50 protein-coding genes and 1 riboswitch (2 of these 51 only partly in view) are annotated in these 56570 nt (G+C 72.7%); of the genes, 25 read left to right on the top strand and 25 right to left on the bottom strand.

All coding sequences use genetic code 11. The annotated features are described in order from the left end of the window. The 10 genes from ACZ4WQ_RS00510 to ACZ4WQ_RS00465 all read left to right on the top strand — a co-directional run. A protein-coding gene (locus ACZ4WQ_RS00510; protein WP_385339633.1) for a pectate lyase family protein crosses the window boundary here: on the top strand, nt 1–391 show its final stretch. The gene continues 995 nt to the left of window position 1, outside the view; the window shows 391 of its 1386 coding nt (coding positions 996–1386); the start codon falls outside the window, past its left edge; its stop codon occupies nt 389–391. 9 nt (nt 392–400) lie between these two features. Next, entirely contained in the window at nt 401–1579 is a 1179-nt protein-coding gene (locus tag ACZ4WQ_RS00505; protein WP_311724970.1) for a Gfo/Idh/MocA family protein, read from the top strand. Beyond that, the gene (locus ACZ4WQ_RS00500) at nt 1576–2460 is read left to right on the top strand and encodes a DUF6807 domain-containing protein (RefSeq protein WP_361183707.1); all 885 of its coding nucleotides are present in this window, start codon (nt 1576–1578) and stop codon (nt 2458–2460) included. Before ACZ4WQ_RS00505 ends, ACZ4WQ_RS00500 begins: the two co-directional genes overlap by 4 nt. A 92-nt stretch (nt 2461–2552) precedes the next feature. Next, nucleotides 2553–4115, top strand: a complete 1563-nt coding sequence (locus tag ACZ4WQ_RS00495; protein ID WP_398370366.1) for a glycoside hydrolase 43 family protein — start codon at nt 2553–2555, stop codon at nt 4113–4115. Continuing rightward, nucleotides 4115–6199, top strand: a complete 2085-nt coding sequence (locus ACZ4WQ_RS00490; RefSeq protein WP_468021888.1) for a pectinesterase family protein — start codon at nt 4115–4117, stop codon at nt 6197–6199. The genes ACZ4WQ_RS00495 and ACZ4WQ_RS00490 overlap by 1 nt, the downstream gene beginning before the upstream one ends. 12 nt (nt 6200–6211) lie before the next feature. Beyond that, nucleotides 6212–7549 (top strand): ABC transporter substrate-binding protein, encoded by a 1338-nt coding sequence (locus ACZ4WQ_RS00485; RefSeq protein ID WP_394816762.1) that lies wholly within the window; start codon nt 6212–6214, stop codon nt 7547–7549. 111 nt (nt 7550–7660) lie between these two features. Then, nucleotides 7661–8488, top strand: coding sequence for a rhamnogalacturonan acetylesterase (locus ACZ4WQ_RS00480; RefSeq protein WP_311724975.1), 828 nt, complete (start codon nt 7661–7663; stop codon nt 8486–8488). A 57-nt stretch (nt 8489–8545) separates the two neighbouring features. Then, on the top strand, nt 8546–9856 hold the full coding sequence (locus ACZ4WQ_RS00475) for a polysaccharide lyase family 1 protein (protein WP_398370372.1): 1311 nt from the start codon (nt 8546–8548) through the stop codon (nt 9854–9856). Nucleotides 9857–10019: 163 nt separating this feature from the next. Further along, nucleotides 10020–10379 carry an AraC family transcriptional regulator gene (locus ACZ4WQ_RS00470; RefSeq protein WP_311725061.1) on the top strand — a complete coding sequence of 120 codons (360 nt, stop codon included), beginning with the start codon at nt 10020–10022 and terminating at the stop codon, nt 10377–10379. Nucleotides 10380–10427: 48 nt separating this feature from the next. Continuing rightward, entirely contained in the window at nt 10428–10838 is a 411-nt protein-coding gene (locus tag ACZ4WQ_RS00465; protein ID WP_311724977.1) for a VOC family protein, read from the top strand. On the opposite strand, the gene ACZ4WQ_RS00460 is transcribed toward ACZ4WQ_RS00465, so the two are convergent. Beyond that, nucleotides 10819–11703, bottom strand: coding sequence for a class I SAM-dependent methyltransferase (locus ACZ4WQ_RS00460; RefSeq protein ID WP_398370374.1), 885 nt, complete (start codon nt 11701–11703; stop codon nt 10819–10821). The genes ACZ4WQ_RS00465 and ACZ4WQ_RS00460 overlap by 20 nt on opposite strands. A gap of 326 nt (nt 11704–12029) precedes the next feature. Between ACZ4WQ_RS00460 and ACZ4WQ_RS00455 the strand changes: the two genes are divergently transcribed. Then, nucleotides 12030–13271, top strand: a complete 1242-nt coding sequence (locus ACZ4WQ_RS00455; RefSeq protein WP_311724979.1) for a right-handed parallel beta-helix repeat-containing protein — start codon at nt 12030–12032, stop codon at nt 13269–13271. A 134-nt stretch (nt 13272–13405) separates the two neighbouring features. After that, complete coding sequence (locus ACZ4WQ_RS00450) at nt 13406–14851, top strand: NCS2 family permease (RefSeq protein ID WP_311724980.1); 1446 nt, start codon at nt 13406–13408, stop codon at nt 14849–14851. A gap of 67 nt (nt 14852–14918) precedes the next feature. Here the strand turns inward: ACZ4WQ_RS00450 and ACZ4WQ_RS00445 are convergent, their stop codons facing one another. Then, nucleotides 14919–15899 carry an aldo/keto reductase gene (locus ACZ4WQ_RS00445; protein ID WP_468021887.1) on the bottom strand — a complete coding sequence of 327 codons (981 nt, stop codon included), beginning with the start codon at nt 15897–15899 and terminating at the stop codon, nt 14919–14921. Between the two features lie 114 nt (nt 15900–16013). Continuing rightward, complete coding sequence (locus ACZ4WQ_RS00440; protein WP_311724982.1) at nt 16014–16784, bottom strand: IclR family transcriptional regulator; 771 nt, start codon at nt 16782–16784, stop codon at nt 16014–16016. A 131-nt stretch (nt 16785–16915) separates the two neighbouring features. Between ACZ4WQ_RS00440 and ACZ4WQ_RS00435 the strand changes: the two genes are divergently transcribed. Next, a complete protein-coding gene (locus tag ACZ4WQ_RS00435; protein WP_311724983.1) occupies nt 16916–18445 on the top strand; it encodes an aldehyde dehydrogenase (NADP(+)) in 1530 nt (509 codons plus the stop codon). 83 nt (nt 18446–18528) lie between these two features. Here ACZ4WQ_RS00435 and ACZ4WQ_RS00430 read toward each other — a convergent pair whose 3' ends face one another. Continuing rightward, on the bottom strand, nt 18529–18945 hold the full coding sequence (locus ACZ4WQ_RS00430; RefSeq protein ID WP_311724984.1) for a fic family toxin-antitoxin system, toxin component: 417 nt from the start codon (nt 18943–18945) through the stop codon (nt 18529–18531). Then, entirely contained in the window at nt 18942–19217 is a 276-nt protein-coding gene (locus ACZ4WQ_RS00425) for a plasmid mobilization protein (protein WP_311724985.1), read from the bottom strand. Before ACZ4WQ_RS00425 ends, ACZ4WQ_RS00430 begins: the two co-directional genes overlap by 4 nt. 126 nt (nt 19218–19343) lie before the next feature. Here ACZ4WQ_RS00425 and ACZ4WQ_RS00420 point away from each other — a divergent pair, with 126 nt between their 5' ends. Next, nucleotides 19344–19997 (top strand): DsbA family oxidoreductase, encoded by a 654-nt coding sequence (locus ACZ4WQ_RS00420; RefSeq protein WP_358849517.1) that lies wholly within the window; start codon nt 19344–19346, stop codon nt 19995–19997. Between the two features lie 71 nt (nt 19998–20068). Further along, complete coding sequence (locus ACZ4WQ_RS00415; RefSeq protein WP_468021886.1) at nt 20069–21130, top strand: aminotransferase class V-fold PLP-dependent enzyme; 1062 nt, start codon at nt 20069–20071, stop codon at nt 21128–21130. 168 nt (nt 21131–21298) lie between these two features. On the opposite strand, the gene thpD is transcribed toward ACZ4WQ_RS00415, so the two are convergent. From thpD to ACZ4WQ_RS00385, 6 genes are all read right to left on the bottom strand, one after another. After that, nucleotides 21299–22186, bottom strand: a complete 888-nt coding sequence (thpD, locus tag ACZ4WQ_RS00410) for an ectoine hydroxylase (protein ID WP_358849311.1) — start codon at nt 22184–22186, stop codon at nt 21299–21301. Nucleotides 22187–22191: 5 nt separating this feature from the next. Then, nucleotides 22192–22596, bottom strand: a complete 405-nt coding sequence (locus tag ACZ4WQ_RS00405; RefSeq protein ID WP_311724991.1) for an ectoine synthase — start codon at nt 22594–22596, stop codon at nt 22192–22194. 58 nt (nt 22597–22654) lie between these two features. Continuing rightward, a complete protein-coding gene (ectB, locus tag ACZ4WQ_RS00400) occupies nt 22655–23923 on the bottom strand; it encodes a diaminobutyrate--2-oxoglutarate transaminase (RefSeq protein ID WP_468021885.1) in 1269 nt (422 codons plus the stop codon). Nucleotides 23924–23990: 67 nt separating this feature from the next. After that, nucleotides 23991–24536, bottom strand: coding sequence for a diaminobutyrate acetyltransferase (gene ectA / locus ACZ4WQ_RS00395; protein WP_311724993.1), 546 nt, complete (start codon nt 24534–24536; stop codon nt 23991–23993). Nucleotides 24537–24898: 362 nt separating this feature from the next. Continuing rightward, entirely contained in the window at nt 24899–25684 is a 786-nt protein-coding gene (locus ACZ4WQ_RS00390; RefSeq protein ID WP_468021884.1) for a hypothetical protein, read from the bottom strand. After that, on the bottom strand, nt 25681–26265 hold the full coding sequence (locus ACZ4WQ_RS00385) for a SigE family RNA polymerase sigma factor (protein ID WP_311724995.1): 585 nt from the start codon (nt 26263–26265) through the stop codon (nt 25681–25683). The genes ACZ4WQ_RS00390 and ACZ4WQ_RS00385 overlap by 4 nt, the downstream gene beginning before the upstream one ends. A 376-nt stretch (nt 26266–26641) precedes the next feature. On the opposite strand from ACZ4WQ_RS00385, the gene ACZ4WQ_RS00380 reads away from it, so the two are divergent. Together ACZ4WQ_RS00380 and ACZ4WQ_RS00375 are read left to right on the top strand one after the other, a co-directional pair. Next, nucleotides 26642–27757, top strand: a complete 1116-nt coding sequence (locus ACZ4WQ_RS00380) for an amidohydrolase family protein (protein ID WP_311724996.1) — start codon at nt 26642–26644, stop codon at nt 27755–27757. Between the two features lie 268 nt (nt 27758–28025). After that, nucleotides 28026–28943, top strand: a complete 918-nt coding sequence (locus tag ACZ4WQ_RS00375; protein WP_311725062.1) for an SCO1860 family LAETG-anchored protein — start codon at nt 28026–28028, stop codon at nt 28941–28943. Nucleotides 28944–29020: 77 nt separating this feature from the next. On the opposite strand, the gene cobC is transcribed toward ACZ4WQ_RS00375, so the two are convergent. From cobC to ACZ4WQ_RS00325, 10 genes are all read right to left on the bottom strand, one after another. Next, complete coding sequence (gene cobC, locus ACZ4WQ_RS00370) at nt 29021–30097, bottom strand: Rv2231c family pyridoxal phosphate-dependent protein CobC (RefSeq protein ID WP_468021883.1); 1077 nt, start codon at nt 30095–30097, stop codon at nt 29021–29023. After that, on the bottom strand, nt 30087–30983 hold the full coding sequence (locus ACZ4WQ_RS00365) for a sirohydrochlorin chelatase (RefSeq protein WP_385346538.1): 897 nt from the start codon (nt 30981–30983) through the stop codon (nt 30087–30089). Before ACZ4WQ_RS00365 ends, cobC begins: the two co-directional genes overlap by 11 nt. Nucleotides 30984–31092: 109 nt before the next feature. Further along, nucleotides 31093–31566: a cobalamin biosynthesis protein gene (locus ACZ4WQ_RS00360; RefSeq protein WP_468021882.1), complete on the bottom strand. Its 474-nt coding sequence runs from the start codon at nt 31564–31566 to the stop codon at nt 31093–31095. 32 nt (nt 31567–31598) lie between these two features. Then, nucleotides 31599–33011, bottom strand: coding sequence for a cobyrinate a,c-diamide synthase (locus ACZ4WQ_RS00355; protein ID WP_468021881.1), 1413 nt, complete (start codon nt 33009–33011; stop codon nt 31599–31601). Between the two features lie 36 nt (nt 33012–33047). After that, a complete protein-coding gene (gene cobO / locus ACZ4WQ_RS00350; RefSeq protein WP_311725000.1) occupies nt 33048–33653 on the bottom strand; it encodes a cob(I)yrinic acid a,c-diamide adenosyltransferase in 606 nt (201 codons plus the stop codon). Continuing rightward, nucleotides 33653–35791, bottom strand: coding sequence for a putative cobaltochelatase (locus ACZ4WQ_RS00345; protein ID WP_468021880.1), 2139 nt, complete (start codon nt 35789–35791; stop codon nt 33653–33655). The genes cobO and ACZ4WQ_RS00345 overlap by 1 nt, the downstream gene beginning before the upstream one ends. 238 nt (nt 35792–36029) lie before the next feature. Then, nucleotides 36030–37622 carry a cobyric acid synthase gene (locus ACZ4WQ_RS00340; RefSeq protein ID WP_468021879.1) on the bottom strand — a complete coding sequence of 531 codons (1593 nt, stop codon included), beginning with the start codon at nt 37620–37622 and terminating at the stop codon, nt 36030–36032. Further along, on the bottom strand, nt 37619–38701 hold the full coding sequence (locus tag ACZ4WQ_RS00335; protein ID WP_468021878.1) for a cobalamin biosynthesis protein: 1083 nt from the start codon (nt 38699–38701) through the stop codon (nt 37619–37621). Before ACZ4WQ_RS00335 ends, ACZ4WQ_RS00340 begins: the two co-directional genes overlap by 4 nt. A gap of 143 nt (nt 38702–38844) precedes the next feature. Continuing rightward, nucleotides 38845–38979: riboswitch (cobalamin riboswitch) on the bottom strand. 204 nt (nt 38980–39183) lie between these two features. After that, entirely contained in the window at nt 39184–39438 is a 255-nt protein-coding gene (locus ACZ4WQ_RS00330) for a hypothetical protein (protein WP_311725005.1), read from the bottom strand. Between the two features lie 12 nt (nt 39439–39450). Next, the gene (locus ACZ4WQ_RS00325) at nt 39451–40722 is read right to left on the bottom strand and encodes an inorganic phosphate transporter (RefSeq protein WP_311725007.1); all 1272 of its coding nucleotides are present in this window, start codon (nt 40720–40722) and stop codon (nt 39451–39453) included. A gap of 417 nt (nt 40723–41139) precedes the next feature. Between ACZ4WQ_RS00325 and ACZ4WQ_RS00320 the strand changes: the two genes are divergently transcribed. From ACZ4WQ_RS00320 to ACZ4WQ_RS00295, 6 genes are all read left to right on the top strand, one after another. Next, complete coding sequence (locus tag ACZ4WQ_RS00320) at nt 41140–41775, top strand: class II aldolase/adducin family protein (RefSeq protein WP_358848501.1); 636 nt, start codon at nt 41140–41142, stop codon at nt 41773–41775. A 177-nt stretch (nt 41776–41952) separates the two neighbouring features. Next, nucleotides 41953–43092 (top strand): alpha/beta hydrolase, encoded by a 1140-nt coding sequence (locus ACZ4WQ_RS00315; RefSeq protein WP_468021877.1) that lies wholly within the window; start codon nt 41953–41955, stop codon nt 43090–43092. A 108-nt stretch (nt 43093–43200) separates the two neighbouring features. After that, nucleotides 43201–44664 (top strand): hypothetical protein, encoded by a 1464-nt coding sequence (locus tag ACZ4WQ_RS00310; protein ID WP_385346524.1) that lies wholly within the window; start codon nt 43201–43203, stop codon nt 44662–44664. Nucleotides 44665–44866: 202 nt separating this feature from the next. Beyond that, entirely contained in the window at nt 44867–46465 is a 1599-nt protein-coding gene (abc-f, locus tag ACZ4WQ_RS00305) for a ribosomal protection-like ABC-F family protein (protein WP_468021876.1), read from the top strand. Between the two features lie 407 nt (nt 46466–46872). Then, nucleotides 46873–47097, top strand: coding sequence for a helix-turn-helix domain-containing protein (locus ACZ4WQ_RS00300; RefSeq protein ID WP_179285460.1), 225 nt, complete (start codon nt 46873–46875; stop codon nt 47095–47097). 117 nt (nt 47098–47214) lie between these two features. Beyond that, nucleotides 47215–47994, top strand: a complete 780-nt coding sequence (locus ACZ4WQ_RS00295; RefSeq protein WP_358848485.1) for an enoyl-CoA hydratase/isomerase family protein — start codon at nt 47215–47217, stop codon at nt 47992–47994. Between the two features lie 33 nt (nt 47995–48027). Here the strand turns inward: ACZ4WQ_RS00295 and ACZ4WQ_RS00290 are convergent, their stop codons facing one another. Beyond that, nucleotides 48028–49833 carry a SpoIIE family protein phosphatase gene (locus ACZ4WQ_RS00290; RefSeq protein WP_311725012.1) on the bottom strand — a complete coding sequence of 602 codons (1806 nt, stop codon included), beginning with the start codon at nt 49831–49833 and terminating at the stop codon, nt 48028–48030. 93 nt (nt 49834–49926) lie between these two features. Here ACZ4WQ_RS00290 and ACZ4WQ_RS00285 point away from each other — a divergent pair, with 93 nt between their 5' ends. After that, nucleotides 49927–54162, top strand: coding sequence for a HAMP domain-containing protein (locus ACZ4WQ_RS00285; RefSeq protein ID WP_398370408.1), 4236 nt, complete (start codon nt 49927–49929; stop codon nt 54160–54162). Beyond that, nucleotides 54159–54629, top strand: coding sequence for a response regulator (locus ACZ4WQ_RS00280; RefSeq protein WP_311725015.1), 471 nt, complete (start codon nt 54159–54161; stop codon nt 54627–54629). The genes ACZ4WQ_RS00285 and ACZ4WQ_RS00280 overlap by 4 nt, the downstream gene beginning before the upstream one ends. A 24-nt stretch (nt 54630–54653) precedes the next feature. On the opposite strand, the gene ACZ4WQ_RS00275 is transcribed toward ACZ4WQ_RS00280, so the two are convergent. The 3 genes from ACZ4WQ_RS00275 to ACZ4WQ_RS00265 all read right to left on the bottom strand — a co-directional run. After that, complete coding sequence (locus ACZ4WQ_RS00275; protein ID WP_311725016.1) at nt 54654–55409, bottom strand: SDR family oxidoreductase; 756 nt, start codon at nt 55407–55409, stop codon at nt 54654–54656. 66 nt (nt 55410–55475) lie between these two features. Then, nucleotides 55476–56279, bottom strand: coding sequence for an SURF1 family cytochrome oxidase biogenesis protein (locus ACZ4WQ_RS00270; protein WP_311725017.1), 804 nt, complete (start codon nt 56277–56279; stop codon nt 55476–55478). A gap of 82 nt (nt 56280–56361) precedes the next feature. Then, nucleotides 56362–56570 carry the 3' portion of a hypothetical protein gene (locus ACZ4WQ_RS00265; protein WP_076971072.1) on the bottom strand. 25 nt of this gene lie beyond the right edge of the window, so 209 of the gene's 234 nt are visible here — the last part of the coding sequence; the start codon falls outside the window, past its right edge; it ends in the stop codon at nt 56362–56364.

Here is a 56570-nt window from a genome sequence, read left to right as displayed (position 1 = left end):
CGTGCAGCGCGCCCCGCGGGTCCGCTTCGGCCAGGTGCACGTGTACAACAACGCCTACCAGGTCCCCGAGGGCACCGACTACCGCTACTCGTGGGGCGTGTCCACCGAGTCGCGGATCCACGCCGAGAACAACGCGTTCACCACGCCCGGCCATGTCGAGGCCGCCGACCTGGTCAAGAGCTGGAACGGCAGCGCCCTGCACCAGAAGGGCAGCGAGTTCAACGGCTACCCCGTCGACCTGCTGGCCATCTACAACTCGTACAACTCCGGCAGCGAGCGAGACCTTGACCCCGACGTGGGCTGGACCCCCGCCCTGCACGGCCGGATCGACAGCGCCGCGAAGGCGGCCCGGGACGTGGCGCGCGGCGCGGGCGCCGGACGGATCGGGTGAGAGGCGACCATGGAACCCATCCCCCTCGTACTCGCCGGGGCCCGCGGCCACGGGCACTGGCACCTGGACAACATCCGGCGGCTCACCGCCCAGGGCCTGGTCCGGCTCGCCGGAGTCTGTGAACTCACCCCCCTGACCGCCGAAGAGCTCGGCGACGGCCTCGGCACCCCCGAGCAGTCCGCCGACCTCGCCGACCTGGTGACCCGCACGGGCGCGCGGATCGCCATCATCTGCACCCCCATCCACACCCACGCCGACCTCGCCCTCGCCGCCGCCGGGCGCGGCGCCCACCTGCTGCTGGAGAAGCCCCCCACGCCCTCCTGCGCCGAGTTCACCCGCATGACCGAGGGCCTGCGCGAACTCGGCACCGCCTGCCAGATCGGCTTCCAGTCGCTCGGCTCCCACGCGCTGATCGCGATCCGGAAACTCATCGCCGACGGCGCCATCGGAGAGGTCACCGGCATCGGCGCGGCCGGCGCCTGGGCGCGCGACGAGAGCTACTACACCCGCGCCCCCTGGGCCGGACACCGTTCCCTCGACGGCCGGGACGTCATCGACGGCGTGCTCACCAACCCGCTCGCCCACGCCGTCGCCACCGCCCTGCGCATCGACGGCGCCGACCGCGCCGAGGACATCGAATCCATCGAGCTGGAGCTGTTCCGCGCCAACGACATCGAGGCCGACGACACCTCCTGCGTACGGCTCCGCACCGCCCGCTCTGCCCGCTTTGGCACTGTCACCGTCGCCGCCACGCTCTGCGCCGAGCGGCCTGGCGAGCCGTACGTCCTGATCCACGGCGACCGCGGCCGGATCACCTTCTGGTACAAGCTGGACCGGGTGCTGCTGGAGCGCCCGGGACATGAGCCGGAGACGACCGACCACGGCCGGACCGACCTCCTGGAGAACCTCGCCGCGCATCTGCGCGACGGCACCGAACTGCTCGTCCCCCCGCAGCGCACCGGCGCGTTCATGCGCGTCGTCGAAGCCATTCGCACCGCCCCCGATCCGGTCCGGCTCCCCGCGGACGCCTGGCGCACCGAGCCGGGCGTCGGCGCGGCGCCCTCGGCGAAACGCCGCGTCGTGCCGGGCATCGACCGCCTGGTCACCGCCGGCGCGGAACGCCTCGCCCTCTACTCGGAACTGCGCGCCCCCTGGGCCGCACCCCCCGCGGAGGTCCCCCACACATGAACGGTTCCCTGCCCAACCGGCCCCCCTGCACCGTGCTGCGCTGCGACGGGCGCCCCGTCGGCACCTACACCCACCGCCCGCAACTGCCCGAAGGCCTCTCCCCCCGCCCCTATCTGCACCCCGTACGGACCCTGTCCGGCATCACCGTCACCGAGTCGCGCCCCGCCGACCACCCGCACCACCTCGGCGTCGGCATGGCCGTCCCGGACGTGGCCGGGCGCAACTTCTGGGGCGGCCGCACCTATGTGCGCGGACAGGGCCCCACCGAACTGGACAACCACGGCTCGCAGCGCCACCTCGGCTGGCTGCTGCGCGACCCGGACGGCTTCGTGGAGGAGCTGTCCTGGGTCGCCGGCGGCCGGCAGATCCTGCTGGAGCGGCGCACGGTCGCGGTACGCACCGTCTCCCACGGCGCCGACGGCTGCTGGGCGCTCGACTTCACCACCGCCCTCACCAACGTCACGGGGGAGACCGTCACCCTCGGCAGCCCGGCCACCAACGGCCGCCCCGGCGCGGGCTACGGCGGCTTCTTCTGGCGCGCGCCGCGCCGCCCCGAGCCGCCGCGGGTCTTCAGCGCGGACGGCGGCGAGGGCGAGGCCGCGGTGCACGGGCGGCCCTCGGACTGGCTGGCGCTCGCGGCCGAGGACTGGACGCTGGTGTTCGCCGGGGCGACCGGCGACACCCGCGCCGACCCCTGGTTCGTGCGCACCGGCGACTACCCGGGCGTGGGCTCGGCCCTCGCCTGGGACCGGCGGCTGGCCATCGCCCCCGCCGACACCGTCACCCGGCGCATCGTCACCGCGGTCGCCGACGGCCGCCTCGACCGCGAGGCGGCGGCCCGTATCGGGGCACAGCTGTCCGACAAGGGGGCGACCGTATGAGCGGACGAGCACGTGGCCGCCGGGCCGCGGCCGACGGCGACAGCGGCACCTCTGCGCCGCGTGTGCGGAGAAGCGAAGAAGGGAGGCACAGCATGACCGCATCCGCGCATACGCCGACGAGCGGGCCGGTGTGGCAGGCCGACCAGGGCGACGGCACCTACCGCAACCCCGTGCTGAACGCCGACTGGTCGGACCCGGACGCCATCCGGGTCGACGACGACTACTACCTCACCGCCTCCAGCTTCGGCCGCGTCCCCGGGCTGCCCGTCCTCCACTCCCGAGACCTGGTCAACTGGCGGCTGATCGGCCACGCCCTGGACCGCCTCGAACCCGCGGAGTCCTTCGCCGCGCCGCGCCACGACTGTGGGGTGTGGGCGCCCAGCATCCGCCATCACGACGACCGCTTCTGGATCTTCTGGGGCGACCCCGACACCGGCGTCTACCAGGTCAACGCCCCCGACCCGCGCGGCCCGTGGACCAGGCCGCACCTGCTCAAGGCGGGCAAGGGCCTGATCGACCCCTGCCCGCTGTGGGACGAGGACGGCTCGGCCTACCTCGTCCACGCCTGGGCCAAGTCCCGCGCCGGGGTCAAGAACCGGCTCACCGGCCACCGGATGAGCCCCGACGGCACCACCCTCCTGGACGAGGGCACCCTGATCGTCGACGCGGACTTCATCCCCGGCTGGTTCACCCTGGAAGGGCCCAAGCTCTACCGGCGGGACGGCTGGTTCTGGATCCTGGCCCCGGCCGGGGGCGTGGAGACCGGCTGGCAGGGCGCGCTGCGCTCGCGCGACTTCTTCGGCCCGTACGAACACCGGACCGTGCTGGCCCAGGGCCGCACCGACGTCAACGGCCCGCACCAGGGCGCCTGGGTGGACACCCCGGCGGGCGAGGACTGGTTCCTCCACTTCCAGCAGCGTGGCGCGTACGGGCGCGTGGTGCACCTCCAGCCCATGGAGTGGGGCGAGGACGGCTGGCCCGTGATGGGCGACCGGGGCGAGCCCGTCGCGTCGTACCGCAAGCCCAAGGCGGAGCCGCAGCCGCCCGAGGCCCCGGCGACCGACGACGGCTTCCCGGGCGGGCGGTTCGGCCGCCAGTGGTCGTGGACGGCCAACCCGGCGCCGGGCTGGACCACCGCCCACGGCGGCGACGGCCTGTGGCTGACCTGCCACCGCACGGCCGACGCGCACGATCTGCGGCGGCTGCCGAACGTGCTGGTGCAGCGGCTGCCCGCGGAGGAGTTCATGGTGACGGTCGAGCTGTCCCTGCACAGCGAGGTGCCGGGCGCCAAGGCGGGACTGGCAGTCCTGGGCGACGCGTTCGGCTGGATCGGCCTGGAGCGGACGGCGGACGGGACCCGCCTCGTCCACCGCTTCGCCGACGTCGCCACCGAGCGGGAACGGGACGCCGAACCCCCGCGCGACGCCCCCGACGGCCGGGCCCACCTCCGCATCGAGGTCTCCCGAGGCGCCCGCTGCCGCTTCCTCACCGATACGGGAGACGCCACCGGCTGGCACCCCTCCGGCCCCGTCTTCGCCGCCACCCCCTGGCGCTGGGTAGGCGCCCTCCTGGGCCTCTTCGCCACAGCCCCCAAGGGCCAGGGAACACCTGGCTACGCCGCATTCAAGAGCTTCCGTACGGAAGGAGCCTCGTGATGAGGTTGTGGGCAATCGTTCCGCAGAGGGGGCACCTCCCAGCGGTAGCTGGGGGAGGGACGGGTGGGCACAACCCCACCCGCAGACGGCCACGGCCCGCACCTGCAACGGCGCGACCCCTGAGGGCCACCGGCGCGCTGGTGACCGTGGTGGCCGCCCTCCTGGCCGCACTGCTCAGCGCCCCCGGCGCTGTAGCGCGCGCTCAGGGTCCCGCGCCGGGCGCCGGCGCGACCACGTGGACCGACAAACCCGACGGCTTCGCCGCCCTCGCGGGCGGCACAACAGGCGGCGCCGGCGGCAAAGTCGTCACCGTCCGCACCCAGCAGGACCTCATCGCATACGCCTCCGCCCCCGACCCCTACATCATCCGCATCGCGGGCTCGATCGACGTCGACCCCTTCGGCTCCGACATCGTCGTCACCTCGAACAAGACCCTCATCGGCGTCGGCTCCACCGCGGAGATCGTCCACGGCGAACTCCACCTCAACCCCGGCACCCACAACGTCATCATCCGGAACCTCACCATCCGGGACAGCTATGTCGAGGGCGACTGGGACGGCAAGACCCAGGACTTCGACGCCATCCAGATGGACTCCGTCCACCACGTGTGGATCGACCACAACACCTTCACCCGCATGGGCGATGGACTGCTCGACATCCGCAAGGACAGCGACTACGTCACGGTCTCCTGGAACGTCTTCAAGGACCACAACAAGGCGTTCGGCCTCGGCTGGACCGACAACGTGACCACCAACATCACCCTGCACCACAACTGGTTCACCGGCATCAAGCAGCGCAGCCCGTCCATCGACAACGCCGCCCACGCCCACCTCTACAACAACTACCTCTCCGCCCAGTACCGGGACGAGGACCCGGTGTGGACCTACGGCAACTGGTCCCGTGGCCGGACCAAGATGGTGATCGAGAACAGCTACTACGACGGTATCCGCAACCCCTACCAGGCCGATGAGACCGCCGAGCTGGTCCAGCGCGGCAGCATCGCCCGCGACACCACGGGCCGCCACGACACCCGGGGCGAGGCGTTCGACCCGCGCGACTTCTACCCGTACCGGCTGGACCCCGCGGCCGCCGTGCCCGCCCTGGTGAAGAGGTTCTCCGGACCGCAGAGCGGCCTCGGCACCGACACCGTGCTGCGCGTCGCGGCCGACGGCTCCGGCGACTTCCGTACCGTCCAGGCCGCCGTCAACGCCGTGCCCGCGGGCAACGACGGGCGGATCACGATCGCCATCGCGCCCGGCACCTACCGCGAGCAGGTCCGGGTCCCGGCCGACAAGCCGCGCCTCACCTTCCTGGGCACCGGGCGGGACCGCGGCGACACCGTCATCGTGTACGACACCCCCGCCGAGTACGGCGGCTCGACCGGCAGCGCCACCGTCCTGATCGCCGCGAGCGATGTGACCGCCCGCCACCTCACCTTCGTCAACGACTTCGACGAGGCCGCCCACGAGCTGAACGGCGAGCAGGCGCTGGCCATGAAGACGACCGGCGACCGGATCGTCTTCACGGACACCGCCTTCAAGGGCAACCAGGACACCCTGATGACCGACAGCCCCAAGCTGACCACCATCAGCCGCGTCTACCTCCGCGACTCGTACATCGAGGGGGATGTCGACTTCATCTACGGGCGCGCCACCACCGTCATCGAGCGCTCCACCATCAAGGCGCTCAGCCGCAGCAGCGACAGCAACAACGGTTACATCACCGCCGCGAGCACCTGGAAGGGCAATCCGTACGGCTTCCTCATCACCCGGAGCCGGATCGTCAGCGACGCGCCCGACCAGACCTTCCACCTCGGCCGCCCCTGGCACCCCGGCGGCGAGCCGGACGCCATCGCCCAGGTGTTGATCCGCGACACCTGGCTGCCCGCCGCGATCAAGAACTCCCCGTGGACGGACATGGGCGGATTCCCGTGGCAGGAAGCCCGTTTCAGCGAGTACCGCACCACCGGACCGGGGGCTGCCCCGTCCGCCGACCGACCGCGGATGACGGACGCCGACGCCGCGGGCCACGAGGTGGCCGACTACCTCGCGGGCAGCGACGGCTGGGCACCCCAGACTCAGTAGGAGATGCGCACCATGAGAAAGCACCTGATACCAACCGTACGTGGCGCCGCGGCCGTGGCCGTGACGCTCACTCTCGCCCTGACCGCCACCGCGTGCGGGGACGACGGGTCGAGCTCCGGGTCGGAGGGGTCCGGCGAGGGCAAGATCGTCTTCTGGGACAACAACGGCGGGCCGCGCACCGCGATCTGGAAGGAGATCATCGCCAAGTTCGAGAAGAAGTACCCGGACATCGAGGTCGAGTACGTGCCGATCCCGATCGCCGACGTCCAGTCGAAGTACGACACGGCCATCCAGGGCGGCAACGACAGCCTGCCCGACGTGGGCGGCGTCGGCACGGCGTACCTGGCCAACCTGGTCGTCCAGGACGCCCTGGAGCCGGTCGCCGACCGCATCCAGGACAGCTCGCTCAAGGGCAAGCTGGTCAAGAACATGGTGGACAGCGTCCGCGCGGCCGGTGGTGACGACAAGGAGATGTTCTCCGTCCCGACCTCGGCCAACCAGGGCACCCTGTGGTACCGCACCGACCTGTTCAAGGCGAAGGGCCTGCCCGCGCCGACCAGCTGGGACAACTTCTACAAGGCCGCCGGCGAGCTGACCGACCAGGGCGACAACAAGTTCGGCTTCACCCTGCGCGGCGGGGCCGGGTCCATCGCCCAGGCGATGGAGATGATGTACGCCCAGTCCGGGATCGACACCTTCTGGAACGGCGACAAGACCACCCTCAACGACCCCAAGAACGTGGCGGCGCTGGAGAAGTACGTCGGCCTCTACAAGAAGGACACCCCGTCCGCCGACCTCAACAACGACTTCACCAAGATGGTCGCCCAGTTCGACCAGGGCGACATCGGCATGCTCCAGCACAACCTGGGCAGCTACACCGACCATCTGAAGGCGTTCGGCAAGGACAAGATCGCCGGTGTGCCGATGCCGCCGTCCGCGGAGGGGCAGCCGCGCACCATCGTCTCCAACCCGGTCGACGGCCTCGGCCTGTTCAAGGCGAGCAAGAACAAGGCGGCGGCCTGGAAGTTCATCGAGTTCGCGGCCTCCGCGGAGATGAACAGCCTCTGGAACGAGGACGTCGGTGCCATCCCGGCCAACGTCGACGCCGCGAACGACCCCTGGATCCAGCAGGCCCCGCCGACCAAGGCGGCGCTGCAATCGCTCAGCGACCCCCAGACCAAGGTGGTGCAGCTGCCGTACTACCTGCCGGACTGGAACACCATCAGCAAGGCGGACAACGAGCCGAACTTCCAGAAGGTGCTGCTCGGCAAGATGACCGCCAAGGAGTTCTGCGACAAGGTCGCCAAGGAGCTCAACGAGGCCCAGGCGGACTGGAAAGAGCACAGCTGAGGCGCGCTCGCGTCGCGGGCCGGCCGCCGCACCCCGGCGGCCGGCCCGCGCCCCACCCGCGCCCCCGTCCGTCTCGACACCCGTGACCTGGACGAAAGGCATCCGCACGCCATGTCACTCTCCCGCAGACACGCGGCCGCGTCGCTCGCCGCCGTCCCGCTCGCCCTCGCCGCGACCACCGGCACCGCCCAGGCCCGCTCCGGCGGGCGCGGCAAGCCCCGCGCCGGGGTGACCGTCTATCTCGCGGGCGACTCCACCGCCGCCACGAAGGCCGCCTCGGCGGCCCCGGAGACCGGCTGGGGGATGGCCCTGCCCTTCTTCCTCGCCGACCGGCTGAGGGTCGCCAACCACGCCGTCAACGGCCGCAGTTCGAAGAGCTTCTACGACGAGGGGCGGCTGGACGCGATCCTGGCCGCCATCCGGCCCGGCGACTTCCTGTTCATCCAGTTCGGCCACAACGACGAGAAGGTCGAGGACCCGACCAGGGGCACCGATCCGGCCACCACCTATCCGCAGTATCTGCGGCTGTATCTGAAGGGGGCGCGCGACCGCGGCGCCCGCCCGGTGCTGCTGACCTCCGTCGAGCGCCGCAAGTTCGACGCCGCGGGCACGGCCCAGCCCACGCACGGCGCCTACCCCGACGCGATGCGCTCCCTCGCCCGGGCCGAGGGGGTGCCGCTGATCGACGTACAGGCGTCGAGCATCGCGCTGTGGCAGCGGCTCGGCCCCGAGTCCACCAAGGGCTGCTTCAACTGGCTCGACCCGGGGGAGTGGCCCAACTACCCGGACGGCCGGCAGGACAACACCCACTTCCAGCCGCACGGTGCGATCGAGGTGGCCCGCCTCGTGGCGCGCGAGCTGGGGGCCAGGGGCGTGCTGGCCGCGTCCGACGTACGCCGCCTGGGCGAGGCGATCCCGGACAGCTGGATCACCTGGTAGCGGCCCGCGCCCCGCCTCTTCCCCGTACGCCCCACACGTCCCGCAAGGAGCCGGAACATGCGCACATTCAGATGTCATGCTCGCGTCGCCTCGGTGCTGTGCTGCGCCTCCCTCGCGCTCGCCGCAGCCCCCTCCGCCACGGCAGCCCCCTCCGCCTCGTACGCCTCCGCCCGGGCCGGCCTCCCGGCGGGCGACGGCTGGGCCTCCGCCGAGGGCGGCACGACCGGCGGCGCCAAGGCCGACAAGGCCCACACCTTCACCGTCACCAACCGGGCCGAGCTCGCCAAGGCGCTGGCCGGAGGGGACACGGCGCCGAGGCTCATCTACGTCAAGGGCACCATCGACGCCAACACCGACGACTCCGGCAAGCCGCTGTCCTGCGCCGACTACACCACCGACGGCTACGGCCTGGACGCCTACCTCGCCGCGTACGACCCGGCCACCTGGGGCGACGCCCAGCCGTCCGGCCCGCAGGAGGACGCCCGCGCCGCGTCGGCCGCGGTGCAGGCGACCCGCGTCAAGCTGGCCGTCCCCTCCAACACCACCATCGCCGGCGCCGGCCGGGACGCCCGGCTGCTCGGCGCCAGCCTCCAGGTCACCGGCGCGGACAACGTCATCATCCGCAACCTCACCTTCGAGGACGCCTACGACTGCTTCCCCGCCTGGGACCCGACCGACGGCGCGGAAGGCGCCTGGAACTCCGAGTACGACAACCTCGTCGTCTACGGCTCCACCCACGTCTGGGTCGACCACAACACCTTCACCGACGGCCGCCGCCCCGACAGCGCCCAGCCCCGCTACTACGGCCAGCTCTACCAGCAGCACGACGGCGAGCTGGACGTGGTGCGCGGCGCCGACCTCGTCACCGCCTCCTGGAACGTCTTCGCCGACCACGACAAGACGCTCATGATCGGCAACAGCGACAGCGCGGGCGCCACCGACCGGGGCAAGCTCCGCGTCACCCTCCACCACAACGTCTTCAAGAACATCGTCGAGCGCGCCCCGCGCGTCCGCTTCGGCAAGGTCGACGCGTACAACAACCACTACATCGCCCCCGCCGACGGCTATGTCTACAGCTGGGGCGTCGGTGTGGAGTCCCAGCTGTACGCCGAGGCCAACGCCCTCACCCTGCCCGGCACGGTCGACCGGGCCAAGGTCATCAAGCAGTGGAAGGGGACGGCGCTCACCGAGGAGAACAACTACGTCAACGGCAAGCCCGTCGACCTCCTCGCCGTCCACAACGCGGGCGTCCCCGCCGAGCAACTGGGCGACGACGCGGGCTGGACGCCGACGCTGCGCACCCGCGTCGACGCGCCGCGCGCGGTGCCCGGCATCGTGGACGGGCACGCGGGCGCCGGCCGCCTCTGATCGCCGCCACCCCCCAGCGGGGAGGCCGGGCGTTACCTGGCCCCGCCCGGCCTCCCCTTCCCCCTCCCCTCCCCTCCCCTTCCCCCCTCCCCCTCCTCCCTGCCGGGGCCGACCGTGGTGTGATGGCGCTGTGAGCAGTGCCGCAGAAGACATCAACCGCCGCATGCTGCGGGCACGGGACGCCATGGACCGCGCCTACGCGCAGCCGCTGGACGTCCCCGCCCTGGCCCGGATCGCCCATGTCTCCCCGGCACACTTCGCCCGCACCTTCCGGGCCACCTTCGGCGAGACCCCGCACCGCTATCTCCAGCGCCGCCGCGTCGAGCGGGCCATGTTCCTGCTGCGGGAGACCGACCGCAGCGTGACGGACATCTGCTTCGAGGTCGGCTTCGGCAGCCCGGGAACCTTCAGCCGCACCTTCCGCGACATCGTCGGCCGGTCACCGCGGGCCTACCGCAAGGAAGCGGTAGCCACGGGCGTGCCGACGTGCTTCACGATGGCGTGGACGCGGCCGAGCGACTGAGCAGTTTTGGATAAGTTTTCGTCCGGCTCGCTCGGTAACGTGATGCACATGTTCAACGCAATCACACATTCCGCGATTTACGTGCTCGATCAGGACGAAGCCCTTGATTTCTACGTCGGCAAGCTGGGCCTGGAGGTGAACGCGGACGTCGATTTCGGCGTGATGCGCTGGCTGACGGTGAGCGTCCCCGGCCACCCGGAGCGCCAGATCCTGCTGGAGAAGCCGGGCCCTCCGGCGATGTCCGAGGAGACGGCGCAGCAGGTCCGCGAGCTGGTGACCAAGGGTGCGACGAGCGGCTGGCTCATCTTGACCACGGACGACTGCCGCAAGACGTACGAGACGCTGAAGAGCCAGGGCGTCGAGTTCACCGAGGAGCCCACCGAGCGCCCGTACGGCATCGACTGCGGCCTCCGCGACCCCTTCGGCAACCGCATCCGCTTCACCCAGCTGAAGGCGTAGCCGGGCCGGTCGGGGGAGCGGAAACGGTCGTCGCGCTGAGGACGTGGGCCGTCGAGCGGCGTTCGCGGGCGTCGGCCGGCGCGTGGGCGGCGTAGTGGGACACGAGCCGGACCGCGTCCAGGTCCTCCACCGCGTCGAAACCCGCCGCCCGCAGGTCCGCCGCCAGCCGCTCGGGCGCGAAGTAGCTGAGGAACGGCTCGCCGACCGCGGCCACCCGCGCCGCGCGGGCGCGATGGGAGACGCGCCCGCGCGGTGTCATGGCGCTCGGTGGCTCGCTGTAGTCGAAGACCGCCTCCGTGCCACCGGGCAGGCCCGCGATGAGCCCGAGCGTCGCGAACACCGCGTCGCGGGTCAGATACGGCACCACGCCCAGCCAGCTGAAGAAGGCCGGCCGCGCCGGGTCGAAGCCCGCCGCCGTCAGGCCGTCGGCCAGGCTCTCCCGCTCGAAGTCGACCGGCGCGAAGGTCAGCGACGGCGGCAGCGGGATTCCGGCGTCGGCCAGGCGCTCGCGCTTCCATGCCTGGGTGGCCGGGTGGTCCACCTCGAAGACCCTCAGCCCGGCCACCTCGTGCGGATTGCGGTAGGCGAAGGTGTCGAGCCCGGCGCCCAGGACCACGAGCTGGCGCACGCCGCGCCGCACGGCGGCCGCCAGGCGGTCCTCGGCGAAGCGCGAGCGGGCGGCGATGAACAGGCGGATGCGCCGGCGCCCGGACGCGGCGTCGGCGTCGTCGCGGCCCTCGGCGTCCGCGCCGAGCATGCGGACGGCGAGCGGATCGTGGAACAGCCGTCCCGCGTCCAGCTTCTGGTGGTCCGCGCGGTGCGCGGCGGCGAGCCAGGCGGTGCGGCTGGGGCTGCGCGGCTGCATCTCGGGCCTCCTGGGCCTTCATTCGCGTAAATAGTTGCCTCAGGCTACCATATTTCGGGCGTCGCGCCATGACGCCCCGCGAGTCGGTGCGATCCGTCCTGACCGCGCGTTGACCGTGCCCTGACCGCCTTTGATCGGCACCGTCGCTTCTCCGGCCACGAAATGATCAAGGTTTGCTCCGCCCTCTCGTGCGACCATCCCGATTTCGTAATCTAAGAATCCGCGAGTGCGTGGCAACCTAGTCTGGGGTTGGCGGCAACTACAGCTTGGAACAGGTCGGACCAGGATCCCCCGGCCCGTTCCCTCGACGCAGAACAGGAGTTGCCATGGGGCTGAGGCGCAAGCGCGGTCGCCACCGCCGTCGGAAGGACCGTACTCTGCCGCTGGGCAGCGCCGTCATCGTGGCCTCGGCCGTGGCGGGGGTCTATCTGACGGCCGCGCCCGAGGGCGCGAGCGCCGTGGGCTCGACCGTGTATGTGTCCCCCCAGGGCGACGACCAGGACTCCGGCACGCTCCAATCCCCGTACCGCACACTGGAGAAGGCCTTCTCGATCGCGAAGGCGGGCACCGTCATCGAGGTGCGCGGCGGCACCTACTACCCCGGCCGGACCCTCCGCAGCTCCGTCGACGGCACCGCCCGGGACCGCGTCGAGCTGCGCCCGTACCGCGCCGAGCAGGTCCGAGTCGACGGCTCACGCCTCTCCACAGGCTCCTCGCTGCTCTCGCTGCGCGCGGACTACTGGACGGTTTCCGGCATCGAGTTCCGCAACGCCCCCGGCGGCGGCCTGGTCTGTGTCTCCTGTGAGAGCACCGTCTTCGACAACCTCTCCACCCACGGCAACGGCGACACCGGGCTCACCCTGCGCGGCAAGGGCAGCAACGACAACGTCATCCGCAATCTGGACTCGTACGACAACCACGACGACGCCACCGGCGGCAAGCAGGCCGACGGCATAGCCATCACCCACGGCTCCGGATCCGGCAATGTGATCACCGGGGTCCGGGCGTTCAACAACAGCGACGACGGCGTGGACCTGTGGAGATGGGCCGGCCCGGTCACCATCGAGCACACCTGGTCCTTCGGAAACGGCGAGAACCGCTGGGGCATCCGCGACTTCCGGGGCAACGGCAGCGGCTTCCAGCTCGGCGGCGACGCCCCGGCCCCCTCGCCCGCCCATGTCGTACGGAACTCCGCCGCCTGGGACAACACCCAGTACGGCTTCGCGGCCAACGGCAACACCGGCGCGATCCGCGTCCGGCGCACCACGGCGTACGCCAACGAGGCCTCTGGCTACTCCTTCGCCAGCTCGCAGGCGCTGCTGGAGCGCAATCTGTCCGTCTCCAACGGCGACGCCAAGGCCGACACCGGCTCCACGGCCGTCTCCCGGGGCAACAACTGGAGCCCCGGCCGGGGCAGCGGCTGGAGCCCCGGCGGCTCGGCCACCCCGCCCTTTGTCACCACCGATCCCGTGACGGCCCGTGGCGCCCGGCGGCAGGACGGCTCGCTGCCCGTCACCAGCTTCCTGGTCGTGGCCAACGGCTCCGAGATCGGCTCGACGATGGAGTGACGGCCCGGGCCAAGCGCACTGCGCCGCACGGTAGTTGATCTCGTAACACGGCGAAAACCTGAGCGGTCCGCGTAGGGGGCACAATCCAGTCACCCCGCACGCGTCTGATATTCACGCTTAAGGAGCGCCACAACATGGCAGGACAGGTGACCGACAAGGCACCGGCCCCAACCACCCCACCCCGCAGCCCACTTGACCGGTTCTTCCGGATATCCGAGCGGGGCTCGACCCTCGGCCGGGAGGTCCGGGGCGGGTTCGCCACCTTCTTCACGATGGCCTACATCCTCGTGCTGAACCCGATCATCCTGGGCAAGGCGGAGGACAAGTTCCAGGATCATCTCGACGGTGCGCAGCTGGTCACCGCGACCGCGCTGGTCGCCTGTGTGATGACGATCCTCATGGGCGTCGGCGGCAATCTGCCGCTCGCGCTGGCCGCCGGCCTCGGGCTCAACGCGGTCGTCGCCTACCAGATCGCCCCGCAGATGAGCTGGCCCGACGCCATGGGCCTGGTGGTCCTGGAGGGCCTGATCATCTGTGTGCTGGTGGGCACCGGGCTGCGCGAGGCGGTGATGAACGCGATCCCGCAGCCGCTGAAACAGGCGATCAGCGTGGGCATCGGCCTGTTCATCGCCTTCATCGGCTTCATCGACGCGGGCTTCGCCACCCGCATCCCGGGCATGGAGGGCTCGGTGCCGGTCCAGCTCGGCGCGACCGGGCGGCTGACCGGCTGGCCGGTGCTCGTCTTCTGCCTCGGGGTGCTGCTGACCATCGCCCTGATGGTGCGCAAGGTCAAGGGCGCGATCCTGATCAGCATCGTCACCATGACCGTGCTCGCGGTCGTCATCAACGAGATCGCCGACCTCAAGCCGCAGGCCTGGGGGCTGACCGCGCCCTCCCTCCCGGACAAGATCGTCGACACCCCGGACTTCGGCCTGATCGGCTCCTTCAGCCTGTTCGGGGCGTTCCAGCAGGTCGGCGTGGTCACCATCGTTCTGCTGATCTTCACCCTGATCCTGTCCGACTTCTTCGACACCATGGGCACGGTCGTCGGCGTGAGCAGCGAGGCCGGGCTGCTGGACAAGGACGGCAAGGTGCCCAACCTGGGGCGGGTGCTGCTGATCGACGGGGTGGCGGCGGCCGCGGGCGGCGCGGCGTCGGCCTCGTCCAACACCAGCTACATCGAGTCGGCGGCCGGGGTCGGCGAGGGGGCGCGCACCGGATTCGCCAGCGTGGTCACCGGCGCGCTGTTCGGGCTCGCCCTCTTCCTGACCCCGCTGGCGACCATGGTGCCCGCCCAGGCCGCCACCCCCGCGCTGATCGCCGTCGGATTCCTGCTGATGAGCCAGGTGCGGCACATCGAGTGGGACCGCTATGACGTCGCCATTCCGGCATTCCTCACCATCGTCGTGATGCCGTTCACCTACTCCATCACCAATGGGATCGGCGCCGGGTTCATCGCGTATGTGCTCATCAAGGCGGTGCTGGGCAAGGCCCGCGAGGTGCACTGGCTGCTGTGGGGGACGGCCGGGCTGTTCGTCCTCTACTTCGGGATCGACCCGCTGGAGCAGTTGCTCACCTGAGCCCGCCCGAGCCCCCGGACCGCCCGAGCCCCCGGACCGCCCGAGCCCCCGGACCGCTCGCGTCCCGTCAGCCGTGGCCCATGACGGGGCGCGGGCGGTACGGCGCCTCCAGGCGGGCCACCTCCGCCTCGTCGAGCGTCACCTCGACCGCGGCGACCGCGTCCTCCAGGTGACCGATTCTGGTCGCCCCCACGATCGGCGCGGTCACCGCGGGCCGGCCGAGCAGCCACGCGAGGGCGACCTGGGCGGGGGACAGCCCGCGCTCCTCGGCCACGGCGCGGGTGGCGTCCACGATGTCGAACTCGGCGTCCGCGTACCACTTCTCGACCAGCGGATCGCTGCCCGCCCGCGCCGTCGTCCCGAAGCGGTCCCGGTCCCGGGTGCCCGCGAGCAGCCCGCGCGCCAGCGGGCTCCACGGGATCACCCCCATCCCCTGGTCCAGGCAGAACGGGTTCATCTCCCGCTCCTCCTCCCGGTACAGCAGGTTGTAGTGGTTCTGCATCGACACGAACCGGGTCCAGCCCGCCGCCGCGGCCGTGTGCTGGGCCTTGGCGAACTGCCAGGCGAACATGGACGACGCGCCGATGTATCGGGCCTTGCCCGCCCGCACCACGTCGTGCAGCGCCTCCATGGTCTCCTCGATCGGCGTCTCGGGGTCCCACCGGTGGATCTGGTAGAGATCGACGTGGTCGGTGCCCAGCCGCCGCAGCGAGGCGTCGATGCTCGCCAGGATGTGCTTCCGGGACAGCCCGCGGTCGTTGGGGCCCGGGCCCATCGGCAGATACACCTTGGTGGCCAGGACGTAGTCGTCCCGGCCGGGGAAGAAGTCACGCAGCAGCTCGCCCGTGATCTCCTCGCTTCTGCCGTTGGAGTACATGTCGGCGGTGTCGAAGAACGTCACGCCGCTCTCGACGGCCCGCCGCACGATCGGCCGCGCCGCGTCGATGTCCAGCTGCCACTTGCGGTGCTCGGGGTCGCCGTAGCTCATCATCCCCAGGCAGATCCGCGACACCTTGATCCCGGACCGTCCCAGGCGGGCGTACTCCATGGGTCTCACCTCTCACTCGCTCGGTCACAGCAGACCACCGCGGCGCCCGTGTGTCAGCCCGGTCCGGTGAATCCGCCCGCGTACGCGGTGGGTTGGAGGCGATCGGTCAGTCGGTCAGAGGCGGCGGGTCGCGAGGGTGAGGCGGTCGCGGGCGTCGAAGAGGGCGTCCTTGATCATCTGCTCATGGGCGGGGGTGAGCCGGGCCACCGGCACCGAGCAGCTGATCGCGTCCCGCGAGGGGGTGCGGTAGGGGATGGCGATGCCGAAGCAGCGCAGCCCCAGCGTGTTCTCCTCGCGGTCCACCGCGTACCCCTGTTCGCGGATGACATGCAGCTCTTCGATGAGCTTCTCGCGGTCGGTGATGGTGTGCTCGGTGAGCCCGCCGAGGGTCTCCGGCAGCATCTTGCGCACCTGCTCGTCGGAGTACGTGGCCAGCAGCGCCTTGCCCAGCGAGGTGGAGTGCGCGGGCAGCCGGCGGCCGACGCGGGTGAAGGGGCGCAGATAGTGCTGGGACTGGCGGGTGGCGAGGTAGACCACGTTGGTGCCGTCGAGGCGGGCGAGGTGGATGGTCTCGGTGGTGTCGTCCGAGAGCCGGTCCAGGGTCGGCCGGGCGGCGGCCACCACCTCGTCGCCGTCGATGTACGAGGTGCCGACGAGCAGGGCGCGCACCCCGATGCCGTAGCGGGTGCCGGTCGCGTCGGTCTCCACCCAGCCGAGCTCCACCAGGGTGCGCAGCAGCATGTAGAGAGAGGACTTGGGGTAACCCACGGCCTCCTGGACGGCGGCCAGGCTGTGCATGCCGGGTCGGCCGGCGAAGAATTCCAGCAGTTCGACCGTGCGGACCGCCGACTTGACCTGGGCCCCACCCGTCTCGGCAGTTGACATCGCCTTGACCCCTTTGTTCGACCAGCCATAGAGTCCCGACAGAGTTCACCATCAGGGACAGCGTTCAGCATATCGAACAACAGCCGAGGTGCGGGACGCAAGCAGCGGCAACACAGCAGGAGGATTCCGCGGTGTCAGCACCAGTGTGGAGCGTCGACCCCCGAACCGGGAAGCAGCGGGAGCAGGTCGCGATCGAAGCCACCGCCGAGGAGATCGACCGCGTGGTGCGGGCGGCCCACGAGGCGCGCGGCTCCCTGGCCGACCGTACGGTGCGCGCCGCCTTCCTGCGCGCCGCCGCCGACCGCCTCGACGAGGCGAAGGACCAGATCGTCGAGGCGGCCGACGCCGAGACCGCGCTGGGCCCGGTCCGGCTCACCGGCGAGCTCGCCCGCACCACCTACCAGCTGCGGGCCTTCGCCGACATCGTGGACGAGGGCGCCTTCCTCGACGTACGCGTGGACCACGCCGACGCCACTCAGACCCCGCCCTGGCCCGACCTGCGCCGCTACAAGGTGCCGCTCGGCGTCGTCGCCGTCTACTCCGCGAGCAACTTCCCGCTCGCCTTCTCCGTGCCCGGCGGCGACACCGCCAGCGCGCTCGCCGCGGGCTGCCCGGTCGTCGTCAAGGCGCACCCCGATCACCCCGCCACCTCCGAGGTGACCGCCGCCGCGCTGCGCCGCGCCGCCGAGGAGACCGGGCTGCCGGTCGAGGTCGTCTCGGTGGTGCACGGCTTCCAGGCGGGCGTCGAGCTGGTCAAGCACCCGCTGGTGGCCGCCGCGGGCTTCACCGGGTCGATCCGGGGCGGCCGCGCCCTGTTCGACGCCGCCGCTGCCCGGCCGGTGCCGATCCCCTTCCACGGCGAGCTCGGCAGCCTCAACCCGGTCGTGGTCACCGAGGCCGCGGCCGCCGAGCGCGCCGAGCAGATCGGCGCGGGCCTCGGCGGGTCGATGACCCTGGGCATGGGCCAGTTCTGCACCAAGCCGGGGTTCGTCCTGGCCCCCGCGGGCGAGGCGGGCGACCGGCTGGTGAAGTCCCTCACCGAGGCGGTCAGCAACAGCGAGGCCGGCGTCCTGCTGGACCACCGCATGCGCGACAACTTCGTCGCCGGGGTCAAGGAGCGGGCCGAACTCCCCGAGGTCGACGCCCCGGTCACCCCCGGCTCCGGCGGTGAGCACACCGTCAGCGCCGGCTTCCTGACCGTCCCGGCGCGGCTGCTCGCCGAGGAGGGTCCGCACGATGTGCTCCTCGAGGAGTGCTTCGGCCCGGTGACCGTGCTCGCCCGCTACGAGAGCGACGCCGACATCACGGCCGTGCTCGGACGGCTGCCGGGCAACCTCACCGCCACCGTCCACCTCTCCGAGGGCGAGGGCGGCGGGTCCGAGGGCCGCGCCTCCGAGCTGCTCGCCGAGCTCACCCCGCTCGCCGGCCGGGTCCTGGTCAACGGCTGGCCGACCGGCGTCGCCGTCGCCCCCGCCCAGCACCACGGCGGCCCGTACCCGGCGACCACCTCCACCTCCACCTCGGTCGGCGGCACCGCCATCGAGCGCTGGCTGCGCCCGGTCACCTACCAGGACGCCCCGGCCGCGCTGCTCCCGCCGGAGCTGCGCGACGAGAACCCGCAGGGGCTGCCCCGGCGGGTGAACGGCCGCCGCGAGGTCTGAGCCCGGCCTGGGCCCTGTCGAACGGCGCTGTGGGCGGGACCGGCCGGTCCCGCCCACAGCGCCGTCCGGGTCGAGGAGCCGGCTCAGCCGTCCGGCGTCCCGTCCGCCGCGCCATCCGCCGTCCAGCCGCGCAGGGCGCGGGCGATGTCGCGCAACGGGACCCCGGGGCCCGCGATGGCGCGCATCAGCGCCAGCACCTCCGAGCCCTTCACGTCCCGGGTGACCGTCAGGCCGTTTATCGTGAGCACCGCCCGGGTCGCGGCCCACGCCGCGTCCGCCTGGGAGTGTTCGAGCCAGGGATGGCGCAGCAGCGTGTCCAGGACGGCTGCCGCCTTGAGATGGGCGCCCCAGTACACGTCCTGGTTCAGCATGTGCGCGCCGTGCCGGTGGATGGCCGCCAGCGGCACCCCGTAGTCGTCTATCGCGGGCGAGCCGGGGATGTCCGCGGTCGCCTGGAGCAGGGCGGGGAAGTCGATGGGAAAGCCGGGGGAACGGGTCAACAGGCGTCCCTCAGACGCGTGGCCGGATCGAACCCCATCTCCTTGCTCGTGCTGCGGGGCCGGGCCGCGAGCTCCTCGTTGAGCTCGGCGAACTCGCCCTTCCAGCGCTGGAGCGAATCCCGGAACGCGGCCAGGAACGCCTCCCGGGTCTCGTCCCGGTCCAGCGCGAGCTGAGCCCGCCCGTACGCCTGGAGCGTCATGCCGACGGCCGCCGCGCGACGCCGGATCTCCTCGTGTTCTTCTTCGGTGAGCCGGAGGATGAGGTTGGCCATGCGGGGAGACAATCACCCCGAATCAGGTGATCGCAATCCCCGTGGGGAATGAACCGGGGCGTCTCATGGTTGACCCTGCGACACAGTGACACCCCCCGAGACCCCGAAGAGCGGGCGAAGGAACTCATGCGCGTAGAGATCTGGTCCGACATCGTCTGCCCCTGGTGCTACATCGGAAAGGCCCGCTTCGAGCAGGGCCTGGCCGACTTCGAGCACCGCGACCGGGTCGAGGTGGTGCACCGCTCCTTCGAGCTCGACCCCGACCACCCCAAGGGCGACACCGTGCCGGTGCTCGACATGCTGGCGGCCAAGTACCGGGTCCCGCGCGAGCAGGCGCAGGCCATGGAGGCCCGGGTGGCCGAGGCCGCGGCCGACGCCGGGCTCGGCTACCGCTCCGAGCGCGACCACGGCAACACCTTCGACGTCCACCGGCTGCTGCACCTCGCCAAGGCCCGCGGGCGCCAGGGCGAACTGCTGAGCCTGCTCTACGCCGCGAACTTCGCCGAGGAGCGGTCCCTCTTCGACAGCGAGACCCTGCTCTCCGCCGCCACCGAGGCCGGACTCGACGCCGCTGAGGCCCGCGCGGTGCTCGACGACGAGACCGCGTACGCCGGTGACGTACGGGCCGACGAGCAGGAGGCCGCCGCGCTGGGCGCCACCGCCGTGCCGTTCTTCGTCCTCGACCGCCGGTTCGGCGTCTCGGGCGGCCAACCGGCTGATGTCTTCACCCAGGCGCTGCGCCAGGCCTGGGAAGCGTCGCAGGTCAGCGGCGATAAGTAAGGAACGCTTGCGGGTACATGTCAGATATCCGCGATGGACGCGGGGGTGAGCGCCTCTCATAGTGGGTGGACATGGAGCCCCTGGGAGGCGCGGAATTCGCGCCGCAGACGACATACCTCAACACCGCCTCCACCGGTCTGACGCCCGCCCGGACCGTCGCCGCCATGAAGGAGGCCATGGACGCCGCGGCCGGCGGCGGGCCCGGCGCCGACCTGGCCTGGGAGGCGGTGGACGAGGCGCGCGCCGCCTTCGCCCGGCTGGCCGGGGTGGCGGGCGGGCGGGTCGCCGCGGGCGCGTCGGTCGCCGTGTACGCGGGGCTGGTGGCGGCCTCCCTGCCGTCCGGCGCGGAAGTCCTGGCGGCCGAGGGCGACTTCAGCTCGCTGGTGAACCCCTTCACCATGCGCCGCGACCTCAAGCCGCGCGCCGTTCCGCTGGAGGCCCTGGCGGACGCGGTGCGCCCCGGCACCGCCCTGGTCGCCGTCAGCGCGGTGCAGTCGGCGGACGGCCGGATCGCCGACCTGGACGCCATCCGCGCGGCTGCCCGCGCGCACGGCGCCCGGCTCCTGGTGGACAGCAGCCAGGGCCTCGGCTGGCTGCCGCTGAACGCGGATGACGCGGACTACACCGTGTGCGTCGGCTTCAAGTGGCTGATGTGCCCGCGCGGCGTCACCTTCCTGACCGTGCCCGAGGACTTCGGCGGGCTCACTCCGGTCTTCGCCGGCTGGGCGGCCGGCGAGAAGCCATGGGACAGCTGCTACGGGCCGGTCGAGGAACTCGCGCACTCGGCCCGCCGCTTCGACCAGAGCCCCAGCCTGCTGTCGTACGTGGGCGCCGTGCGCTCCCTCTCGCTCGTCGAGGAGCTGGGCACCGCGGCCATCGGCGCCCACGACCGCGCGCTCGCCGACCGCTTCCGGGCGGGGCTGACCGCGCTGGGGCACGGATGCGCTGCCGCGCCGGGGTCGGCGATCGTGTCCGTGCCGGGGCTCGGCCACGCTGCGGCTCGCCTTGCGGAGGCGGGTGTCTCGGTTGCGGCGCGGGCGGGGAATCTGCGTGCGTCGTTCCACGTCTACAACGGCGTGGCGGATGTGGACCGGCTGCTGGACGTGCTCTCCGGCTTCCCGGCGGGGGTGTAGGCGCCGCCGACCGCGGGCTTTGTCCCCTCCCCGCCCCTTCCCGCAGCATCGATATGCGGCTCCGCCGCGTGGGGGGCTCCGCCCCGGACCCCGGTCCTCAATCGCCGGACGGGCTGAAAATCAGCCCGTCCGGCGATTGAGGACACGCCCGAAGGGTCCCGGCCAAGGTCAGCGTACGGGCGTGAAGTCCCGCGCTCCGATGAACTCCGGCCGCCGGACCGGCGCCGCGAAGGGCTCGACCGCCGTGTTCTCCACACTGTTGAAGACGATGAAGACATTGCTGCGCGGGTACGGCGTGATGTTGTCACCCGACCCGTGCATGCAGTTGCAGTCGAACCAGGTCGCCGACCCTGCCTTACCGGTGAACAGCCTGATGCCGTGCGCGTCGGCGAACTCGGTCAGCGCCTTGTCCGACGGGGTCCCCGCGTCCTGCATCTGGAGCGACTTCTTGTAGTTGTCCTTGGGTGTCGCCCCCGCACAGCCGAGGAACGTACGATGCGACCCCGGCATGATCATCAGGCCGCCGTTGGTGTCGTGGTTCTCGGTCAGCGCGATGGACACGGACACGGCCCGCATGTTCGGCAGCCCGTCCTCGGCGTGCCAGGTCTCGAAGTCCGAGTGCCAGTAGAAACCCGAGGCGCCGAACCCCGGCTTGACGTTGATCCGGCTCTGGTGGACATACACATCGGAGCCGAGGATCTGGCGGGCCCGGCCCACGACGCGCGGGTCGCGGACCAGGTTCGCGAAGACCTCGCTGATCCGGTGCACCTCGAACACCGACCGTACGTCCTGCGACTTCGGCTCGATGATCGAGCGCTCGTCGGCCCGCACCCCGGGATCCGCGATCAGCCGCTCCAGTTCGGAGTGGTAGACCGCGACCTCGTCCGGGGTGATCAGCTGCTCGATCGCGAGAAAGCCGTCGCGCTCGAAGCCGCTCAGCTCGGCCGGCCGTATCGGCCCGGGGTCCCCGGGGCCGGACCACACCACCGGGTCCGCCCGTGGGGTGACCGTCTCGGAGCTTCCGCGGGTCGGGTACAGGTCAGCGACCGTGGTCATCTGGATCAGGCCTCCTCCGCCTCGGTGATCAGGGGATATACGCCGTTCTCGTCGTGGTCCTCCCGTCCGGTGATCGGCGGGTTGAAGACACAGACGCAACGGAAGTCGGTCTTCGGACGCAGGGTGTGCCTCTCGTGCCCGTCCAGCAGATACATGGTGCCCGGGGCGATCCAGTGCTTCTCGCCGGTCTCGTCGTTGGTGAGCTCGGCCTCGCCCTCCACACACAGCACGGCCTCGATGTGATGGGCGTACCACATCGATGTCTCGGTGCCGGCGTAGAGCGTGGTCTCGTGCAGCGAGAAGCCCACCCGCTCCCTCGCGAGGACGATGCGCTTGCTCTCCCAGGTGCCCGACTTGGCCTTCACATGCCGCTCGGTGCCCTCGATGTCCTTGAAGGATCGGACGATCACGGTGGATTGCGCCTTTCTCTTGGGGATCTGATGTGGCCTGATGTGGCCTGAAGTGGTGTCAGGCGGTCTCGCGGACGGCTCGGGCCAGAGTCCGCAGCCCCTCGTCCAGCTCCTCGGGGGAGACGGTCAGCGGCGGCAGCAGCTTGACGACCTCGCTCTGCGGGCCCGAGGTCTCCACCAGCAGGCCGAGCTCGAAGGCGCGGGCGCACACCGCCGTGGCGCGCGAGGGGTCGGCGAACTCAAGGCCCCAGACCAGGCCCCGGCCCCGGTACTCGGCGCCCAGCCGGACGTGCTCCTCGCAGATCTCGCGCAGCGCCTGCTGGACCTGCTCGCCGCGGGCCAGGGTCTGCTTCTCCATCTGGCCGTCGGCCCAGTAGGTGTCCAGGGCCGCGGCGGCGGTGACGAAGGCCGGGTTGTTGCCGCGGAAGGTGCCGTTGTGCTCGCCCGGCTCCCAGATGTCCAGCTCGGGCCGGAAGAGCGCGAGCGACATGGGCAGGCCGTAGCCGCCGATGGACTTGGAGAGGGTCACGATGTCCGGGGTGATGCCCGCTTCCTCGAAGGAGAAGAAGGGACCGGTGCGGCCGCAGCCCATCTGGATGTCGTCGACGATCAGCAGCATGTCGCGGCGCTTGCAGAGGTCGGCCAGGCCGCGTAGCCACTCGTTGCGCGCCACGTTGATGCCGCCCTCGCCCTGCACCGTCTCGACGATGACCGCGGCGGGCTGGTTGAGGCCGGAGCCCTGGTCCTCCAACAGCCGCTCGAACCACAGGAAGTCGGGGACCCGGCCGTCCAGGTAGTTGTCGAACGGCATGGGCGTGCCGTGGACCAGCGGGATGCCCGCGCCGGCCCGCTTGAAGGCGTTGCCGGTGACGGCGAGCGCGCCGAGCGACATCCCGTGGAAGGCGTTGGTGAAGGACACGATGGCCTCGCGCCCCTTGACCTTGCGGGCCAGCTTCAGGGCGGCCTCGACGGCGTTGGTGCCGGTCGGGCCGGGGAACATGACCTTGTACGGGAGGTCGCGCGGGCGCAGCACGGTGTTCTGGAAGGACTCCAGGAACGCCCGCTTGGCCGTGGTGCCCATGTCCAGGCCGTGGGTGACGCCGTCGCGCTCGATGTAGTCGATCAGCGCGCGTTTGAGGACCGGGTTGTTGTGGCCGTAGTTGAGCGCTCCCGCGCCGGCGAAGAAGTCGAGGTAGGTGTGGCCGTCCTCGTCGTACATGTAGCTGCCCTGGGCGCGGTCGAAGACGGCGGGCCAGCCGCGGCAGTAGCTGCGTACCTCCGACTCCAGGGCCTCGAAGACGCTCAGCGCGGGCGGGGTGATGGTCACAGCAGTCTCCTGGGAGATGAGTGTGAGGGGGGTGGAGGTTGGCGTACGGGGGTCTTGGCGCGGGGCGTCAGGTCCGGGTGGCGAACGGGCCGATGCGGTACAGCACTTCGGGCTCATGGCCGCCGTCGGGAAACAGGCCGCCGTCGAACAGCACCTCGCGCTCCACGGGCGCTCCGTGCCGCTCGGCGAAGGAGGTGAACAGCCGGTTGGAGGCGGTGTTGTCCGGGGTGATCGTGGTCTCGACGCGGTGGATGCCGGACTGCTCGGCGACGCGCGCGGCCAGCCCGTCCAGCAGGGCGGCGGCCAGTCCCCGGCCGCGCCACGCCCGGTCCACGGCGACCTGCCAGACCACCAGGGTCCGGGGGCGCCGCGGGCGGATATAACCGGTGACGAAGCCGACCGGCTCCCCGTGCGCGTCGCGGGCCACGACCGAGGTGGCGGCGAAGTCGCGGCACCACAGCAGATAGCTGTAGGAGGAGTTCAGGTCCAAGGTCCCGGAATCGCGGGCGATGCGCCAGATCGCGGCTCCGTCCTCGACACATGGGGCCTCGAGCCTCAGTCCTTCCGGCATTTCTCTTCGGGCACGTGCAAGGTCTGCTTGTGCGGCGGTCATGCGGATTGAATTTACCCAGCACAATCTTAAATTGCATCGTGGTGAGGGGTTACCCGAAGGAGGGGCGGCGTGTTATCGCGCGGGGACGCGCGTGCGCACGGGGGATCGTCGAAAAGTGCTGCTTTGTCGGGGAGTTATCGGGGTAAAGTGGTCGCCGTGTGGAGTGCGTCACATCTGTGTAACGGCGTGGTGATGCTCTTGAATTACAGCGGCTCCGGGTTACGAAACTTCAGCGTTTAGGAGTCCGGAAAGCGGGCAGAAGACGATGGGAACCTGTATTCAAAAAGGTGCTCCATTTATATCTCCGCAGGTCGCCAAGAATTCATCAGGATTCATCAGGATTCACCTGGATTTACTTTGGCTCACTTGGCCGTGCGGAATCGGCCCCGGACGGCGAACGCGCCCGAGGGGCCGTTGCCGGAGGCCGAGTAGGCGTCCCCGGCGATGTTCCGGTCGCCCTCCGCGTGGTTGTACTGCCCGGCGAAGACATGCCGCCCCGCGGGCACCGTGGCCCCGTCCTTCAGCGTCCAGCGGTACACCAGCGCGCTGCCCTCGCTGCGCACCGAGACGGTCAGGTCGTCGGTGGGCAGCGTGCTCCAGGAGCCGGTGGTGAGCACCCCTCCGGTGTGCGCCACCCGCAGCTCGACGGTCAGCGAGGTCAGCGGCTTGCCGGTCTTCACGATCACATCGCTCTGCGCCCAGTACGGGTTGGACCCCGGGTTGATCTCGCCTTGAGAACGCACCACCGGGTCGGCGAGGTGGTTTGGACCGACCGCGGTGGGGGAGGCGGTCGGGGTGCGCCGCTGTGACCCGTCGTCCGTCGTCCCCCGTCCGCTCCCGTTGTCCTGCCCCGCCGGCGGGACGGCGGGCTCGCTCGACGTCCGTACGGTCTGCGGCCGCTGGGTCGGCTCCGTGGCCAGCACCACGATCCCCGCGGCGGCCACCGCCGCCGCGAGCCCGGCGACCGGGCCCGCCACGCGGGTCCACGGACGGGTGGCCCCGCGCTCGGGGCGGCGCCGTCCGTCCGTCGCCATGCCCGCGGTCACCCGGGCCAGCATCCGGGCCCGGTCCGGCCGGTGGGACTCGGCCGCGGTGCGCAGTTCGGCGGCGACATCGATCCGGTCGTGCCGCTCGCGGTGGTCGATCATCGACCGTTCCCTCCCGCATGGCCAGGGTGGAGCTTCCTTACGGTCTCCGGTGTGCCCGGCACCGGCTGCTGCCCGCCGCCGTGCGCCGAGCCGAGCAGCCGCTCCAGCTCCGCGATACCGCGCGAGGTCTGGCTCTTGACCGTGCCCACCGAGATGCCGAGCGTGCGCGCCGTCTCCCGCTCCGACAGGTCGAAGGCGTGGCGCAGCACCACGCAGGCGCGCTTGCGGAACGGCAGCCGCACCAGCGCGGCCTGGACGTCCACCACGGCGGAGATGTCCGGGTCGTCGACATGGTCGGCGCGCTGGGACGAGAAGAGCGCCACCCGGCGGCGCTCGCGGACCAGGCTGCGGATCCGGGAGCGTGCCAGGTTGGCGACCACGCCCCGGGCGTACGCGGCGGGGTGGTCGGCGGCGCGCACCCGCTCCCACTGGTGCCACACGGCGACCAGCGCGTCGGCGGCGAGGTCGTCCGCGCCGTCCGAGCTGCCGAGCAGCAGGTGGGCGAGGCGGGCCAGTTCGGCGTGGTGCCGTTCGAAGAAGTCCCGGAATTCCGCCTGGATGTCAGGCGGCGCGTCGGGCACGGATGACGAACCGGCTGCCGGAGCGAGTGCCGGGGCGACTGCGGGGGCGGGTGCCGGACTCGGTGCCGGATCGGGTGCCAGGTCCGGCGGGGTGGCCGCCGGTAAGTCCGGCAGGGGGCGCCCCCGGCTACCGCTGGGGGGACCCCCACCAGCGGTGGCCGGGGGCGGGTTCTCCGGTGACTCCGGCAGTGCCGCGGGTGGTGCGGGGTGTACGGCGGCCGGGTCATCGGTGGGAGCGCTCACTCGGGCCTCCTCACTTCCCCTCGTCCTGGGTTGCGTGAGCGTAGCAGCGCTCCTCGTGTTGTACGAGTGGCGCCGTTCCGGACCCTGGGAAATGGCCGGTCAGAGCGTCGGCGAAGTCTCGTACAGTGCGAGCATGAGGGATAGCGCGGTGCTGCACATCAAGGGCAGGGTGGTCGTCGGGCCGGACGCCGGGGGCTCCGCCTGGGACATGGACATCAGGGACGAACTGTGGGTCGTGGACGGGAAGATCACCTACGACCGGCCGACCGCCGCCCGGGATGTGCGGACCGTCGAGGGGTGGGTGCTGCCCGGGCTCGTGGACGCGCACTGCCACGTCGGGCTGGACACACACGGCGCCGTCGACGACTCGACCAGTGAGAAGCAGGCGCTGACCGAGCGGGACGCCGGGGCGCTGCTGCTGCGGGATGCCGGGTCGCCCGCCGACACCCGCTGGATCGACGACCGCGACGACCTGCCCCGCATCATCCGAGCGGGCCGCCACATCGCCCGGACCAAGCGCTACATCCGCAACTACGCCCATGAGATCGAGCCCGAGGAGCTGGTGGCGTATGTGGCGCGGGAGGCGCGGCGCGGGGACGGCTGGGTCAAGCTGGTCGGCGACTGGATCGACCGGGAGCGCGGGGACCTGGCGGCCTGCTGGCCGCGCGCGGCGGCCGAGGCGGCCATCGCCGAGGCACACCGGCTGGGCGCCCGGGTCACCGCGCACTGCTTCGCGGAGGAGACGCTGGCTCCGCTGGTCGAGGCGGGGATCGACTGCGTCGAGCACGCCACGGGGCTGACCGAGGAGACCATCCCGCTCTTCGCGGAGCGGGGCGTGGCGATCGTCCCGACCCTGGTCAACATCGCCACGTTCCCCAAGCTGGCGATGGCCGGGGAGGAGAGGTTCCCGCGCTGGGCGGACCACATGCGGCGGCTGCACGATCGACGTTACGACACCGTGCGCGCGGCCTACGACGCGGGCGTGCCCATCTACACCGGCACCGACGCGGGCGGTTCGCTGCCGCACGGCCTGGTCGGCCTGGAGGTCGCCGAACTGGTCAAGGCCGGCATCCCGGCGACCGCCGCGCTCTCGGCGGCCACCTGGGGCGCGCGGGCCTGGCTCGGGCGCCCCGGGCTCACCGAGGGCGCATCCGCGGACCTCGTCGTGTACGAGTCCGACCCGCGGGCCGATGTGCGGGTGCTGACGGCGCCGCGGCGGGTGGTGCTGCGCGGGCGGGTGATCTGCTGAGAGAACAGGACCGCGTGGCCGGTGTGGCAGATGCGGCGGGTGTGACTCGGATGTGTCCGACGGATCCAGGAGATCGAACGCATCGGCGAGTGGCACCCGTTGGGGTGAACTGACCCCAGGAACCTGCCAGTTGGCTCGACGTGCCGCAAATATTGCGGGGTCGATGCCGTCGGCGCCCGTGGTGTCCCCCCGTGGCGAGTCGCCGGCGGCTCCATGTCTCCTGTGGGGGTCCACTCACGTGTCCTGTTCCACCAACAACTACTCCGGCATGCCCGCCCGCCGCCTGGCGGCCGCCACGGCCGCTGCCGCCGTCTCCGTCCTGGGCCTGCTGCCCGCGGGTGCGGCGCACGCCACCGACGGCGACGGCAAGACCGGCGGATCCGCTGCCAAGACGAGCACGCACACGACGGGCGGAGCCGGTGCGACCGTGCTCCGCACCGACCTGAGCGTTTCGCTGCTCAACAAGACGGTCAAGGCTCCGCTGGCGCTCGCCCTCAACGAGGTGCGCGCGCCGGCATCCGCCAACAAGACCGCGCTCAGCGCGACACTGGACGGCGTCGAAGGGGGAAAGCCGTTCAACGTCCTGCGCGCGGATGTGGCCACCGCACGTGGCACCGTCGACAAGTCCCGTGCCGAGGGGTACGCCAACCTCGCGCACGCCAAAGTGCACCTCCCCGGGCTGCCGGCGGTGCCGCTGATCGAGGTCCAGCAGGTCACCTCGAAGGCGGTGTGCCAGGCCGGAAAGCGGCCCACCGCCACGTCCAATGTGCTGGGCAGCGTGGTCGTGCTCGGCAAGAAGGTCAACCTCGCCTCCAGCGGTACGACCACGGTCGACGTGCCGGGGGTCGGCACGGTGCGGCTCGACCTGTCGCGCACCTCGACCACGTCCCGCACCGCCGCGGCCACGGCGCTTCGCCTGGCGGTTTCGGTGAACCCGCTCAAGCTGAACGTCTCCGAGGTCGAGGGGAAGGTCACCCTCGCCGAGGCGACCTGTGAGGCGCCGGGCGCCCCGCAGGTCGGCTCCCAGGCCGGCGCGGAACCGAAGCCGGAACACCTGGCCGAGACCGGGGGCAGCTCCACCACGCCGTACCTCGTGGGTGGCGGCGCGGCCCTGCTGGCCCTGGGCGGCGGCGCCGTCGCCCTGGCCCGCCGCCGTCGCACCGCCGTGCCGGGCGACGCAGCCTGACGCGGACCGGCCGACCGGGGCGTCGCGCGGCGGGCCACCCGTCGCGCGGCGCCCCGCGCCGGTCAGCGGTCGGCCGGTCAGCGGTCGGCCAGGGCCTTCGCCAGGGCGGTGATAAAGCTGTCGGTCGTGGCCGGGTCGCGGACCGCGAGCCGCAGCCAGTCCGGGCCCAGTCCCGGAAAGGTGTCACCGCGCCGCACCGCGAAACCGAACTCGCGCAGGCGGGCGCGGACCGCGGTGGCCTCCGGCAGGTGGATCAGCAGGAAGGGTCCGGCGGCCGGAGCACACACCCGGATGTCCTCGAACTCGGCCAGCCGGGCGGCCAGATGAGCCCGGTCGGCGGCGATGGTGTCCGCCGCGCGCGCCGCCTCGGCGAGCGCGGCGGGCGCACTGCACGCCTCAGCCGCCGCCAGGGCCGGTGAGGACACCGGCCACAGCGGCTGCGCCCGCTCCAGCGCCGCGACCGTATCCGGCTCCGCGAGCAGATAGCCGATCCGCAGCCCCGCCAGCCCCCAGGTCTTGGTGAGGCTGCGCAGCACGACAAGACCGGGCACATCGGTGCGGGCGGCGAGCGACTCCCGCTCGCCGGGCACCGCGTCCATGAACGCCTCGTCCACCACCAGCGTCCGCCCCGGGCGGGCCAGGGCGGCCACCGCGGCGGCCGGGTGCAGCACGGACGTCGGGTTGGTGGGGTTGCCGACCACCACCAGATCCGCCTCGAGCGGCACCGCGCCCGGGTCCAGCCGGAAGCCGTCCCGCTCGTCCAGCACCACCCGCTCCACCCGGTGCCCGGCGTCCCGCAGCGCGGCCTCCGGCTCGGTGAACTGCGGGTGCACCACGACCGGGCGCCGCACCGGGAGGGCCCGTGCGAGCAGCACGAACGCCTCCGCCGCGCCCGCCGTCAGCAGCACCCGCGCCTCCGGCACACCATGGCGCTCGGCGACCGCGCGCCGCGCCGCGCGGCCGTCCGGGTAGGCGGCGAGGCCGTCGAGCGCGGCGGCCAGCCGGGCCTTGAGCCAGCCGGGAGGCGTGTCGGCCCGGACATTGACCGCGAGGTCCGTCAGCTCGGGGCCGGAGCCCCGCACCTCCGCGTCACCGTGGTGACGCAGATGGCGCGGGTCGAACCCGGCGGGTACGTCGGGCTGTTCAGCGGACATCGACGGGGGAGCCGGCGCGACGGCTCTCCTGCGAGGGAACGCCGGCCGGGCAGCCTGCCGCGTCCCCGGCCTGCTCCTTGGCCTCGTCTCCGGCCTCCCCTGCGGCTTCCTCCGTGAGCTGCTCCCCGGCCACCTCCCGGTAGCGCTCCATGACCAGCTTCGCCAGCTCCTCCGCGGGACCCGGCACATCGGCGGTCAGCAGCTCGATGTCCGGGTGGGCCAGCGACCATCCCTCCGCCTGCTGCTGGGCCCGGTCCAGCGACACCCCCGCGAACAGGAAGTACGGCAGCAGAACGACCCGCCGCGCCCCCAGCAGCGCACAGCGGTCCAGGCCCGAGGCCACATCCGGCGCGGCCAGCGAGACAAAGGCCGTCTCCACACCGGCGAAGCCGCGGCCCTCCCACAGCAGCCGGGCGGCCCGGTGCACCTCGGCGTTGGCTTCGGGGAAGACCGAGCCGGAGCCCACCAGCAGGACGGTGGTCTCCGCCCGGTCGGAGGGGGAGCGGGGGCGGTCGCCCAGCGCCTCGTCCAAGCGGCGCTCCAGCATGGTCAGCAGCCGGGGGTGCGGGCCGAGCGGGCGGGCGCGGACGAACGACGAGCCGGGGCGCAGCTCCAGCTCGCGGTCCAGCGCGGCGGTGAGGTCCTGCTCCGCGCGCTCGGTGGGGATCAACGTCAGCGGCACGACGGCGAACCGGGTCACGCCTTCCTCGGCGAGTCCGGCCACCGCGTCGCCCAGCGGAAATCTGCCCTGGCCGGTCAGTCCGCCCGCGACGGGCAGGCCGGGATTGTGGGCGCCCAACTCCCGTACGAAGTCGCGAAAGGCGTCGGTGCGCCTCTCGTCACGGGTGCCGATGCCAGCGATGAGCAGCGCGGGCGGGGTCGTCACGAGGTCTCCTTGGTGCTGGTGGTGCGGGTGGCACAGTGCGGTGCGGGGGTTGGGATCCCGACCCGAGACGTTACTGAGGTCGGTCGGGCGGTGTGAAGGCAGGTCATCCCTACCCGCCCTGCGGGTGTTTGACCGCCGCGCCCGGGCGGAGCGCGACGGCGCAGGTGGCGCGCGCGGGACGGCCGCGCGGCTCCGACTTCCGCTTGGCCACGAGCAGTTCGCCCCCCGGCCCTGCGGCGAGCAGGGCCGCCGCCTCGGCGACGCTCGGCGTCCCCACGGCGGACAGCACGGCCCCCGACGGGCCCGGCACCGCGACGGAGGCCAGCGCCGCGGCCCCGTAGCCCCGCAGCGGCACGCCGAGCCGGGCCGCCGCGGCGACCAGCCCCGGCTCGGCGGCCTTGGCCTCGACCGTGGCCAACTCCACCACCGTGCCCTCCGAAAGCCCCGCCCCGGCCAGCGTCCGCCGGATGAGCCCGGCCACTTCCCCGACGGACACGCCGCGCCCGGCACCGACCCCGACGACAAGCCGTGGGCGTGCCGCTGGGGGCGCATCGGCCCAGCGGCGGCCGGGGGAGCGGGTCACGCTCTCCACTTCCTGCCGCAATTCCCGCCCCCTCACCCGCTCCGCGGCGCGCAACCGGCGAGGAACCGGACCGCCGCGTCCGGCATCGCCGCCCAGTGCACATGCAGATACGACGCATGCACACCGCCCTGGACGAACCCCTCCACACGGCGCTCCGGGCGGACCAGCCCCCACGCGGGCTCCGGACCCGCGCCCGGCTCCACCGCGGTGCGGTGGAACTCATGCCCGCGGACCCGGGTCCCCGCGGCGGCGAGCGCGCTGTCGCCGATCGCCACCGCCTCGCGGTACCCCAGCGTCAGCCGCTCCGACATGCGCGCCTCGGCGGGGAGCACCCCGCACATCGGCTCGCCGTCCAGTGAGCGCGCCAGATACAGCAGCCCCGCGCACTCGGCGGCCATGGGCGCTCCGGTCGCCGCGAGCTCCGCCACCGCCCCGCGCAGCGGCTCGTTCGCCGACAGCTCCGGTGCGTACACCTCCGGGAAGCCGCCGCCGATCACCAGGCCCGCGGTGCCGGGCGGGAGGCGCTCGTCCCGCAGCGGGTCGAAGGGCACCACCTCCGCACCCGCCGCGGTGAGCAGCTCGGCGTGCTCCGCGTACGAGAAGGTGAAGGCCGCCCCGCCCGCCAGCGCGACGACCGGCCGCGCCCCGCCGGCGTCCGCCTCCGCGCCGCCGCGCGCGGGAGCGGTCTCCCGCTCCGGGTCCCAGGGCGGGTCCGCCAGCGATGGCGCGCTGCGCGCCAGGGCCAGCAGGCCCTCGAGGTCACAGCCCTCGCGCACCCGCTCGGCCAGCGCGGCCACGGACTCGACCGCCTCGGCCCGCCGCTCGGCCACCGGCACCAGCCCGAGGTGGCGGCTTGGGGCGCGCACCGCGCGCACCCTCCGCAGCGCGCCGAGCACCGGCACCCCCGACTCGCCCAGCGCCTCGCGCAGCAGCTCCTCGTGGCGGTCCGAGCCCACCTTGTTGAGAATCACCCCGGCCACCCGCACCTCGGGGTCCCAGGACGCGAAGCCGTGCACCAGCGCCGCCACCGAGCGGGACTGCGACGAGGCGTCGACGACCAGCACCACCGGCGCGCGCAGCAGCTTCGCCACATGCGCCGTCGACGCCAGCTCGCCCTGCCCGGCCGCCCCGTCGTACAGCCCCATCACGCCCTCGACGACCGCCAGGTCACAACCGGCCGCCCCGTGCAGAAACAGCGAGGCGATCCGCTCCGGCCCGCACAGATACGCGTCCAGATTCCGGCCCGGGCGCACCGCACGCCCGGAGCGGGCCGGGGACGAGACGGCCAGGGCGTGATAGCCGGGGTCGATATAGTCCGGGCCGACCTTGTGCGGCGACACATCGAGACCGCGCTCCGCGAAGGCGGCCATCAGGCCCATGGCCACCGTGGTCTTGCCGCTGCCGGAGGCGGGCGCGGCGATGACCAGGCGCGGCACGCTCACCACTGAGCCCTCACCATTGACCGCCTCCCATGTGAACCCTCACCACTCGATGCCCCGCTGCCCCTTCTGACCGGCGTCCATCGGGTGCTTGACCTTGGACATGTCGGTGACCAGATCCGCGAAGTCCAGCAGCCGCTCCGGTGCGTTACGCCCCGTGATGACCACGTGCTGGGTCCCGGGCCGGTCGCGCAGCACCGAGACGACCTCCTCGGTGTCCACCCAGCCCCAGTGCATGGGGTACGCGAACTCGTCCAGCACATACAGCCGGTATGTCTCCGCCGCGAGATCCCGCTTGACCTGCTCCCACCCCTCGCGCGCCGCCTCCTCGCTGGAGATGGCGTCCTGCTGACCGCGCTGGAGCCACGACCAGCCCTCGCCCATCTTGTGCCATGCGACCGTCCCCCCTTCTCCCGACTCGCCGAGGACGCGCAGCGCCCGCTCCTCGCCGACCCGCCACTTCGCCGACTTCACAAACTGAAATACACCGACCGGCCATCCTTGGTTCCACGCCCGCAGCGCCAGTCCGAACGCGGCCGTCGACTTCCCCTTGCCGACGCCCGTGTGCACAAGCACCAGCGGCCGGTTGCGGCGCTGCCGGGTGGTCAGCCCGTCGTCGGGCACGACGGTCGGTTGTCCCTGCGGCATCAGGCGGCCCTCCATGTCTTTCGCGCGGTTCGTGCGGTTCGTGCGGTTCGTGTATCGGGTGCGGTGCGGACGTCGCGCACCAGCGCGCTCATGCTGTCGGCGCGCAGTTCGTCGAGCGTCACCGGCGTGCCGCGCAGTTCGCGGGCCAGCGCGCCCGCCAGGCCCAGCCGGACGGGCCCCGACTCGCAGTCCACCACCACCGAGGCGACCCCGTCGTCGGCCAGCAGCCGCGCCGCGCGCCCGGCCCTGGCCACCGGGTCCGGTCCGCCCGTGGCCCGCCCGTCCGTCACCACGACCAGCAGCGGACGGCGCGACGGGTCCCGCAGCCGCTCGATCCGCAGCACCTCGCGGGCCTTCAGCAGCCCGGCGGCCAGCGGGGTGCGCCCGCCGGTCGGCAGCCTCTCCAGCCGGGCCGCGCCCGCGTCCACCGACGAGGTGGGCGGCAGCGTCAGGGCGGCTTCCGCTCCCCGGAAGGTGATCAGGCCGACTTTGTCCCGCCGCTGGTAGGCGTCCAACAGCAGCGACAGCACGGCGCCCTTGACGGCGCTCATGCGCTTCCGCGCGGCCATCGACCCCGAGGCGTCCACCACGAACAGCACCAGGTTGCCCTCGCGCCCCTCGCGCACCGCCTCCCGCAGGTCGTCACGGCGCACGACGAGACCCGGGCCCTGGCGTCCGCGTGCGCGCTGGTGCGGAGCGGCCGCCCGTACGGTCGCCGACAGGTGCAGCTTGGCCAGCGTCCCGCGCGGGCGGCGAGCGCCGGTGGTGCGGCCGTGGGCCGTGCGGGCGCGCGACCGCCGTCCCGCCGCGCCCTCGCCGAGCCCCGGCACGTCGAGCCGCCGCGTCCGGAACGGCTCGGCCGCGCCGACGGCGGCGCGTTCGCCGCCGGGCCCGGCGGCGTTGGCACCGGGCGTCTCGCCCGCGGCCTCCGGACCGTCGGAGCCCGTGCGCTGTTCCGGGACGGAGGGCCCGGTCTGCGGCGGCGCCTGCTCCGGCGCGCCCTGCGGCGGCTGTCCGCCGCCCGGCCCGCCCGGCCCGCCCGGTCCCTCGTCTGGTCCGTCCGGCCCTTCCTGCCCCTCGGGCCCGTCGCCCGGATCCGGGTCCGGTTCCGGGTCGTCGTCCGCGCCGCCGGACTCGCGCAGCACCTCGTCGAGCTTGTCCTCGTCCAGTCCCGGCGCGTCGAACGGCGCCCGCCGGCGCCGGTGCGGCAGCGACAGCAGCGCGGCCTGCCGCACGTCCTCGGCGGTCACCTCCGTACGCCCCGCCCACGCCGCCAGCGCCGTCGCCGTTCGCGCCGTCACGATGTCCGCGCGCATCCCGTCCACCTCGAACGCCGCGCACACCGCCGCGATCTGCCGCAGCGCGCCGTCGCCCAGGCGCACGTGCGGCAGCAGGGCGCGCGCCGCCGCGACGCGCTCCCGCAGCGTGCCCTCCTCGTCGGCCCAGCGCACGGCGAAGGCGGCCGGATCCTCGTCGTACGCCAGCCGTCGCCGCACCACCTCGACCCGCTCGTCGGTGTCCCGCGACGCCGCGACCTCTACCGTGAGGCCGAAGCGGTCCAGCAACTGGGGCCGCAGCTCGCCCTCTTCGGGGTTCATGGTGCCCACCAGCAGAAAGCGCGCCGCGTGCCGTACGGACACGCCCTCGCGCTCCACATAGGAGGCGCCCATGGCCGCCGCGTCGAGCAGCAGGTCGATCAGGTGGTCGTGCAGCAGGTTGACCTCGTCGACGTAGAGCACGCCGCGATGCGCGTCGGCCAGCAGGCCCGGCTCGAACGCCTTCACCCCGTCTGAGAGAGCCCGCTCGATGTCCAGCGCCCCGACCAGCCGGTCCTCGGAGGCGCCGACCGGCAGCTCGACCATCCGGGCGGGCCGGAGGGTGCCGCTGCCCGGCTCGTGCGGGCCGTCCGGGCAGCGTGGGTCGGGCGCGGCGGGGTCGCAGGAGAAGCGGCAGCCGGGCACCACGTCGATGCCGGGCAGCAGGGCGGCCAGCGCCCGCACCGCCGTCGACTTCGCGGTGCCCTTCTCGCCCCGCACCAGCACCCCGCCCACGGCCGGTGACACGGCGTTGAGCAGAAGCGCCAGCCGCAGGTCGGCCATCCCGACGAGCGCGGTGAAGGGGTAGGGGGCGGCGGTCATACGGGGGTTCCTCCTGCGGTGAGGGGGCGATGGCGGCGTGGGCGGAGGCGGGTGGCCCGGGGTTTGTTCCCCTCCCCGCCCCTTCCCGATCCGGGGGCGAGCCCCCGGGCCCCCGGGCCATGGGGGGCGGTCGCGACGGGGCGTCGGCGGTGGCGGTCGAGTGCCGTGCCCCGCGCAGCCGGGCCCGCGGCGGCGGGGGCGGTGCGTCCGTTGGGGGGCTTGGTGGCCGTTGTGGGGGTCACCGGGGCTCCTGCGGGAACGGTGGGGCGCCCGGTGGGACGAACGGCAGTCCCTCCGGGACGCCGTTCTCGATGAGCCGCAGCAGCGCGTCCGTGTCCGCGTGTTCCTCGATCAGGTCGCCGAGGCGGTCCAGCTGTTCCTCGCGCAGCTCCCCGAAGCAGGTGTCGGGCGCCGGGACGAACGCCCGGCCCGCCGCGTCCGCGACCCGTCGCAGGAAGGCGCGCCGGAAGCCGTCGCTCTCCAGCGAGCCGTGCCAGTGCGTGCCCCACACCGAGCCCACCCGGCAGCCGTCCAGGAAGGGCTCGTCCGCGCCGTCCAGCAACTCGGCGACCCCGTGGTGGATCTCGTAGCCCTCCACCCGCTCGCCGAGCGCCTCGCCGACCGGCCGCGCCAGGGTCTTGTGCACCGCGAACCGCACCCGTACGGGCAGCAGCCCCAGCCCCTCGACCGTCCCGGCCCGCGACTCGACCTCGTCCTCGATGCGCTCGCCGAGCATCTGGAAGCCGCCGCAGATGCCCAGCACCGGGCGGCCCTCGGCGGCCCGCCGCGCGATCGCCGCCGCCAGCCCGCGCTCGCGCAGCCACTCCAGGGCCCGTACGGTCCCGCGGGTGCCGGGCAGCACCACCAGGTCGGCGTCGGTCAGCTCCTCCGGCCGGTCCACGAACCGCACGACCACGCCCGGCTCCGCGGCCAGCGCGTCCACGTCCGTGAAGTTCGACATGAGCGGCACCGCGGCGACCGCGACCCGCAGGATGTCCGCGCCGTGCGGCGGCGCGACGACGCTCTCGCGCACCGTCCCGCGCAGCGAGACACGCAGGCCGTCCTCCTCGTCGATGCCGAGCCCGTGCGCGTACGGCAGCACGCCCATGGTCGGGCGGCCGGTCAGGCCGCGCAGCATCTCCAGGCCCGGCTCCAGCAGGGTCACATCGCCGCGGAACTTGTTCACCAGATAGCCCGCGACGAGCCGCTGGTCGGCCTCGGAGAGCAGCGCGGTCGTGCCGAAGAACGACGCGAAGACGCCGCCGCGGTCGATGTCCCCGACCACGACGACCGGCAGCCGGGCGGCCCGGGCGAGACCCAGGTTGACGATGTCGGTGCGGCGCAGGTTGATTTCGGCGGGGCTGCCCGCGCCCTCGCAGATCACCGCGTCGTGTGTGCGCCGCAGCTCGGCCAGGCACTCGGTGACGGTGCCCAGCAGCGTCTCCTGGCGCCCTGAGTGCTGCTTTTCCCCGGGGGACGCCCCCCCAGACCCCCCGAAATACCCGCGCGCGCTCAGCTCGCCCACCGGCCTGCCCAGCAGCACCACCTGGCTGCTGCGGTCGCTGCCCGGCTTGAGGAGCACCGGGTTCATCAGCGCGCTCGGCTCGACGCGCGCCGCCGCGGCCTGCATGGCCTGGGCGCGGCCGATCTCCGCGCCGTCGCGGGTCACGAAGGAGTTGAGCGACATGTTCTGCGCCTTGAACGGCGCGACGCTGACGCCCTTACGGCTGAGCCATCGGCAGATCCCGGCCGTGACGACGCTCTTGCCCGCGTCCGAAGTGGTGCCCGCGACGAGCAGGCCGCCGCCGCCCCTGCTGGGTATGCCGCTCATATGCCATCCCTCCCCGCGGCCGCGGGCCGCGCCGTCCTGCCCGGTCCGGGTCCGTCCGCCCGCAAGGACCGTGCCCAGCGGGCGAGCGCGCCATGTGGGGCACGGGACGGCCCCAGCGCCGCCCCCACCGCCAGCCGGGCCCCGACGGACACGCCGAGCGCCAGGGCGCCGACGCGCCGCGACAGCCGTACCGCGCGCTCGATGTCGGCGGCCTTCACCGCCCGCCCGCCGGGGTTGAGCACCGGCCGGTGCTCAACGCGGCCGCCGTACGCGAGAGTGCCGCCCAGCCGTACGCCGAGCGCGCCCGCGAACGCGGCCTCCACGGGGCCCGCGTTGGGGCTCGGATGACGGTGGCCGTCGCGGAGCCAGGCGCGCCGCGCGCCGCGCGGGTCGGGCCCGGCCAGGGTGGCCAGCGTCGCGGTGAGCCGTGCGCCGGGCCAGCCGGCGAGGTCGTCCAGCCGGGCCGCGGCCCAGCCGAACCGCCGGTAGCGCGACGACTTGTGGCCGACCATCGCGTCCAGGGTGTTGACGGCCCGGAAGCCGACCAGGCCGGGCACCCCGCCGACGGCCCCCCACACCAGCGCGCCCACGACGGCGTCCGAGGTGTTCTCGGCGACCGACTCGACGACCGCGCGCGCGATCTGCCGCTCGTCCAGCGCCTGCGGGTCGCGGCCGCACAGGTGCGGCAGCCGCCGCCGGGCGGCGTCCAGGTCCCCGGCGGCCAGCGCGCCGCCGACGGCCCGCGCCTCCCGGCCCAGCGTGGTCCCGCCGAGCACGGCCCAGGTGGCGGCGGCGGTCAGTACGGTGTGCGCGGCGCGGGAGGGGACCCCCGAGGAGTCGTTGCCCAAAGCCCGTACGGCGCGCACCGAAAGCGCGGCCCCCGCGGCCGCGCCGCCCGCGCACAGCGCGGCGTACAGGGCCCCGGATCCGCGGTGGTCGCGCCACAGCAGCCGCTCGACGGCCAGGGCGGCGCGCCCGAACGCGGCCACGGGGTGGCCGCGGCGCGGATCGCCCGTGGCGAGGTCGCCGAGGAAGCCGAGGGCGGCGCCGCACGCGTACGAGGCGTGATCGGCACCCATCGTCAGTCCGCCGTCGTGCCTCGGCGCGTCGGGGCGTGGAGTTCGGGCCGCGGGCGGGTCGGCGTCGGCGGCATGGCGGTGCCGGGCATGGCGGTATGTCCTCACTCAGGGTCCGCGCCCTGGTTCGACGTGACCGGCGGTGAGAGTCTCCTGGCTCCCGGATCCGCGCTTCTCCCGGTCTTCCAGCCTCCGTACGGAGACCGTGACTTGTGCGTGCGATGGGAGAGCGCTCCCCGGTGACAGTGGCGGGACCGCGCCGGATTCTCACCGGCTTCCTCTCCTGCCGCCGTTTGGCTCCGGAAGTCCACCATGGGCGGCGAATGGCCGTCAACTCGCGAATGCCCCGGGATGCGCGAGTGTGCCGAGGCCCACACGCGCCACGCACGCCACGGCCGCCGGGCGGGTCCGCGCTGGTCGGCGCGGCCCGGCCCGGCGGCCGTGGCTACTGCGGGAACACGGCCGAGCCGTGCGGGTTCAGGCCGTCAGGCCACGATCAGATTGATGCCGTACGCCACCGTCGCCGCGCACAGCGCGAAGCAGGCGTACGCGGCGGCGCGCGCCGGGCCGATGCCGGCGCCGGCGCCCGCCGGGGCCGCGGCGGTGTCCTGGCCCGCCTCGGCCTGCTGGGGCTTGCGGGAGGCGCCGAGGATGCCGAGGGTGAAGACGCCCACGAAGCCGACGGTCACCACGAGGCTGACGCCGAAGACCTGGCCGAGAGCCGCCCAGTCGATGCTCATCGCGTTACTTCCTTAGCTGGTGCTGCCGGTGGCGGCGGAGGCGCCGGCCGGGGTGGCGGAGGGGGAGGAGGCGGGGGAGGAGACGGGGGCGGGGGCCACCGGCCCGGCGGGCGGCGGGGCCACGGACTGGAGGGCGGCGGTGACGACGCCCACCGGCTCGGCCGGCGCCGCCCCGGCATCGGTGCTGTCGTTGACGTTGGTGTGGTCGACGGGCTTGCGGCGCGAGGCCGCCCAGATCGCGGCGCAGGCGGCGACCGCGAGCACGGCGACCGTCGTGACGCCCCAGTCGCCCTGGTCCGCCAGCAGCGCCGCGCCGCCCGCGACGAGGCCCGCGGCGGGCAGGGTGAGCACCCAGGCGAGGACCATGCGGCCCGCGGTGGACCAGCGCACCACACCGCCCTTGCGGCCGACGCCCGCGCCCATCACGGCGCCGGAGCAGACCTGGGTGGTGGAGAGGGCGAAGCCGATGTGGGAGGAGGCGAGGATGACGGTCGCGGCGCCGGTCTGGGCGGCGAAGCCCTGCGGCGGCTGGATGTCGGTGATGCCCTTGCCCATGGTGCGGATGATGCGCCAGCCGCCCAGGTACGTACCGAGCGCGATGGCCAGCCCCGCGGCGACGATGACCCACAGCGGCGGGTCGGAGTCGGGGACGATCACGCCGCCCGTGATCAGCGCCAGGGTGATCACACCCATGGTCTTCTGGGCGTCGTTGGTGCCGTGGGCGAGGGAGACCAGCGCGGCCGAGGCGATCTGCCCGGCGCGGTAGCCCTTCGCGGTGTCCTGGGGGTCGCGGTCGCGGGCCAGCCGGTAGGTGAGCCGGGTCGCGACCAGGGCGGCGACGCCGGCCACGACCGGCGCGGCCACGGCGGGGATCAGGACCTTCATGACGATCTTGTCGCTGTTGACCCCGTCCATGCCGACGGAGACCAGGGTGGCGCCGATGAGGCCGCCGAAGAGGGCGTGCGAGGAGCTGGAGGGCAGCCCGGCCAGCCAGGTCAGCAGGTTCCAGACGATCGCGCCGACCAGACCCGCGAAGATCACTTCGGGCTGGATCCCCGCGCCCTCGTCGATGATCCCTCCGGAGATCGTCTTGGCGACCTCCACGGAGAGGAACGCGCCGACGAGATTGAGGGCCGCCGACATCGCGACCGCGATCCGGGGGCTGAGAGCTCCCGTGGAGATGGTGGTGGCCATGGCGTTGGCCGTGTCGTGGAAGCCGTTCGTGAAGTCGAACACCAATGCCGTGACGATCACGATCCCAATGAGAAGCGTGATGTGTTCCATCGAACTCCTTCGTGGGGGAATGCGATCCCCGAACTTCGTGACACGGAGCGTCGCAGGATGGCTACATTCCGTGGTGCATCTTGGCCGTCGTGAGGCCACCGAGGCAGCCACGTCAGAAATCCCCTCCCAGGGGAGGGGAAGGGGTGCACACCCGGGCAATCAGTGCGACAGCCGAAGCATGCACCACGACCGTAAGGACATGGGGTGAACGGGAGGTGAACTGAGGTGGGCTCAGGGGTGACGCGCCTGCGCGAAGGCGGCGCCGATGATCCCCCGGCCCCTCCCTGATGCGTACAGGATGCCTCGCCTGCCATGATCGGCGCCCGGAGGTGAGGCATCGTGACGGAGCCGGAGACCGCACGGCCGACGGGGCCCGGGGAGCGACCGGACCCAGGGGAGGCCCGGGACCAGCGGGACTTGGCGGAGGCCTGGGAGCGGGTGGTGGAGACGGCCCGCAGGACGGTCGCCGACGGCCTGGTCGTCGGCACCTCCGGCAATGTCTCGGCCCGGGTCGGCGACACCGTGCTGGTGACCCCGAGCGGCGTCCCGTACGACCGGCTCGGCCCGGGCGACGCGGTCGGCGTCGACCTGGAGGGGCGTCAGGTGCTCGGCGAGCTGGCCCCCACCAGCGAGCTGCCCATGCACCTCGCGGTCTACCGCCACACCGACGCCGCGGCCGTCGTCCACACCCACGCGGTGCACGCCACGGCGGTCTCCACCCTGGTCGACGAGGTTCCGGCGATCCACTACATGACCGGCGCGCTCGGTGGCCCGGTGCGCGTCGCGGGCTATGCCCTCTACGGCACGGACGAGTTGGCCCGGAAGATGCTCGACGCGCTCCGCGACCGCAGTGGCTGTCTGCTGCGCAACCACGGCACCGTCGTCCACGGCGCCACGCTGGACCAGGCGTACGACCGGACCGCCCAGCTGGAGTGGATGTGCCGGGTCTGGCTCACCGCGGCCGCCGTCCCCGGCCGCACCCCGACCCTCCTGCCGCCCGACGAACTGCGCCGCGCCGCGGACAAGCTCCGCGGTTACGGCCAGACCCGCTGAGTCCCGGGCCCGGGCAGCCAGGGCGCGGCCGCCGGGCCCGGTCGCGTCCCGGAAGCGGGCAGGCTCACCGCGCACCGCACGACATCGCAGGTCCCGGCCCCCCGGACAGGCATGCCGATCACCCGGCCGGGCACGCCCGCTGGCCCGCGGCGCCCTCTCCGCCCACACTGGGTAGGGATGCGCCAGCGGACGAAGGCGGTTGTGGCCGCCACCACGATGCTCAGTGTCGGCGCGGCCGCGGTGGCGGCCGGGCGGTACGCCAGCGACGCTGCCCTCAAGCCACGCCCCGACCGGCCCCTGCCGCACGACCCGCCGCTCACCGTGCACTCCACCGACGCCGGCCGGATCACCCTCACCCGCAGCCTCGCCTCGCTGCGCCCCGGCACGTACGGCCTCGCCGGCGCCGGCTGCCACGCCGTCGTCGGGCCCGTCGTCGAGGACGCCCCGCACCCCGCGGACTGCGTGGTCCGCCGCCTGGAGCGGGTGACCCACGGCACCCTGGCCCCCGGCACCCGGGTGCGGTTCACCCCGCAGGTGTACATCGGCAATCCGCAAGACGCGCTCGGGCTCGACCACGCCGACGTCGACGTGCCCGGCGAACTCGGCGCGCTGCCCGCCTGGTTCGTCCCCGGCGACCGGCTGTCCTGGGTGATCACCGTGCACGGCCTCGGCACCACCCGCGAGCACCCCATGGCGCTCATGCCGTTTCTGCACCGGCGGCGGTTCCCCGTGCTCGACATCACCTACCGCGGCGACCCGGGCGCCCCCCGCCCCGAGGACGGCATCGGACACCTCGGCGACACCGAGTGGCGCGACCTGGACGCCGCCATCCGCTACGCGGTGCGCTACGGCGCGGAGCGGATCATTCTGTACGGCTGGTCCATCGGCGCCACCATGGCCCTGCGCGTCGCCGTGAACTCCGCGCTGCGGGACCGGATCGGCGGGCTCGTCCTGGACTCGCCGGTGCTCGACCGGCACGCCACGCTGCGGGCGCTCGCCTCGGCCCGGCGCATCCCCTCCGCGCTGCTGCCGCTCGCGATCAGGGCCGCCGAGGGGCGGGCCGGGCCGTACGACGGGCAGCCCGGGACGGGCGCGGCCGTGACCGACGACCTGGACCGGCTGAAGGTGCCGACGCTGGTCATGCACGGCCCCGACGACGCCATCGCCCCCTGGTCCGCCTCGCGCGAACTCGCGCGGCGCCACTCGGAACTGGTCACCCTTCACCCGGTCCGCCAAGCCCCGCACGCCGCGATGTGGAACGCGGACCCCGAGAGGTACGAGGAGATGCTGGGCCGCTTCCTGATGCCGCTGATGTGAGGCGCGGCCGTTTTTCGGCGGGCTCGGCCGGACCGCCACGACCTGCGGCGGCAACCGCCGTACGGGTGCCGATTGGGCTTTCGGGCCGTCACGGGCGAGACTGCTCCCGTGACGTCCCGTACTCCGCGCGACTCCCGGCTCCGACTCGTCCGCCAGCGGCCGATGGCCACGGCCCGCCGGGCCGTGCCGAACCGAGGCTCCCGACCGGCGCCCCGCCCGCCCGAGGGCACTCCGCCGCCCACGGAGCTGGCCCGGCAGGCCCGAACGGGACTCGCCGGGGCCGTCCTGATCTCCCGCTGGGCCGCGAGCCGGCACGGCGCCCCGGGCGTGCTCTCCGCCGAGGCGGTCGCCGAGGCGGCCGCCGCGCTGGGAGTCCCACCCGAACAGGTCCGGGCGGACTGGGACCGGGCCCGTCTGGTCGGCCTGATCGAGCTGCACGGCGGCATCGCCCGCCCCGGCTGGCGGCTGCGCGCCTGGGACAGCGACGACAGCGCGGTGCTGCGCGGCTGGGTCGCGCTGCTCGACGCCTGGTCCCTGGCCCGCCCGGCCCCGCTCACGGCCGAGCCCACGGCCGTCGCCGAGGTCGTCGAGGCGCTGCCGCAGCTGCTGTCCCTGCTTCAGCTGTCGGCCGGTCCGGTGCAGGTCGCGACGCTCCTGGACATGCTCAGGCAGCGCGTCGCCGAGCTGCGCACCGAGCGGTGCGAGGTGCCGTACGGCCCCGCGCCCGCCCCCGGCCCGGACGACGCCCCGCCCGCCTCAGGACCCGAGGACACCGCGCTCGCCGCGGCGCCGGGCGCCCCCGACCTGGAGACGCTGCTCGACTGGGCCCTGGACGCACTCGCCTCCGTGGGCGCACTCGAGGTGCTCGACGGCCCCCAGGAGGCCGCGGACGAGGCGGTCCGGAGGGACGGGGCCGACGAGCGCGAGGCCGTGCTCAGCGCGCTCGGCAACTGGGCGGTGTGGCTCAAGCTGGAGCAGATCTGCGTCGCCGCCCAGAGCCCCGCCGGGAACATCGAGCAGCCCGCCGCCGACATGCTGCGCGGCTGCGCGGGCCTGACCCCCGGCCCGGCCCGCGCCGAGTACCGGGCGTGGCTCGCCGCCCGCCCCGTCGGCAGCGCCGTGACCGAGCTCATCGAGGCCGCGCGCGGCGACGACGCGCTGCTGCGCGGGCTGGCCTTCGAGGCGCTGCGCGTGGTCGGGGCGCCCGCCGAGCCCACCGTGCGGGCCGTGGTCGACGAGTCCGCGCTGCGCCCGTACGCGCTGCTGTGGCTGGCCGAGCACGAGGGGGCCGACCCGGAGGACGCGATGGACGTGCTCACCCGTGAGGAGGCCACCTGGCTGTGGGTGGACACGGCCGCCGCCGTCGCCGACCACGGCGAGAGCCCGATGCTGGTGCGCCATCTGGAGTCCGCCGTGCAGGGCACGGTCCCGGCGCTGCTCGAGGAGGTACGGGCCGTGGGCCACCCCCGCACCGTGCACGTCCTGGTCGCGCTGGCCGCCGCCCACCCCGACCCGGCCCTCGCCAAGGCGGTGCGCCGCGCGGCCTTCCAGGTGCACACGGGCGGCGCCTGAGGAGGCCGGGCGGCGCCCGAGGGGTGTGGGCGGCGAACACATAGGCGGGGCGGTCGGGGCGGTCCGCGTGGTGGACAGGCCGGGAAAAATCGCTTGCGGGCACCGCTAAACTAATCCGCATGGCAATTCTCCTCGTGCATTAGACGGCGTCGGCCGCTTTCGCCCGTCCGTCCAGCCGTCCCCCTGCCCTGGAGTAATTCCCGTGATCACCGCCTCTGGCATCGAGTTGCGCGCCGGCGCCCGTATCCTCATCGAGTCCGCCTCCTTCCGCGTCGCCAAGGGCGACCGCATCGGCCTCGTCGGCCGTAACGGCGCGGGCAAGACCACCCTCACCAAGTGCCTGGCCGGTGAGGGCATCCCGGCCGCCGGCACCATCACCCGCTCCGGCGAGGTCGGCTATCTGCCCCAGGACCCGCGCACCGGCGACCTCGACGTCCTGGCGCGCGACCGCATCCTGTCCGCCCGCGAGCTGGACTCGGTGCTGCGCAAGATGCGCGAGAACGAGGACCGGATGGCGAACGGCAAGGGCGCCACCCGCGAGCGCGCGATGAAAAAGTACGAGCGGCTGGAGACCGAGTTCCTCACCAAGGGCGGTTACGCCGCCGAGGCGGAGGCCGCGACCATCGCCGCCAGCCTCGGGCTGCCGGACCGCGTGCTCGGCCAGCCGCTGCATACGCTCTCCGGCGGTCAGCGCCGCCGGGTCGAGCTGGCCCGCATCCTCTTCTCGGACTCCGACGTCCTGCTCCTGGACGAGCCGACCAACCACCTCGACGCCGACTCCATCATCTGGCTGCGGGACTACCTGAAGACCTACCGCGGCGGCTTCATCGTCATCTCCCACGACGTGGACCTGGTCGAGACGGTCGTCAACAAGGTCTTCTACCTGGACGCCAACCGCTCGGTGATCGACGTCTACAACATGGGCTGGAAGCTCTACCAGGCCCAGCGCGAGGCCGACGAGAAGCGCCGCAAGCGGGAGCGGGCCAACGCCGAGAAGAAGGCCGCGGCGCTGAACTCCCAGGCGGACAAGATGCGCGCCAAGGCCACCAAGACGGTGGCCGCGCAGAACATGGCCCGCCGCGCCGAGAAGCTGCTCTCCGGCCTCGAGGCGGTGCGGCAGTCCGACAAGGTGGCCAAGCTGCGCTTCCCGGACCCCGCCCCGTGCGGCAAGACGCCGCTGGCCGCCGAGGGGCTGTCCAAGTCGTACGGCTCGCTGGAGATCTTCACCGATGTCGGCCTGGCCGTGGACCGGGGCTCGCGGGTGGTCATCCTGGGGCTCAACGGCGCGGGCAAGACGACCCTGCTGCGGCTGCTGGCCGGGGTCGAGAAGCCGGACACCGGCCAGGTCACCCCCGGACACGGCCTGAAGCTCGGCTACTACGCGCAGGAGCACGAGACGCTCGACCCGGACCGCACGGTCCTGGAGAACATGCGCTCGGCCGCCCCCGACCTGGATCTGGTGGACATCCGCAAGACGCTGGGGTCCTTCCTCTTCTCCGGTGACGACGTCGACAAGCCGGCGGGCGTGCTGTCCGGCGGCGAGAAGACCCGGCTGGCGCTGGCCACGCTGGTGGTCTCCTCGGCCAACGTCCTGCTGCTCGACGAGCCCACCAACAACCTCGACCCGGCCAGCCGTCAGGAGATCCTGGGCGCGCTGCGCACCTTCACGGGCGCGGTGGTGCTGGTGACCCACGACGAGGGCGCGGTCGACGCGCTCCAGCCGGAGCGGATCATCCTGCTGCCCGACGGCGTGGAGGACCTGTGGGGCGAGGACTACGCGGACCTGGTCGCGCTCGCCTGACCGGCTTCCGAGCGGTCACCGGGGTTCACCGGAGTTCGCCGGAGGTCACGGGCGGGCACGGGGGATCACCGGAGATCATTCGCCATAGATCATTCGGCCTAGGCGTGATCCTTCATCTGAGTGAGAACGGCTGGTACCACGGCGCGTCACCGCCGACCGGCGCGTGAGGCGTGCCGTGCGCCGGCGCGCGCTGTCGCGATTACGCCCACCCACGGCCTGACCTGGTGATTCGTCCACGATGTGGACCGCTGAAGGGCGCGGCTGCCTGCGGAATCTCTAATTCCGGCGGCGATCACCCCATGAATTCAGGGAATCCTTCCGCTATCGACCTTGCCGAATGGGTGGCCAGGAAGCCGCCTAGGGGTGATCATGAGAGTCCAGAGCGCACTTCCCATGAGGAGGCACGGGTGGCCGAGACTCTGAAGAAGGGCAGCCGGGTGACCGGCGCCGCGCGCGAAAAGCTCGCGGCAGACCTGAAAAAGAAGTACGACTCCGGTGCGAGCATCCGGGCGCTGGCCGAAGAGACCGGCCGTTCCTACGGATTCGTCCACCGGATGCTCAGTGAGTCGGGCGTGGCCCTGCGTGGTCGCGGTGGAGCGACGCGGGGCAAGAAGGCCGCAACAACGGCCTGACGGCCCGTGTGCGTCGTACCGGTAGGTGTGAGCGGTGCCACCCGGTTGATCGGACCGTCGGCCGGGTGGTTACTGTGCAGTCACTTAGTCATGTGACCGCACCCACCGGAGGCTTCCGTGACCCTGCTGGACAAGGACGGCGTTCACCTCACCGTTGACGAAGCGATCGCCACGGTGACCCTGACCAACCCCGGCAAGCGCAACGCCCAGTCGCCCGCGACCTGGCGGGCGCTGGCCGAGGCCGGGCGGGCGCTGCCGGGCAGCGTGCGGGTCGTGGTGCTGCGCGCCGAGGGCAAGTCCTTCTCCGCGGGGCTCGACCGGCAGGCGTTCACGCCCGAGGGGTTCGACGGCGAGCCGTCGTTCTTTGAGCTGGCCCGCGGCTCCGACGCGGAGCTGGACGCGGCCATCGCCGGGTATCAGGAGGCGTTCACCTGGTGGCGGCGGCCCGACCTCGTCTCCGTCGCCGCCGTCCAGGGCCATGCCATCGGCGCGGGCTTTCAGCTGGCCCTCGCCTGTGATCTGCGCGTCTGCGCGGACGACGCGCAGTTCGCGATGCGCGAGACCAGCCTCGGGCTGGTCCCCGACCTCACCGGCACCCATCCGCTGGTCTCCCTCGTGGGCTACGCCCGGGCGCTGGAGATCTGTCTGACCGGGCGCTTCGTCCACGCCGAGGAGGCCGAGCGCACCGGCCTGGCCAATCTGGTCGTGCCCGCCGCGGAGCTGGACGCCGCGGTCCGGGACCTGGCCGCGGCGCTGCTCGCCGCGGACCGTGACGCCGTGATCGAGACCAAGGCGCTGCTGCGCGGGGCGGGGGAGCGGACGTACGAGGACCAGCGCGCCGCCGAGCGGGCCGCCCAGGCCCGTCGGCTGCGCGACCTGGCGGGCCTGGGCGAGTAAGCCCCGGCCGGGTGTCCGGGCCGGCTGAGCCCCTCAGAGCCGGGCCGCCAGGCCGAGCCGCTGCACCGGCACCGCCTCGAGCACCAGCACCGCGAGGTCGTCGTCGATCGGCTCGGGGCCGAAGTCATGGGCGGCGCGGCGGACCCGTTCCGCCACCGCCTTGGCGCCCAGGCCCGCGCACCCCCGCAGGATGTCGGCGAGGCCGTCGTCGTCGTCCAGCTGCCGGTTGCCGCTGCGCCGCTCGGTCACGCCGTCGGTCACGCACAGCAGTGTCTCGCCGAGCTCCAGGTCGAAGGTGTCGGCGTGGAACTCGGCGCTCTCGTCGATGCCCAGCAGCATCTGGGAGCTGCCCGCGGCGACCACTGAGCCGTCGCCGGTCAGCCGCAGCGGCAGCGGATGACCGGCGCTGGCCAGCGTGCAGTGTGCGCTCCCGGTGGCCGGGTCCGGCTCCAGCTCCCCGTACAGCAGGCTCAGAAAGCGCGGCCTGGCCTGCTCGCCGCCGACCGCCACGGCTTCCGCGCCCTCCTCCACCAGCGCCTGGTTCAGCCGGCCGAGGACCGACTCGACGCCGTGGCCCTCGCGGGCCAGCAGCCGGACCAGATGGCGGGCCAGGCCGGTCACCGACATCGCCTCCGGGTCGCTGCCGCAGACGTCGCCGAGCAGGAAGCACCAGCGGCGGCCGCCCATCGGGAACAGATCGTAGAAGTCGCCGCCGACGGTCTGGCCCTCGCCGTGCGGCTCGTAGACGATCGCCGTCTCGACGCCCGGGATATGGGCGAGGGAGGTGGGCAGCTGCCGGCGCTGGAGCGCCCGGCTGATGGTCGCCTGCCGGGTGTACCGGCGGGCGGTGGCCACAGCCTGGGCCACCCGCCGGGACACGTCGCCCGACAGCCGGGCCACGCCCTCGGTCAGCTGTGGCACGCCCGCGCGGCCCAGCAGCAGCACGCCATGGCTGCGGCCCTGGGCCAGCAGCGGGAACGCCAGCGCGGCCCCGCCCGCGCCACGGCTGTCCGCGGGCTCGGGCCAGGGCCAGGGGGTGCCCGAGGGGTCGAGGCCGGTCGGCGGCGGATGGTTCTCCAGGGACAGCCGGAGCGAGTCGTTCCGGCGCTCGTCGCTGTGCCAGACGCGGCAGAGCCGCAGCCGCTCGCCCTCGGTGCTCAGCCACACCGCGCACCAGTCGGCGAGCCGGGGCACCAGGAGCTGACCGGCGAGGGCGGCGACCATGTTCTCGTCGAGCTGTCCGGCGAGCAGTTCGCTGGCCTCCGCGAGGAACGAGGGCCCGCCGCGGTCCACCCATCCGCCGGAGCTGTCGCGCTGCCGCGCGGGCGCGGCCGGGGCGAGGGCCTTGGCGAAGCGCACCTCGCCGCCCACCGTGTCGGCCGGGACGGCGGCGGGCCCCAGCTCCTCCTGCGCCGCGTCCAGCCGGAACCACACCGCCTTGCGGGTGCGGTGGTAGGTCACGCCCCAGGAGTCGGCGAGCGCGCCCATCAGCTGGAGGCCGCGGCCGCGGCGCCCGGTGTCCTGGCCGCCGTACACCGCGCTGGCCGGGTGCAGGTCCGTCACCTCGACGACGACGCCCGGGTGCCCGGCCTGGAGCCGGCAGATGACCTCGATCTCGGTGCCCGCGTGCAGCACGGCGTTGGTGACCAGCTCGCTCACCAGCAGCACCGCGTCCTCGGTCAGCCGGTCGCGGAGGGGGCGCGGCCCCAGGGCCGCCGCCGCTCCCGGCCCGGTGAGCGTGGTGCGCACGAAGGCGCGCGCCGCGGCCGGCGCCCCGACGGTTCCGGGCAGCGTGGTCCGCGAGACGGACTCCCGCGAAAGAGGAAGCAAGGCTCCCACCAGCTGCTCCTGGCAATTTGGGACAATTAGGTCATGTAGGTGCCATATTATGACAGGCACAGGTGTGCGAATCGATCTTTAAGAGACGATGTCATGGCAAATGACCCGACTCCCGTGGACATCCGACCCGAACCCCCCGGCTTCGCGCCGGGCGAGGAGCGGGTGAGCGCCGCAGGGCTGCGATCCCTGCTGGGCGCGATGCAGGCGTTGTGCGACGGGGACCTCTCCGTACGCGCCAACGGCTCGGAGGAAGGCACGCTCGGCGAGATGGCCGGAGCGTTCAATCAACTCGTGGCCCGGAACGCCCATCTGGCGTCGGAGCTCGAACGGGTCCGCCGCGAGGTGGTCCGGCAGGGCAGACTCGACGAGCGGATCACGGCCAGCCCCGGCCAAGGGGCCTGGACGACGAGCGTGGACGCGGCGAATCAGCTGCTCGACGCGCTCGTCGGCCCGGTCTCCAACGCCACCCAGGTGCTGGACGCGGTCGCCTCCGGCGATCTGACCAAGCGCGTGGACCTGCACGACGGCAACCGCCAGCTGCGCGGCGATCTGCGTCGGCTCGGGCGTGGCGTCAACCGCACGGTGGACCAGCTGTCGCTGTTCACCGGCGAGCTCACCCGCGTCGCCCGCGAGGTCGGCACCGAGGGCCGGCTCGGCGTCCGGGCCAAGGTCCAGGGGCTGTCCGGCGACTGGCGCGAGGTCACCGAGGCCGTCAACGCCATGGCGTCCCGGCTGACGGCCCAGGTGCGGGACATCGCCGCGGTGACCACGGCGGTCGCCCGCGGCGACCTCACCCGGCAGGTGACCGTCGAGGCCACCGGGGAGCTGCTGGAGCTGAAGCTGACCGTGAACACGATGGTCGATCAGCTGTCGGCGTTCGCGGACGAGGTGACCCGGGTGGCCCGTGAGGTGGGCACCGAGGGGGAGCTGGGCGGCCGGGCCCAGGTCCGGGGGGTCTCGGGGGTGTGGAAGGACCTGACGGACAACGTCAACTTCATGGCGTCCAACCTCACCTCCCAGGTGCGCAACATCGCCCAGGTGACCACGGCGGTGGCCAACGGCGACCTCTCGCAGAAGATCACCGTGGACGCCCGGGGCGAGATCCTTCGGCTGAAGCTGACCGTGAACACGATGGTCGATCAGCTGTCGGCGTTCGCGGACGAGGTCACGCGGGTGGCCCGTGAGGTGGGCACCGAGGGGGAGCTGGGCGGCCGGGCCCAGGTCCGCGGGGTCTCGGGAGTCTGGAGGGACCTCACCGAGAACGTCAACTTCATGGCGGACAACCTGACCTCCCAGGTCCGCAACATCGCCCAGGTCGCCACCGCCGTGGCCGAGGGAGACCTGGGCAAGACGATCACGGTGGAGGCCAAGGGCGAGATCCTGGAGCTGAAGTCGACGATCAACACGATGGTGGACCGGCTCTCCGCGTTCGCGGACGAGGTGACCCGGGTGGCCCGCGAGGTGGGCACCGAGGGCAACCTGGGCGGCCAGGCCCAGGTCCGCGGCGTCTCGGGGGTCTGGAAAGAGCTCACCGAGAACGTCAACTTCATGGCGCTGAACCTGACCTCGCAGGTCCGCAACATCGCCCAGGTGACCACGGCGGTCGCCAACGGCGACCTGTCGAAGAAGATCACGGTGGACGCCCGGGGCGAGATCCTGGAGCTGAAGGACACCGTGAACACCATGGTCGAGCAGTTGCGGGCGTTCGCCGACGAGGTCACCCGGGTCGCCCGCGAGGTGGGCACCGAGGGCCAGCTCGGCGGGCGGGCTCAGGTGCCGGGCGTCTCCGGCGTGTGGAAGGACCTCACCGACAACGTCAACTTCATGGCGTCCAACCTGACCTCGCAGGTCCGCAACATCGCCCAGGTCGCCACCGCCGTCGCCCAGGGCGATCTGTCCAAGAAGATCGACGTGGACGCGCGCGGGGAGATCCTGGAGCTGAAGACCACCATCAACACGATGGTCGACACCCTCTCCTCGTTCTCCTCCGAGGTCACCCGGGTCGCCCGCGAGGTCGGCAGCGAGGGCCGGCTGGGCGGCCAGGCCCGTGTCGAGGCGGTCTACGGCACCTGGAAGCGGCTGACCACCAACGTCAACGAGCTCGCCCTGAACCTGACCACCCAGGTGCGGGCCATCGCCGAGGTCGCCTCCGCCGTCGCCCAGGGCGACATGACCGGCTCCGTGTCGGTCGAGGCGCAGGGCGAGGTCGCCGAGCTCAAGCACAACGTCAACCTCATGGTGACCAACCTGCGCGAGACCACCCGCGCCAAGGACTGGCTGGAGTCCAACCTCGCCCGCATCGCCTCCCTGATGCAGGGCCACCGCGATCTGGTCGACGTCGCCGACCTGATCCTGCGCGAGCTCACCCCGCTGGTCAACGCCCAGTTCGGGGCCTTCTTCCTCACCGAGCCCGGGGCCAAGCCGGGCGAGGGCCTCCAGTTCATCGCCGGATACGGCGTCAACCCGGAGAAGGGACCGCTGCCGCAGAGCGGGTCGGCGGGCCGCGGGCTGATCGCCCAGGCGGCCATCGAGAAGAAGCGCATCCTGATCACCGATGTGCCGCCGAACTTCATCAGCATCGACTCCGGGCTCGGCTCCGCGCTCCCCGCCAGCGTCGTCATCCTGCCGATCCGGTACGAGGACCAGATGCTCGGAGTGATCGAGCTGGCCTCCTTCAGCCGCTTCAGCGAGGTCCATCTGGCCTTCATCGACCAGTTCGTCAACACCATCGGCGTCTCGATCAACACCATCATCGCCAACGCCCGCACCGAGTCCCTGCTGTCGGAGTCCCAGCGGCTCACCACCGAGCTGCGCCAGCGCTCCAACGAGCTCCAGCGCTCCAACGCGGAGCTGGAGGAGAAGGCCGCGCTGCTGGCCACCGCCTCGCAGTACAAGTCCGAGTTCCTGGCCAACATGTCGCACGAGCTGCGCACCCCGCTCAACTCGCTGCTCATCCTGGCCCGGCTGCTGGCCGACAACCCCGACGGACGGCTGTCGGCCCAGGAGGAGCAGTTCGCCGCCACCATCCACCGCTCCGGCTCCGACCTGCTCCAGCTGATCAACGACATCCTCGATCTGTCGAAGATCGAGGCGGGCCGGATGGACGTGCGCCCCAGGAAGCTGCCGCTGGTCAAGCTGCTGGACTACGTCAACGCCACCTTCCGTCCGCTGGCCACCGACCGGGGCCTGTCCTTCGAGATCACGGTCGGCGAGGACGTGCCGCGCGAGATGTTCTCCGACGAGCAGCGGGTCCAGCAGATCCTGCGCAACCTGCTCTCCAACGCCCTGAAGTTCACCTCCTCGGGAGGGGTGAAGCTGCGCGTCGAGCGGGCGCCCGCGGCGAGGTTCAGGGAGGAGACGCTGCGGACCGCGGACGCCGTCGTGGCCTTCTCCGTCACCGACACCGGCATCGGCATCCCGCCCGAGAAGCTGTCCGTGATCTTCGAGGCGTTCCAGCAGTCCGACGGCACCACCAGCCGCAAGTACGGCGGCACCGGACTCGGCCTGTCCATCAGCCGGGAGATCGCCGGCATGCTGGGCGGCCGGATCGTCGCCGAGAGCGAGGTCGACGTCGGCTCCCGGTTCACCCTCTACGTCCCGTCGCACTACGCCGGAATCGTCCCGGCGCCCGACCCGTCCGACCCCCGGGCCACCGGCTCCACCGTCCCGGCCGCGCTCCCCGCGCCGGACGAGCAGCTGCCGGACGTCGCCGACCACGCGCCCAGCGGGGTGTTCGGCGACGACAGCACCCTGACCGGCACCGCGCTCCCGACCGGCGGCGACGGCCGCGACGAGAGCTGGCCGGAGACCACCCGGCTCAGCGAGTGGCAGGCCGGCCGCCCCCGCCGCGTGCTGAACGGGCGGCGCATCCTCATCGTCGACGACGACATCCGCAACGTCTTCGCGCTGACCCATGTGCTGGGCCGGGTCGGCATGACCGTGAAATACGCGGAGAACGGCCGCGAGGGCCTGGAGGTCCTGCACAGCAGCCCCGATGTCTCCCTGGTCCTGATGGACGTGATGATGCCGGAGATGGACGGCTACGAGACGATCCGGGCCATCCGCGGCACCCCCCGGCTCGCCGATCTGCCGATCATCGCCCTCACCGCCAAGGCCATGCCGGGCGACCGGGAGAAGGCCATCGACAGCGGCGCCAACGACTACGTCCCCAAGCCCGTGGACGTCGACCGGCTGTTGTCGGCCGTCTGCGAGCTGCTGGATCCGCAGAACGGCCCGCCCGGCGGGACCACTGCCGCCGCGGCCCGTGCCGGGGCCGGGGGCGGGGGCGAGGGCGAGGGCAGCGGGCCACCGGAACGGGGGGAGAGATGAGCGGCGTCGCGTCCGAGAAGACGGCGATTCTGATCGTCGACGACATGGAAGAGAACCTGATCGCGCTGGAAGCCGTCCTCGGCCCGCTCGATCTGCGGCTGGTCCGCGCCCACTCCGGGGAGGAGGCGCTGAAGGCCATGCTGCGGCAGGACTTCGCCGCCGTCCTGCTCGACGTCCTGATGCCGGGCATGGACGGCTTCGAGACGGCCGCCAACATCAAGCGCCTCGACCAGACCAAAGACGTCCCGATCATCCTGCTGACCGGGGACGACGCGGACTCCGACTACGCCTACCGGGGATACGCGATCGGCGCCGCCGACTTCGTGACCAAGCCCTTCGACCCCTGGCTGCTGCGCACCAAGGTCAATGTGTTCCTGGACCTGCACCGCAAGAACCGCCGCCTCGCCGACCGCGTCGCCGAACTGGAGCGCACGGTCCGGAGCCTGCGCGGGGACCGGGGCGGTTAGGCGGCCCCGGCCCCGCCGCGTCGCTCAGAAGCCGTGCAGGGCGCCGCCGTCCACCGGGAGCATGATGCCGGTCAGATACGACGCCGCGGGCGAGAGGAGGAACGCCGCCGCCCGGCCGAACTCCTCCGGGGTGCCGTAGCGCCGCAGCGGGATCTGCTCGCTGTTGTGCGCCCGGGCCGCGTCCGCGTCGCCGGACAGCCCGTCCAGCTCGCGGACCCGGTCGGTGTCGATCCGCGCCGGCAGCAGGCCGACGACCCGGATGCCCTGCGGGCCGACCTCCGAGGCGAGGGACTTCGCGAAGCCCGCCAGGCCCGGCCGCAGCCCGTTGGAGACGGTCAGGCCGGGGATCGGCTCGTACACGGAGCCGGAGAGGACGAAGCCGATCACGCCCCCGGACGGCAGTTCGGCGGAGGCGGTGCGGGCCATGCGGACCGCGCCGAGGAAGACGGAGTCGAAGGCCGCCTGCCACTGGGCGTCGGTGATGTTCGCCGTCAGGCCAGCCGGGGGACCGCCGACGCTGATGAGGACGCCGTCGAAGCCGCCGAAGCGGTCGCGGGCCGTGGCGATCAGGCGCTCGGCCGTGGCCGGGTCGGCGTTGTCCGCGGCGACGCCGAGGGCGTTCGGGCCCAGCTCGGCGGCGATCTCCGCCGTCGCTTTCTCGTCGCGACCGGTGATCACGACCTTCGCACCGTCGGCGACCAGCTCACGGGCGGCCGCGAGGCCCAGCCCGCGGCTGGCTCCGGTGAGGATGTACACCCGGTCTTTGAGTCCAAGATCCATGGGGCCAGTCTGCCGTGGTGCCCCCGGCGACGTAAGGGCGGCCCGCGCCGGGCCGGCCGTGACCGGTCAGACCACGGCGGGCTCGGGCTCGGGCTCGGACCGGGACTCGGCGGCCCGCGCGGCCGCCCGGTCGCGCAGTTCGCGGCGGACCAGGATCACCCAGCCGATGGGCACGCCGGCCGAGAACAGCCACCACTGGATCGCATACGCCATATGCGGGCCGATGCCGCTGTGGTCCGGCTCCGGGACCCCCTCGGGCTGGCCGCTGCCCTTCGGGGAGGACTTGGTCAGCTCGACATAGCCGCCGAGGACGGGCTGGGACAGGGACTTCGCCAGCTGCCCGCTGTTGATCAGCATGACCTGGCGGTCGGGCAGCCCCTGCTTGTCCTTGATGCCGCTGTTCCCGGTCGTCTCGTCGCGCTTGAGGCGGCCGGTGACGGTGACCTCGCCGGAGGGGGCGGCGGGCACCTTGGGGAAGCGGGTGAGGTCGTTGCCCGCCGCGATCCAGCCGCGGTTGACCACGACGGCCCGGCCGTCGTCCATGACGAGCGGGGTGAGCACGTAGTAGCCGATGGACTGCTCGTCGGAGGCGGTCCGCTGGCGCACGACCACCTCGTGCCGGGAGTCGTACCGGCCCTTGGCGGTCACGGTGCGCCACATGTCGTCGTAGGCGACGGTGTGTCCGGGCCCGGTGAGCCGGTCCACGGGGACGGCCCGCGCGTCCAGGTTGTCGGCGATCAGCTGGTTCTGTGCGACCCGGTGCTCATGCCGGTGGAACTGCCAGAAGCCCAGTCGGATCATGACCGGGATCAGGACGAGCCCCACGAGAGTGAGGATCACCCACTGCCGGGACAACAGGAAGCGGTACACGTCCTCGACAGTACTCGCCGTGGATCGCCCCCCGGCCGCTGGGGGCACCGGAGGGCCGATCCCGGACGGATGTCCGATCGCTTCAGACGCGGTCGATGATCCCCACCCTCCCTTCCGCCCGGGAGCAGTGGGCACCGCAGTAGAAGTGGCCGTCCACCTCCACGCCCTGGCCGATGATCTGGCACCGGCAGTGCTCGCAGATCGGCGCCATGCGGTGGATGGCGCAGGAGAAGCAGTCGAAGACGTGCACCGCGCCCTGCGCGTGCACCTCGAATGTCATGTGGTAGTCGT

It is taken from the genome of Streptomyces sp. NPDC028305 (assembly GCF_055569495.1).
Note: the sequence above shows the minus strand (reverse complement) of the source record. Positions and strands in the feature narration are given on the sequence as shown.

Bases quoted from the DNA above. Each gene is read 5' to 3' on its own strand.
- ACZ4WQ_RS00380 (WP_311724996.1), top strand. From the start codon at position 26,642: ATGAGGGATAGCGCGGTGCTGCACATCAAGGGCAGGGTGGTCGTCGGG.
- ACZ4WQ_RS00325 (WP_311725007.1), bottom strand. From the start codon at position 40,722: ATGGAACACATCACGCTTCTCATTGGGATCGTGATCGTCACGGCATTG.
- ACZ4WQ_RS00340 (WP_468021879.1), bottom strand. From the start codon at position 37,622: ATGAGCGGCATACCCAGCAGGGGCGGCGGCGGCCTGCTCGTCGCGGGC.
- thpD (WP_358849311.1), bottom strand. From the start codon at position 22,186: ATGACCACGGTCGCTGACCTGTACCCGACCCGCGGAAGCTCCGAGACG.
- ACZ4WQ_RS00375 (WP_311725062.1), top strand. From the start codon at position 28,026: ATGCCCGCCCGCCGCCTGGCGGCCGCCACGGCCGCTGCCGCCGTCTCC.
- ACZ4WQ_RS00440 (WP_311724982.1), bottom strand. From the start codon at position 16,784: ATGTCAACTGCCGAGACGGGTGGGGCCCAGGTCAAGTCGGCGGTCCGC.
- ACZ4WQ_RS00495 (WP_398370366.1), top strand. From the start codon at position 2,553: ATGACCGCATCCGCGCATACGCCGACGAGCGGGCCGGTGTGGCAGGCC.
- ACZ4WQ_RS00450 (WP_311724980.1), top strand. From the start codon at position 13,406: ATGGCAGGACAGGTGACCGACAAGGCACCGGCCCCAACCACCCCACCC.
- ACZ4WQ_RS00480 (WP_311724975.1), top strand. From the start codon at position 7,661: ATGTCACTCTCCCGCAGACACGCGGCCGCGTCGCTCGCCGCCGTCCCG.
- ACZ4WQ_RS00420 (WP_358849517.1), top strand. From the start codon at position 19,344: ATGCGCGTAGAGATCTGGTCCGACATCGTCTGCCCCTGGTGCTACATC.
- ACZ4WQ_RS00465 (WP_311724977.1), top strand. From the start codon at position 10,428: ATGTTCAACGCAATCACACATTCCGCGATTTACGTGCTCGATCAGGAC.
- ACZ4WQ_RS00500 (WP_361183707.1), top strand. From the start codon at position 1,576: ATGAACGGTTCCCTGCCCAACCGGCCCCCCTGCACCGTGCTGCGCTGC.
- ACZ4WQ_RS00345 (WP_468021880.1), bottom strand. From the start codon at position 35,791: ATGACCGCCGCCCCCTACCCCTTCACCGCGCTCGTCGGGATGGCCGAC.
- ACZ4WQ_RS00445 (WP_468021887.1), bottom strand. From the start codon at position 15,899: ATGGAGTACGCCCGCCTGGGACGGTCCGGGATCAAGGTGTCGCGGATC.
- ACZ4WQ_RS00455 (WP_311724979.1), top strand. From the start codon at position 12,030: ATGGGGCTGAGGCGCAAGCGCGGTCGCCACCGCCGTCGGAAGGACCGT.
- ACZ4WQ_RS00460 (WP_398370374.1), bottom strand. From the start codon at position 11,703: ATGCAGCCGCGCAGCCCCAGCCGCACCGCCTGGCTCGCCGCCGCGCAC.
- ACZ4WQ_RS00490 (WP_468021888.1), top strand. From the start codon at position 4,115: ATGAGGTTGTGGGCAATCGTTCCGCAGAGGGGGCACCTCCCAGCGGTA.
- ACZ4WQ_RS00330 (WP_311725005.1), bottom strand. From the start codon at position 39,438: ATGAGCATCGACTGGGCGGCTCTCGGCCAGGTCTTCGGCGTCAGCCTC.
- ACZ4WQ_RS00285 (WP_398370408.1), top strand. From the start codon at position 49,927: ATGGCAAATGACCCGACTCCCGTGGACATCCGACCCGAACCCCCCGGC.
- cobO (WP_311725000.1), bottom strand. From the start codon at position 33,653: ATGCCGCAGGGACAACCGACCGTCGTGCCCGACGACGGGCTGACCACC.
- ACZ4WQ_RS00470 (WP_311725061.1), top strand. From the start codon at position 10,020: ATGCTGCGGGCACGGGACGCCATGGACCGCGCCTACGCGCAGCCGCTG.
- ACZ4WQ_RS00275 (WP_311725016.1), bottom strand. From the start codon at position 55,409: ATGGATCTTGGACTCAAAGACCGGGTGTACATCCTCACCGGAGCCAGC.
- cobC (WP_468021883.1), bottom strand. From the start codon at position 30,097: ATGTCCGCTGAACAGCCCGACGTACCCGCCGGGTTCGACCCGCGCCAT.
- ACZ4WQ_RS00415 (WP_468021886.1), top strand. From the start codon at position 20,069: ATGGAGCCCCTGGGAGGCGCGGAATTCGCGCCGCAGACGACATACCTC.
- ACZ4WQ_RS00425 (WP_311724985.1), bottom strand. From the start codon at position 19,217: ATGGCCAACCTCATCCTCCGGCTCACCGAAGAAGAACACGAGGAGATC.
- ACZ4WQ_RS00505 (WP_311724970.1), top strand. From the start codon at position 401: ATGGAACCCATCCCCCTCGTACTCGCCGGGGCCCGCGGCCACGGGCAC.
- ACZ4WQ_RS00390 (WP_468021884.1), bottom strand. From the start codon at position 25,684: ATGATCGACCACCGCGAGCGGCACGACCGGATCGATGTCGCCGCCGAA.
- ectA (WP_311724993.1), bottom strand. From the start codon at position 24,536: ATGACCGCCGCACAAGCAGACCTTGCACGTGCCCGAAGAGAAATGCCG.
- ACZ4WQ_RS00280 (WP_311725015.1), top strand. From the start codon at position 54,159: ATGAGCGGCGTCGCGTCCGAGAAGACGGCGATTCTGATCGTCGACGAC.
- ACZ4WQ_RS00315 (WP_468021877.1), top strand. From the start codon at position 41,953: ATGCGCCAGCGGACGAAGGCGGTTGTGGCCGCCACCACGATGCTCAGT.
- ACZ4WQ_RS00475 (WP_398370372.1), top strand. From the start codon at position 8,546: ATGCGCACATTCAGATGTCATGCTCGCGTCGCCTCGGTGCTGTGCTGC.
- ACZ4WQ_RS00335 (WP_468021878.1), bottom strand. From the start codon at position 38,701: ATGGGTGCCGATCACGCCTCGTACGCGTGCGGCGCCGCCCTCGGCTTC.
- ACZ4WQ_RS00485 (WP_394816762.1), top strand. From the start codon at position 6,212: ATGAGAAAGCACCTGATACCAACCGTACGTGGCGCCGCGGCCGTGGCC.